45 protein-coding genes (1 of these 45 cut by a window edge) are annotated in these 49,413 nt (G+C 68.6%); 10 read left to right on the top strand and 35 right to left on the bottom strand.

The genetic code is table 11. The features are described from left to right. Positions 1–15: 15 nt before the first annotated feature. Positions 16–171 (bottom strand): hypothetical protein, encoded by a 156-nt coding sequence (locus tag ABQE93_RS21630; protein ID WP_448410407.1) that lies wholly within the window; start codon positions 169–171, stop codon positions 16–18. Between the two features lie 129 nt (positions 172–300). Between ABQE93_RS21630 and ABQE93_RS21625 the strand changes: the two genes are divergently transcribed. From ABQE93_RS21625 to ABQE93_RS21615, 3 genes are read left to right on the top strand one after another with little or no spacing between them, the layout of a single operon-like run. Continuing rightward, positions 301–864 (top strand): type 1 glutamine amidotransferase domain-containing protein, encoded by a 564-nt coding sequence (locus ABQE93_RS21625; RefSeq protein WP_448410405.1) that lies wholly within the window; start codon positions 301–303, stop codon positions 862–864. Between the two features lie 47 nt (positions 865–911). Beyond that, positions 912–1,961, top strand: coding sequence for an ABC transporter permease (locus ABQE93_RS21620; RefSeq protein ID WP_448410403.1), 1,050 nt, complete (start codon positions 912–914; stop codon positions 1,959–1,961). Between the two features lie 2 nt (positions 1,962–1,963). Next, a complete protein-coding gene (locus tag ABQE93_RS21615; protein ID WP_448410401.1) occupies positions 1,964–2,971 on the top strand; it encodes an ATP-binding cassette domain-containing protein in 1,008 nt (335 codons plus the stop codon). Here the strand turns inward: ABQE93_RS21615 and ribD are convergent. The 8 genes from ribD to ABQE93_RS21575 form a co-directional block, all read right to left on the bottom strand. Further along, the gene (gene ribD, locus ABQE93_RS21610; RefSeq protein WP_448410400.1) at positions 2,968–3,969 is read right to left on the bottom strand and encodes a bifunctional diaminohydroxyphosphoribosylaminopyrimidine deaminase/5-amino-6-(5-phosphoribosylamino)uracil reductase RibD; all 1,002 of its coding nucleotides are present in this window, start codon (positions 3,967–3,969) and stop codon (positions 2,968–2,970) included. The two genes, ABQE93_RS21615 and ribD, sit on opposite strands and share 4 nt — an antisense overlap. Then, positions 3,966–4,640 carry a ribulose-phosphate 3-epimerase gene (rpe, locus tag ABQE93_RS21605; RefSeq protein WP_448410398.1) on the bottom strand — a complete coding sequence of 225 codons (675 nt, stop codon included), beginning with the start codon at positions 4,638–4,640 and terminating at the stop codon, positions 3,966–3,968. Before rpe ends, ribD begins: the two co-directional genes overlap by 4 nt. Positions 4,641–4,645: 5 nt before the next feature. After that, entirely contained in the window at positions 4,646–6,025 is a 1,380-nt protein-coding gene (locus tag ABQE93_RS21600; protein WP_448410396.1) for an RsmB/NOP family class I SAM-dependent RNA methyltransferase, read from the bottom strand. After that, a complete protein-coding gene (gene fmt, locus ABQE93_RS21595) occupies positions 6,022–6,951 on the bottom strand; it encodes a methionyl-tRNA formyltransferase (RefSeq protein WP_448410394.1) in 930 nt (309 codons plus the stop codon). Before fmt ends, ABQE93_RS21600 begins: the two co-directional genes overlap by 4 nt. Positions 6,952–7,063: 112 nt before the next feature. Then, complete coding sequence (locus ABQE93_RS21590) at positions 7,064–7,600, bottom strand: LemA family protein (RefSeq protein WP_448410392.1); 537 nt, start codon at positions 7,598–7,600, stop codon at positions 7,064–7,066. Next, a complete protein-coding gene (locus tag ABQE93_RS21585) occupies positions 7,594–9,399 on the bottom strand; it encodes a DUF2207 domain-containing protein (RefSeq protein WP_448410390.1) in 1,806 nt (601 codons plus the stop codon). Before ABQE93_RS21585 ends, ABQE93_RS21590 begins: the two co-directional genes overlap by 7 nt. Before the next feature lie 25 nt (positions 9,400–9,424). Further along, positions 9,425–11,434 carry a primosomal protein N' gene (locus ABQE93_RS21580; protein ID WP_448410388.1) on the bottom strand — a complete coding sequence of 670 codons (2,010 nt, stop codon included), beginning with the start codon at positions 11,432–11,434 and terminating at the stop codon, positions 9,425–9,427. Beyond that, complete coding sequence (locus ABQE93_RS21575) at positions 11,421–12,176, bottom strand: lysoplasmalogenase (RefSeq protein WP_448410386.1); 756 nt, start codon at positions 12,174–12,176, stop codon at positions 11,421–11,423. The genes ABQE93_RS21580 and ABQE93_RS21575 overlap by 14 nt, the downstream gene beginning before the upstream one ends. Between ABQE93_RS21575 and ABQE93_RS21570 the strand changes: the two genes are divergently transcribed. Together ABQE93_RS21570 and ABQE93_RS21565 are read left to right on the top strand one after the other, a co-directional pair. Beyond that, positions 12,175–13,122, top strand: a complete 948-nt coding sequence (locus tag ABQE93_RS21570) for an alpha/beta hydrolase (RefSeq protein ID WP_448410384.1) — start codon at positions 12,175–12,177, stop codon at positions 13,120–13,122. The genes ABQE93_RS21575 and ABQE93_RS21570 overlap by 2 nt on opposite strands. 9 nt (positions 13,123–13,131) lie before the next feature. Then, complete coding sequence (locus ABQE93_RS21565; protein ID WP_448410382.1) at positions 13,132–14,637, top strand: flavin-containing monooxygenase; 1,506 nt, start codon at positions 13,132–13,134, stop codon at positions 14,635–14,637. Between the two features lie 4 nt (positions 14,638–14,641). On the opposite strand, the gene metK is transcribed toward ABQE93_RS21565, so the two are convergent. From metK to pyrR, 12 genes are all read right to left on the bottom strand, one after another. Then, positions 14,642–15,850, bottom strand: coding sequence for a methionine adenosyltransferase (metK, locus tag ABQE93_RS21560; RefSeq protein ID WP_448410380.1), 1,209 nt, complete (start codon positions 15,848–15,850; stop codon positions 14,642–14,644). A gap of 124 nt (positions 15,851–15,974) precedes the next feature. After that, positions 15,975–17,231, bottom strand: coding sequence for a bifunctional phosphopantothenoylcysteine decarboxylase/phosphopantothenate--cysteine ligase CoaBC (gene coaBC, locus ABQE93_RS21555; protein WP_448410377.1), 1,257 nt, complete (start codon positions 17,229–17,231; stop codon positions 15,975–15,977). Positions 17,232–17,250: 19 nt separating this feature from the next. Then, positions 17,251–17,520 (bottom strand): DNA-directed RNA polymerase subunit omega, encoded by a 270-nt coding sequence (gene rpoZ, locus ABQE93_RS21550; RefSeq protein WP_230982522.1) that lies wholly within the window; start codon positions 17,518–17,520, stop codon positions 17,251–17,253. A gap of 150 nt (positions 17,521–17,670) precedes the next feature. Then, complete coding sequence (gene gmk, locus ABQE93_RS21545) at positions 17,671–18,246, bottom strand: guanylate kinase (protein ID WP_448410376.1); 576 nt, start codon at positions 18,244–18,246, stop codon at positions 17,671–17,673. A gap of 16 nt (positions 18,247–18,262) precedes the next feature. Then, complete coding sequence (gene mihF / locus ABQE93_RS21540; protein ID WP_006244838.1) at positions 18,263–18,577, bottom strand: integration host factor, actinobacterial type; 315 nt, start codon at positions 18,575–18,577, stop codon at positions 18,263–18,265. 511 nt (positions 18,578–19,088) lie between these two features. Continuing rightward, the gene (gene pyrF, locus ABQE93_RS21535) at positions 19,089–19,907 is read right to left on the bottom strand and encodes an orotidine-5'-phosphate decarboxylase (RefSeq protein WP_448410374.1); all 819 of its coding nucleotides are present in this window, start codon (positions 19,905–19,907) and stop codon (positions 19,089–19,091) included. Further along, a complete protein-coding gene (gene carB, locus ABQE93_RS21530; RefSeq protein ID WP_448410373.1) occupies positions 19,904–23,242 on the bottom strand; it encodes a carbamoyl-phosphate synthase large subunit in 3,339 nt (1,112 codons plus the stop codon). The genes pyrF and carB overlap by 4 nt, the downstream gene beginning before the upstream one ends. Then, entirely contained in the window at positions 23,242–24,366 is a 1,125-nt protein-coding gene (gene carA, locus ABQE93_RS21525) for a glutamine-hydrolyzing carbamoyl-phosphate synthase small subunit (protein WP_448410371.1), read from the bottom strand. Before carA ends, carB begins: the two co-directional genes overlap by 1 nt. Then, positions 24,363–24,863, bottom strand: a complete 501-nt coding sequence (locus ABQE93_RS21520; RefSeq protein ID WP_448410369.1) for a PH-like domain-containing protein — start codon at positions 24,861–24,863, stop codon at positions 24,363–24,365. The genes carA and ABQE93_RS21520 overlap by 4 nt, the downstream gene beginning before the upstream one ends. An 82-nt stretch (positions 24,864–24,945) precedes the next feature. Further along, entirely contained in the window at positions 24,946–26,238 is a 1,293-nt protein-coding gene (locus ABQE93_RS21515; protein WP_448410368.1) for a dihydroorotase, read from the bottom strand. Continuing rightward, positions 26,235–27,188, bottom strand: a complete 954-nt coding sequence (locus ABQE93_RS21510; protein WP_448410367.1) for an aspartate carbamoyltransferase catalytic subunit — start codon at positions 27,186–27,188, stop codon at positions 26,235–26,237. Before ABQE93_RS21510 ends, ABQE93_RS21515 begins: the two co-directional genes overlap by 4 nt. Then, positions 27,185–27,739: a bifunctional pyr operon transcriptional regulator/uracil phosphoribosyltransferase PyrR gene (gene pyrR, locus ABQE93_RS21505; protein WP_448410365.1), complete on the bottom strand. Its 555-nt coding sequence runs from the start codon at positions 27,737–27,739 to the stop codon at positions 27,185–27,187. The genes ABQE93_RS21510 and pyrR overlap by 4 nt, the downstream gene beginning before the upstream one ends. A 111-nt stretch (positions 27,740–27,850) precedes the next feature. On the opposite strand from pyrR, the gene ABQE93_RS21500 reads away from it, so the two are divergent. Further along, positions 27,851–29,056 (top strand): serine hydrolase domain-containing protein, encoded by a 1,206-nt coding sequence (locus ABQE93_RS21500; RefSeq protein WP_448410364.1) that lies wholly within the window; start codon positions 27,851–27,853, stop codon positions 29,054–29,056. A 2-nt stretch (positions 29,057–29,058) separates the two neighbouring features. Here ABQE93_RS21500 and ABQE93_RS21495 read toward each other — a convergent pair whose 3' ends face one another. Beyond that, positions 29,059–30,741, bottom strand: coding sequence for a sensor histidine kinase (locus tag ABQE93_RS21495; protein WP_448410363.1), 1,683 nt, complete (start codon positions 30,739–30,741; stop codon positions 29,059–29,061). A 32-nt stretch (positions 30,742–30,773) separates the two neighbouring features. Continuing rightward, positions 30,774–32,096 carry a wax ester/triacylglycerol synthase domain-containing protein gene (locus tag ABQE93_RS21490; protein WP_448410362.1) on the bottom strand — a complete coding sequence of 441 codons (1,323 nt, stop codon included), beginning with the start codon at positions 32,094–32,096 and terminating at the stop codon, positions 30,774–30,776. 159 nt (positions 32,097–32,255) lie between these two features. On the opposite strand from ABQE93_RS21490, the gene ABQE93_RS21485 reads away from it, so the two are divergent. Both ABQE93_RS21485 and dosR read left to right on the top strand, forming a co-directional pair. Continuing rightward, on the top strand, positions 32,256–33,251 hold the full coding sequence (locus ABQE93_RS21485; protein WP_448410360.1) for an Acg family FMN-binding oxidoreductase: 996 nt from the start codon (positions 32,256–32,258) through the stop codon (positions 33,249–33,251). Between the two features lie 37 nt (positions 33,252–33,288). Continuing rightward, positions 33,289–33,936: a hypoxia response regulator transcription factor DosR/DevR gene (gene dosR, locus ABQE93_RS21480; protein ID WP_448410359.1), complete on the top strand. Its 648-nt coding sequence runs from the start codon at positions 33,289–33,291 to the stop codon at positions 33,934–33,936. Positions 33,937–33,945: 9 nt separating this feature from the next. Here the strand turns inward: dosR and ABQE93_RS21475 are convergent, their stop codons facing one another. From ABQE93_RS21475 to ABQE93_RS21435, 9 genes are all read right to left on the bottom strand, one after another. Then, positions 33,946–34,833, bottom strand: coding sequence for a universal stress protein (locus ABQE93_RS21475; protein ID WP_448410358.1), 888 nt, complete (start codon positions 34,831–34,833; stop codon positions 33,946–33,948). Positions 34,834–34,850: 17 nt separating this feature from the next. Continuing rightward, complete coding sequence (locus ABQE93_RS21470; RefSeq protein ID WP_448410356.1) at positions 34,851–35,843, bottom strand: Acg family FMN-binding oxidoreductase; 993 nt, start codon at positions 35,841–35,843, stop codon at positions 34,851–34,853. A 45-nt stretch (positions 35,844–35,888) separates the two neighbouring features. Further along, entirely contained in the window at positions 35,889–36,539 is a 651-nt protein-coding gene (locus ABQE93_RS21465; protein ID WP_448410355.1) for a helix-turn-helix transcriptional regulator, read from the bottom strand. Between the two features lie 132 nt (positions 36,540–36,671). Continuing rightward, positions 36,672–37,400, bottom strand: coding sequence for a respiratory nitrate reductase subunit gamma (gene narI / locus ABQE93_RS21460; RefSeq protein ID WP_448410353.1), 729 nt, complete (start codon positions 37,398–37,400; stop codon positions 36,672–36,674). A 1-nt stretch (position 37,401) separates the two neighbouring features. Then, positions 37,402–38,061: a nitrate reductase molybdenum cofactor assembly chaperone gene (gene narJ, locus ABQE93_RS21455; RefSeq protein ID WP_448410351.1), complete on the bottom strand. Its 660-nt coding sequence runs from the start codon at positions 38,059–38,061 to the stop codon at positions 37,402–37,404. Continuing rightward, complete coding sequence (gene narH, locus ABQE93_RS21450; RefSeq protein WP_448410350.1) at positions 38,058–39,725, bottom strand: nitrate reductase subunit beta; 1,668 nt, start codon at positions 39,723–39,725, stop codon at positions 38,058–38,060. The genes narJ and narH overlap by 4 nt, the downstream gene beginning before the upstream one ends. Before the next feature lie 34 nt (positions 39,726–39,759). Next, the gene (locus ABQE93_RS21445; protein ID WP_448410348.1) at positions 39,760–43,470 is read right to left on the bottom strand and encodes a nitrate reductase subunit alpha; all 3,711 of its coding nucleotides are present in this window, start codon (positions 43,468–43,470) and stop codon (positions 39,760–39,762) included. Next, positions 43,467–44,693, bottom strand: coding sequence for a nitrate/nitrite transporter (locus tag ABQE93_RS21440; protein ID WP_448410346.1), 1,227 nt, complete (start codon positions 44,691–44,693; stop codon positions 43,467–43,469). Before ABQE93_RS21440 ends, ABQE93_RS21445 begins: the two co-directional genes overlap by 4 nt. Before the next feature lie 79 nt (positions 44,694–44,772). Then, positions 44,773–45,846 carry a tellurite resistance/C4-dicarboxylate transporter family protein gene (locus ABQE93_RS21435; protein WP_448410345.1) on the bottom strand — a complete coding sequence of 358 codons (1,074 nt, stop codon included), beginning with the start codon at positions 45,844–45,846 and terminating at the stop codon, positions 44,773–44,775. Positions 45,847–45,948: 102 nt separating this feature from the next. On the opposite strand from ABQE93_RS21435, the gene ABQE93_RS21430 reads away from it, so the two are divergent. Further along, positions 45,949–47,043, top strand: a complete 1,095-nt coding sequence (locus ABQE93_RS21430) for a YVTN family beta-propeller repeat protein (RefSeq protein ID WP_448412456.1) — start codon at positions 45,949–45,951, stop codon at positions 47,041–47,043. Between the two features lie 12 nt (positions 47,044–47,055). Here ABQE93_RS21430 and nusB read toward each other — a convergent pair whose 3' ends face one another. The 3 genes from nusB to ABQE93_RS21415 are packed head-to-tail and all read right to left on the bottom strand — an operon-like array spanning position 47,056 to position 49,192. Beyond that, a complete protein-coding gene (nusB, locus tag ABQE93_RS21425) occupies positions 47,056–47,529 on the bottom strand; it encodes a transcription antitermination factor NusB (protein ID WP_448410342.1) in 474 nt (157 codons plus the stop codon). Further along, entirely contained in the window at positions 47,522–48,085 is a 564-nt protein-coding gene (gene efp, locus ABQE93_RS21420) for an elongation factor P (protein WP_448410341.1), read from the bottom strand. The genes nusB and efp overlap by 8 nt, the downstream gene beginning before the upstream one ends. 18 nt (positions 48,086–48,103) lie before the next feature. Continuing rightward, positions 48,104–49,192 carry an aminopeptidase P family protein gene (locus ABQE93_RS21415; protein WP_448410339.1) on the bottom strand — a complete coding sequence of 363 codons (1,089 nt, stop codon included), beginning with the start codon at positions 49,190–49,192 and terminating at the stop codon, positions 48,104–48,106. A gap of 33 nt (positions 49,193–49,225) precedes the next feature. On the opposite strand from ABQE93_RS21415, the gene ABQE93_RS21410 reads away from it, so the two are divergent. Next, on the top strand, positions 49,226–49,413 hold the beginning of the coding sequence (locus ABQE93_RS21410; protein ID WP_448410337.1) for a B-4DMT family transporter. It continues 361 nt past the right edge of the window; only the first 188 of its 549 coding nucleotides appear in the window; it begins with the start codon at positions 49,226–49,228; its stop codon lies off the right edge, out of view.

Raw genomic sequence — 49,413 nt, 5'->3', positions numbered from 1 at the left:
GCTAGGCGGTCACGCTCAGCAGCGTTCGAGACCTGGCTGGATCAGGACCGGTTCGGTGGGGCGCCCCGCCTCCTGGCCGGGCCGCTCGCCCAGGACGTTGCAGACCAGCGACGTCAGGCTGCGGGGGCCGATGGTTCGAAAGTTGAGCCAAGCCGGCAATGCAGTAGTCATACTCGCTCCTCCCCGTTGTGCTCGCACAACAGTGATTCCGGTACGAGTGTACCGACGCAGGCGCCTCGATTGGCTGCCCGAACCGGCGGGTATGCGTGCCGTTGAGCACAACGTCACGGGAGAAAAGTCATGTCAAGTTCACTGAACGGTAAGAAAATAGCGTTTCTGGTCGCGCCGGAGGGCGTCGAGCAGGTCGAGTTGACCGAACCGTGGAAAGCGGTGGAGCAGGCCGGTGGAACTCCGGAACTCGTATCGACCGAGGTCGGCAAGATCCAGGCGTTCAACCATCTGACCCCGGCGGACACCTTCGAGGCCGACAAGTCGGCTGACGCCGTGTCGGTTTCGGAGTATGACGCGCTGGTGCTGCCCGGCGGTGTCGCCAACCCGGACTTCCTGCGCACCAACGCTGCGGCGGTCGCGCTCACGAAGAGCTTCTTCGATGCTGGCAAACCGGTCGCGGTGATCTGTCACGGGCCGTGGACGCTGGTCGAGGCCGACGTGGTGCGCGGCCGGATGATGACGTCGTGGCCCAGCGTCAAGACCGACCTCGTCAACGCCGGTGCCAACTGGGTCGACGAGGAGGTCGTCGAATGCTCGCGCGGGCCAAACACTTTGGTGTCCAGCCGTAAACCCGATGACCTTCCCGCGTTCTGCGACTCGCTTATCAAGACCTTCGCAGGCAGCGCGGAGTAACGCCAAAGCAGGCCCACGACACGGCGCCCCTCGGTAACGTCGCGGGCATGCTGATGGCCGCCCTCCGCGACATGCAGTGGAGAAGGCGGCGTTTCGCCATCGCGGTGATGTCGACGGCGATCATCTTCGCGATGACGCTGGTCCTCACGGGGTTGGCCAACGGATTTCGGTGGGAAGCCGAGCGCACCGTGAACACCTTGGGAGTGGATCAGTACCTGGTCAAGTCCGGCGCGTCCGGGCCGTTCGTCGGTGCGACGCCGTTCGCGCCGACGGAGTTGGCGCGGGTCGCCCGCGCGCCGGGGGTCGAGGCGGCGGCACCGCTCGTGTACGCCGGCGGCACCGCCACGCTCGCCGACGACACCCGCAATATCGGCATATTCGGTGCGCCCGAACGGGGTCCCGGTATGCCCGCGGTGTCCGAAGGCAGGGCGCCGGTGTCCGCCAAAGAGGTCGCGGTGTCCAGCACGCTGGGGCGCGGTCTGGGCGACGAGGTCGAAATCGCCTCGCGCACGCTGCGCATCGTCGGCATCGTGGAGAACTCCACGGCGTTGGCGAACCTGCCGAACGTCTTCTTGACCACCGACGGCGCCCGGCAGTTGGTGTACGGCGGCCAACAACTGGTGTCCTCCATCGGAATTCGCGGCACCCTCGAACAGCCGCCCGACGGTTACCGCACGATCGACCGCAACGGCGCGATCGACGACCTGCTGCGGCCGTTGCGGGTCGCGGTCAACTCGATCACCATCGTCGCGGTCCTGCTGTGGGTGGTGGCGGCGCTGATCGTCGGATCGGTGGTTTACCTGTCGGCGCTGGAGCGGCTGCGAGATTTTGCGGTGTTCAAGGCAATTGGGGTGACCACCCGGGCGGTGATGGGCGGACTGGCCCTGCAAGCAGTCATCGTGGCGCTGTTGGCCGCGCTGCTGGGCACCGCGCTGTCGGTGCTGCTCGGCCCGTTGTTCCCGATGCAGGTGATCGTGCCGGGGCAGGCCTATGCCGCGTTGCCGGTGCTGGCCGTCGTGGTCGGTCTGATCGCGAGCGCCACAGGCCTGCGCCGAGCGGTTTCGGTCGACCCGGCCGTCGCGTTCGGAGGGCCGTGAGCATGGGTGATCTGTCGGTGCAGAACCTGGTCGTCGAATACGCCAACGCCGGATACGCGGTACGCCCCATCGACGGGCTCAACCTCGACGTGGCGGCCGGCTCGCTGGTGATCCTGCTGGGCCCCAGCGGTTGTGGAAAGACGACCCTGTTGTCCTGCCTCGGCGCGATCCTGCGCCCCACCGCGGGCACCATCAAGTTCGGCGACGTCGACGTGACGGCGCTGGACGCGCGCGAGGTGTCGACGTTTCGGCGCGAAACCGTCGGCATCGTCTTCCAGGCGTTCAACCTGGTGCCCAGCCTGACCGCACGGGAGAACGTGATGGTGCCGCTGCTGGCGTCGGGCATGTCACGGCGGGCGGCGTCCAAACGCGCCGACCAACTGTTGGCGCGGGTCGGCCTGCACGACCGGCTGCACCACCGCCCCGGCGACCTCAGCGGCGGACAGCAGCAGCGGGTGGCGGTGGCCCGCGCCGTCGCGCTGGACCCGCCGCTGATCCTGGCCGACGAGCCGACCGCGCACCTGGATTTCATCCAGGTCGAGGAGGTGCTCAAGCTGATCCGCGAGCTGGCCTCCGGTGATCGGATCGTGGTGGTCGCCACCCACGACGCCCGGATTCTGCCGCTGGCCGACCGGGTCGTCGATCTCGTGCCTGGGTTCACCACCACCGACCGGGGCCCCGAGACGACGGAGTTGGCCGCCGGCGACGTGCTGTTCGAACAGGGCACGATGGGCCAGCTGATCTATCTGGTGTCCGAGGGCGAACTCGAGATCGTGCGCGAACTGCCCGGCGGCAGTGAGGAAATGCTCAAGCTGGCCGTCGCGGGCGACTACTTCGGCGAGTTCGGCCCGCTGTTTCACCTGCCCCGCTCGGCGACGGTGCGGGCCCGCACCGACGCGGTGGTGGTCGGCTACACGGTGCAGGCGTTTCGCGAACGGCTCGGATCGGGCACCCGCGACCTCATCGAGCACCGGCCGCTGTCAGCCCAGGAGGACCCCGAAGACGATTAAGCGGGCACCAGGCTGAGCATCACGTCCGGACCGATCGGTTCGAGGCCGTCGAAGCGCCATCGTTGGGCGTGGGCGATGGACAGCACACCGACGTCGTCGACGGCGGTTACCGGGCCGCCCAACAGGATCGGCGCTACATAAGCCAGGATGCGGTCGATCACCCCCGCCCGAAGCAAGGCACCCGCCAACGTCGGCCCGCCCTCCACCAGCACGTCGGTGCGGTCCGACAGCGCCTTGAGCACCTCGTTCGGATCTCGGGTGCGGATCACCATCGTGTGTGAATCGTCGTTCAGAACCTTTGCATCAGAAGGTATCTCGCGTTCGCCGACGACAACCCGCAACGGTTGGCGCTCAGCGAGCGAGCCGTCGGGTAGCCGCGCGGTCAGCGCGGGGTCGTCGACGAACACGGTGCCGGTGCCGACCACGATCGCATCGGCCACCGCACGCCTGCGGTGCACGTCGGCGCGCGCGGCTTCACTGGTGATCCACTGGCTGGTGCCGTCGGCCGCCGCGCTTCGGCCGTCGACGCTGGTGGCGAACTTCCAAGTCACATGCGGCTTTCCGGTGCGCTGTTTGTGCAGCCACTCCCGTAGCGGGCCGCCCGCGACGTCTGTCGCCAGCACCCCGGCGAGCATCTCGATACCCGCCTCACCCAGCCGCGCCGCACCCCCTGCGGCCACCGGGTTCGGATCGGTCACCGCGTAGGCGACCCGTGAAATCCCCGCCGCAACAAGGGTATCCACACACGGCGGGGTCCTGCCGTGGTGGTTGCACGGTTCCAGCGTCACCACCGCGGTGCCGCCGACGGCGCGCTCCCCCGCCCTGCGCAGCGCGACCACCTCGGCGTGCGGACCGCCCGGCGGTTCGGTGGCGCCGACGCCCGCCACCTCGTCGTCGCGATCCAGGATGACCGCGCCCACCGGCGGGTTCGGATACGTCCTGCCCTTGACCTCGTTGGCCTTGTCGACTGCCAGCCGCATCGCGGCCTCGAGGTTCATCGAAGGTGCGTGGACGCCGCAGCAGCCTGGCGGCGCAACGAGTCCACGGCGGCGGCGGGATCTTCCGCGCTGTACACCGCCGAACCGGCCACGAAACAGTCCACCCCGGCCGCCGCCGCCTGCTCGATGGTGTCGGCGTTGATGCCGCCGTCGATCTCGACCAGGATGGTCAGCTCGCCGGCGTCGACCAGGCGGCGCACCACACCCACCTTGGGAAGCACCTCGGGGATGAACTTCTGCCCGCCGAAGCCCGGTTCCACCGACATGATCAGCATCGTGTCGAACTCGGGCAGGATCTCCAGGTAGGGCTCGATCGGCGTGCCCGGTTTGACCGCGAGTCCGGCCTTGGCGCCCGCGGCGCGGATGTCGCGGGCGACCGCGACGGGTTTGTCGGTCGCCTCGGCGTGGAAGGTGACGTTGTGGGCGCCGGCCTCGGCGTACGGCGGTGCCCAGCGCTTCGGGTCCTCGATCATCAGATGGCAGTCCATCGGGATGTCGGTGGTGGGCAGCAGCGCCTCGACCACCGGAAGCCCGATGGTCAGGTTCGGCACGAAGTGGTTGTCCATCACGTCGACGTGCAACCAGTCCGCGCCCTTCACGGCGGCGGCCTCCTCGGCCAACCTGGCGAAGTCTGCTGCCAGAATCGACGGCGCGATCAGGGGCTTCGACATGTTGGTCACCTTATCTGCAGCGCGGCGGCGAACATCGCGTCGGTGCCGTGCCGGTGCGGCCACAGCTGCACGTACGGTCCGTCACCCAGCTGGTCGACGGGCGCGAAGAGCGGCCGGGTGTCCTGGGCGCTCACCGGGTGTCGGCGCAGCGCGTCGGCGACGATGCCGACCGTCTCGGCCAGATGCGGCGAGCACGTCGCGTACAGCACCACCCCGCCCGGGCGGGTCAGCGAGATCGCGGCGGCCAGCAGTTCGCGCTGCAACTTGGCCAGTTGCGGCACATCGTCGGGTTGGCGGCGCCACCGCGCTTCCGGCCTGCGCCGCAGCGCGCCCAGCCCGGTGCACGGCGCGTCCACCAGCACCCGGTCGAAGCCGGGTTTCAGACCGCTCTCGCGCCCGTCGACGCGCAGCACGTCGACGGCCAGCCCCCGGGTGTTCTGCTCGACGAGCTCGGCGCGGCGCGGGTTGGGCTCCACGGCGGTCACCTGCGCCGCGCCCTGCTCGGCGGCCAGGGCGGCCAGCAGCGCGGTCTTTCCGCCGGGCCCGGCGCACAGGTCCAGCCACCGGCCCGTATCGGGTCCGTCGAGTTCGGCCAGCGTCAGCGCACGGGCCACCAGCTGGCTGCCTTCGTCCTGCACCAGCGCCGCGCCTTCGCGTACGGGCTCCAGCCGGCCGGGGTCTCCCCCGCCCAGATACACCGCGTGCGGTGAATACCGCCCGACGGTGCCGTCGACCTGCGCGGCGAGTTCCTCGGCGGTCAGCGCGCCCGGGCGCGCGGCCAGGTGCACGGCGGGCCGGGCGTCGTTGCTGGCCAGCAGCGCGTCGAGTTGGCCGGCTTCGGCGCCGAGCGCGTCGGCGAACGCCTGCGCGATCCAGCGCGGGTGGGCGTGCACGAACGCCGCGTGACCGATCGGATCGGCGGCCTTGTCGGGCGCCAGCTGCTGCACCCAGGCGCTCTCGTCGCGCCCGGCGATGGTGCGTAGCACGCCGTTGACGAAACCCGCACGGGCCGAGTCGAATTCGATACCGGCCTGTTCGACGGTGGTGGACACGGCGGCGTGTTGTTCGACGCGGGTGCGCAACAGCTGGTAGGCGCCCAGCCGCAGCAGATCGAGCAGCACCGGATCGATGCGGTCGGTGGGGCGTCCGGCGGCATGGCTGATGATCGCGTCCAGCAGCCCGCGGGTGCGCGACGTGCCGTAGGCCAGCTCGGTGGCGAATGCCGCGTCGCGCCCGCTGATTCCGCGGTCGCGCAGCAGGGCGGGCAGCGCGAGGTTGGCGTAGGCGTCTTTCTCCGATACCGCGCGCAGCACGTCGAAGGCCGCGCGCCGGGCGGGGTCGAGCGGGCGGCGGCGCGGGGGTCGGGGGCGGCGGGGTCTGGTCATGTCGCCCGCGCATCGTCGTCGAGTCGGGCGCCGCGGGCCCAGTCGGCGGCGTTCATCGGCTTCTTGCCGGGCGGCTGGATCACGCCGAGCCGCACCGGGTGCGACGCGGTGCCGATCCGCACGCTTTTGCGGTCGGTTTGAATTGCGCCGGGCGGCAACGGTTCAGCGTCGTCGTCGACGGTCACCGGCCCGAGCTTGACCCGCAGGTCGCCGATCGTCGTCCAGGCCCCGGGGTGGGGGGTGACGGCGCGGATGCGTCGTTCCACCACATGGGCGGGCAGGTCCCACCGCACGCGGGCCTGCTCGACGGTGATCTTGGGGGCGACGCTGACCCCGTCGGACGGCTGCGGGACCGGGGTCAACGTACCGTCGGCGATGCCGTCCAGCGTCGTCTCCAACAGCGCAGCGCCTGAAACCGCCAGGCGGTCAAGCAGATCCCCCGCGGTGTCGGTCGGCTGGATGGTCTCGGTGACCACGCCGTAGACGGGGCCGGAGTCCAGAGCGGGTTCGATCAGAAACGTCGTCGCACCGGTCACGGTGTCGCCGGCGGCGATCGCGGCCTGCACGGGCGCGGCGCCGCGCCAGGCCGGCAGCAGCGAGAAGTGCAGGTTGACCCAGCCGTGTCGGGGCACGGCCAGCAGTTGCTCGCTCAGCAGCGCGCCGTAGGCCACCACCGCGCAGCAGTCCGGGCTCAACTCGGCCAGTTCGGCGATGAACTCATCGGAGTTGGGCCGCGCCGGTCGCAGCACCGGAATGTCGTGTTCGAGCGCGACGCGAGCCACCGGCGACGGTGCGGGTTTGCCCCGCCGGCCCGCGGCGGCGTCGGGGCGGGTCAGCACCGCGACGACGTCGTGGCGTGGCGATTCGAGAAGCCGGCGCAGCGACGGCAGGGCGGGTTCCGGGGTGCCGGCGAAGACGATGCGCACCGAGCCAGTCTAGTGAGACGACGGCGGCGCTGCTGTCGCGAGATCTACACCATGGTCGCGATTCGGCGCCCGCGACAGCCCTGGAGTAGATCTCGCGACAAATTGGCGGCGCTCACCGTGGCGTCTGGTAGAACTCGCGTTCGGACACCCCGACCAACGGCGCCACGAACATCCACGGAATCGTGGTGATGAGCCGGTTCACTGTGGCGACCGCGTCGTTGTAGTACTGGCGCGCGAACGCCAACTTGTCCTCGGTGTCGGCGAGGCTGTTCTGCAACTGCAGGAAGTTCTGCGACGAGTTGAGCTGCGGATAGTTCTGGCCGAGCGCCAGCAGCGGCACCAACGCGCTGTCGAGTTCCTTCTCGGCCACGCTTCGCTGCGCCACCGACTTACCCGTCGTCGCCGACGCCAGCGCGGCGCGCGCGTCGGTGACGTGGTCGAGGATGGCCTTTTCGTGCGCGGCGAACGTCTGCACGGTGTGCACGAGGCTGGGGACCAGCGACGCCCGGCGCATCAACTCGACGTCGATACCCGACAGCGCCTCCGACACCCGGATATCGGCGGCGCGAATCCTGTTGTAGCCCATCACGAAGCCGACCAGCGCCGCCACCGCGAGCACCAGCAGAACGATCAGCAGCAACCTCACCATGATCCGCCTCCACCTCCTCCTCCGCCGCCGCCACCGCCACCGCCTCCGCCGCCGCCGGAAGACGAAGACGACTGCGAGGCGGTGTAGGCGCTGATCGATGACGACAACGCCGATTCAAAACTGTCGAAGTTCGCCCCGCCGGACCCGCCGGTGAAACCCCACCCGCTCGACGCCGGCGCGTGATACCAGTCCGGTTGCGGGGCAGGCTGACCCATCACCGCCTCGTACTTCTTGGCCCACAGCGCCGCAGCACCCGCGGCCACCGCGAACGGAATGTAGGCGGTGTAGAGCTCCTTGCGCGCCGCGAAGTCGAACCGGCTCTCGGCGGAGTCGGTGGCCAGCATGCGGTGAAATCCGCCTGCGCGCGACCACAGTTCGCGGCCCGCAGCGGTGCGGCGGGTGCCGACACCGGGCAGCCAGGCCGGCGTGGTCAACAGGAAGAACACCGCGAACGGCACCGCCCACAGCGTGTTGACGACGCCGAACCACCGAAAGAAGGAGCACATCATCAGCACGAACGCGACCGCGTTGGCCGCGCGCAGCCACCACTCCGAGCGCTTCTTGACGATGAGTTTCTCGTCGAGCGCCCAATTACGCACTGCCGCAGCCAGATCGGTTTTGGCCTTGCTCAACCGCTCCCCCGACTTGACGGTCCGCTTGGCGTCGAACTCCTTACCGGGCCCCAGCACCTTGAGCGTCGCACCGACCCTGACGCCGACGGGATCGACGTCGGCCCATGCCCCTTCGTCGGCGATCCCGCGGATCTTCCAGTGTTTGTCGCTGATCTGCTGCAGCGCGATCAGCCGGCGTTCGGCCAGGTGGAACAGCGTGGCGGTGAGCGCGTTGGTGGGCACGTCCTCGGTGCGGATGTATTCGGTCTGGACCGGGCCGAGCCCGTCGGGTGGGCTGTACTGCACCGGAAAACCGGGCGGGGTCTCCAGGATCCGGCCGTACCACCACATGGCGAGCAGCGCCGCGGCGACGGTGAGCCCGCCGACCCACACCAGCCCCGACACGGACTGGCCCAGCACCCCGTCCCATGCCTGCGGCCACGGCAGCGCGTGGCGCGGCGGGGCTGGAACGTCCAGGCTCGCCCGCACCGTGACCGGCGTGCGCGGCGGCAGGTTGACCGCCGACAGTTGGACGGTGCCCGCGGATGCGCTGACACCGCGGCACGGTGATCCGACGCCGCCGCCGATGGAACACTGCACGCGGCCGACCTCGCCGGGCAGGGTGATCGAGATGTCGGCGCGCTGGATCCGGTTGTTCCACGACGGGGCGATCACGTTCCAGAAGAACACCGACTCCGCGGTTTCGGCCGAACCGACCGACGTCGCGAACCGCCTGTCGGCACCGATGTCGGCCGGGTCGAGCACCCCGTCGATGGTGTAGCGGATCTCGAAGACGTGGGTGCCCGGGCTCAGGTACACGTCGGGGTCGCCGATCTTGGCGACCCGAAAGCGCGTGCCGTTCTCCCACAGCATCTCGTGCATGGCCGGTTCGCCGTCGAGCAGGATCGAGGTGATCTGCGGTCGCTGCCGGATGCCGGGAACGTTGGGGTTGGCGACATCCCAGTACCGGAACAGCCCGTGGCGTCCGCTGGGGAACTCGGCGGTGATGGTCTCGACCGCGTCGAGGCGGCCGTCGGCGGCGACGGTGAAATCGGCACGGAATTGGCTGAACACCACCGGGTCCACGGCGTCGGAGGCCTGCTCCGACCACGAGTCGATGAGCCGCGGCCACAGCAGGCCAAACGTGATGAGTCCCAACAAGATGAGCACCAGGAGTAGCCGCCGCATACCCACCTCCGGTTCCGTGTGCGCCTTACCCTATGTGCAACGGGTCCATTTGCACACGAACCGGGTGCTGATCGTGGCGGGCGCTGAGCAGGCCGATGGCGCGGCGCAGGGCGGTAGCCAGTGCCAGGCCGCCGCCGCGGGGCACCCGCACCAGCGTCCGGCTCACGGCGCTCCCCGGCGGTACACCCGGCGGCCGCCGCGCCCCGACAGGCAGGTCGACGGGCCCCAAAACCTCTGCGGCATCGGGCATTTCCACGGCGTCGAGCAGCGCGCGCACCGATTCGGGCACCCCGTCGACGGCGGCCATGTGCATCGCCGGCGGCAGCCCGACCTCGGTTCGGGCGTCGAGTTCTTCCTCGGCGTGACCGACCGGATCCCACCGGATCAGCGCCTGGACAGTGGGAATCGCCGAGTCGGCGACCACCGCCACCACGCCGCCGTCGGCGCGGCTGCGCACCAGGGCCGCAGCGGCCATCCAGCGTCGCAGGGTGTCCTCGGCCGCGCGCAGGTCCTGGCGGCCGAGCAGGGCCCAGCTGTCCAGCAGCAGCGCCGCGCCGTACCCGTCGGCGGCCGTCGGCTCGGCGCCGGGCGTTGCGACCACGAGCGCAGGCGCCGCGGCGACGTGAGACACCATCGCGTCGCCGCCGGAGGTGATGACCGTCGTACCGGCGAACGCCCGCCCGAGTTCCTCGGCGGTGCGGCGGGCGCCGACGACCACCGCCCGCACGGCGTCGGATCCGCAGCGCGCACAGCGCAACCCGGTGTCGGCGCGCCCGCACCACCGGCACACCGCCCCGGCGGTGTCGCGGTCCGGAAGCGACAGCGGCCCGGTGCAGTGCCTGCACCGCGCCACGGCGCGGCAGCGGTTGCAGGCCAGCGCGGGCACGTATCCGCGTCGCGGTACCTGCACCAGCACCGGGGTGCCCTGATGCAGTGCGGTGCGCGCGGCCTGCAGCGCCATCGACGGCAGCCGCGCGGTGCGGGCGGCGGGATCGCGTTCCTGCGCGTAGCCGCTGTCCTCGATGGCGACGACGCGCGCCGAAGCGGTCCGCACCGCGGTGCGCGGCGCCACCAGGTCGTGCGCCCAGCCGCTGCGCACCAGCGCCTGGGCTTCGGCCGTGCGGGCATAGCCGCCGATCAGCGCCGCGCAGCGCAGTTGGTGCGCGCGCAGCATCGCGACCTCGCGGGCGTGCGGATAGGGCGCGCGTGGCTCGGCGAGGGTGTCGTCGCCGTCATCCCACACCACCGCCAGGCCGAGGTCGGCGACGGGTGCGAACACCGCGCTGCGCGTGCCGATCACCACCCGGGCGCCGCCGCGCAGCACCGATAGCCACCGCCGGTAGCGCTGCGCGGGACCGAGACCCGCCGACAGCGCCACCACCCGGTCCTCGTCGACGTAGGCGACGGCGGCGGCGTGCATGGTGTCGATGTCGCTCTGGTCGGGCACGATCACCAACGCCCCGCGCCCGGAGTCGACGGTGGCGGCCGCGATCTCGGCGAGCCGCTCGGCCCAGCGCTCACCGGGCAGCGCCTGCCAGACGGCACGGGCGGCGCGGCCGTCGCTCAGCGCTGCCAGGAACCGCTCCCCGCCGCCGTAGGCCGACCAGGCCGTGGGGTCAACGGGTTTGACGGTCAGCGGCGCCGGCTCGGTTTGGGGTTGCTTCTCGACGCGGGCGTGGCGCGGCGGAATGGCCAGGCGCAGCACGTCGGCGCGGGTACCCGCGTAGCGCGCGGCGACCGCGTCGGCGAGCCGGCGCACCTCGGGGGTGAGCACCGGCTCCGCCGACAGCACCCGGTCCAGCCAGCCGAGTTTGCCGACATGGTCGGTGTCCGAACGCCTTTCGAGGATGAAGGCGTCGACCAGCCGACCGGAGAACCGTACCCGGACCCGCACACCGGGCTGGGCGTCGTCGGACTGCTCGGCCGATACCAGGTAGTCGAACTCCCGGTCGAGGTGCGGCACCGACAGCATGGGCAGCACGCGCGCGATCGGCTCATGCTCGGCAGCGGCCGAACGTTCCTTACCGCTCGACATTTCTCCGCGAATTCGAGCGGTAAGGAACGTTCGCGGCGGAGGTCCGGCCGAAGAAGAAGCCCGCGGTGATGAGCACCAGCGAGGCCGAGTACCCCCACCAGATCGGCACGGCCAACGCCTCGGCGTTCTCGGGGGCCAGCACGAACTTGCTGATGCCGATCATCGCGTCGGACACCGCGAAACACACCGCGCCCAGCGCGGTCCACGGCGTGGGCAGCCGGGCCAGCAGCGCCGCGCACACCATCGCCCCGAGCACCGCGATGTAGAGCACCACCGGCACCGCCATCCCCTCCGCGATCAGCCCCGGCCAGAACCAGATCAGCAGCGCCACACAGGCGGCGATCGTGACCGTCGCAAACGCCACCCCCGGCGCCGTCCGCTCGATCAGCGGCACGAGCGCACCCAGAAAACACAGGTGGGCCACCAGAAACGCCGACAGTCCCAGCACGAACGACGGCTCCCACCACGGCAGCGCCAACAGGAAATCGCCGGCGGCCGAGAACAGCAGGGCGCCGATCAGCCAGCGTCGTTCCCGCGCGATCGGATGGCTGACGGCCGCGACGGCCAGCAGCACCGCGGCCAGCGCCTTGGCCGCCGGTTGCAGGGTGAACTGACCGGTGAGCTCCGCACCGGCGGGCAACCGGATCGCGGTGACGATCAGAAACACCCCGTAGCAGGCGGCGACCACCGCGGCGCTCACCCAGAGCAGCTTGGTGCGCCGGGAGACGTACGGTGTTGCCATGTCCGTGGCTGAAGAGAAGCCGGCCGTTGATGCCATCCTGCAGAAGGTACTAAAGGCCGTTCCGTTTCAGTTGACAACCGAAGGAGGGGCCGACGCCGCGCGCCGCCGGTTCCGCGAACTGCCGCGCCGCGAGGTCCATCCCGAGGTGCGTACCGAGGACCGCACTGTCGACGGGCCCGCGGGCCCGATCCCGGCCCGCGTGTACTGGCCGCCAGGGGCCGACGGGGCCGCGCCCGTTGTGGTGTTCCTGCACGGCGGCGGCTGGTCGGTCGGTGACCTCGACACCTACGACGGCACCGCCCGCATGCACGCCGTCGGCGCAGGCGCGGTGGTGGTGTCGGTGGACTACCGGCTGGCGCCCGAGCACCCCTACCCCGCCGCCGTCGACGACGCCTGGGCAGCAACGCAATGGGTCGCTGCCCACGCCGCGGATTTGGGCACCGACCCCGACCGGCTGGCCATCGCCGGTGACTCCGCGGGCGGCAACCTCGCGGCGGTGGTGTGCCAGCTGGCGCGCGACGCGGGCGGACCGGCGATCGCTCGGCAGCTGTTGTGGTATCCGTCGACGACGTTCGACACCGGGTTGCCGTCGTTCGCCGAGAACGCCGACGCCCCGGTGCTCAACCTGGCCGCGTGCAAGGGCTACAGCCGTTGGTATATCGGCGATCTGGACATGTCTGATCCGCCTGCGACGCTGGTGCCCGCCCGCGCGACCGATCTGACCGGGCTGCCGCCGGCCTACATCGCCGTCGCCAACCACGACCCGCTGCGCGACGACGGGATGCGCTACGCCGAGTTGCTGACCGCCGCCGGCGTCCCCGTCGAGGTGCACAACGCCGAGACGCTGGTCCACGGCTATCTGGGTTACGCGGGGGTGGTGCCTGCGGCGACGGCGGCGATGGAGCGGGGGTTGGCGGCGCTGCGCCGTGCGCTGCATTCCCGCTAACGTGGGCCTATGACCGATTCGACGGCAGCGCGGCCGGGTATCGACCCGGACTACGACACCGTCATCGTCGGCGCCGGCTTCTCCGGTATCGGCGCGGCGATCAAGCTGGACCAGGCCGGGCTCGGCAACTACCTGGTGGTCGAGGCCGGCGACGGCCCCGGCGGCACGTGGTACTGGAACACCTATCCCGGTATCGCCGTGGACATTCCGTCGTTCTCCTACCAGTTCTCGTTCGAGAAGAGCGCGGACTGGACGCGCAGCTACGCGCCCGGCCACGAACTGCGGGCCTACGCTGAGCACTGCGTGGACAAGTACGGGCTGGCGCCCAAGATCCGGTTCAACACCAAGGTGCTGACCGCCGACTTCGACGACGACGCCGACCTGTGGCAGATCCGCACCGATCCCGGGGGCGTCGTCACCGCGCGCTACCTGATCAACGCCTGCGGCGTGCTGATCACCCCGAACTCACCCGACATCGACGGTGTCGACTCGTTCACCGGTGTCACCATGCACACCGCACGCTGGGATCACGACCTGGACCTCACCGGTAAACGCGTCGCGGTCATCGGCACCGGCGCCTCAGCGGTTCAGGTGATTCCGGAGATCGCGCCGATCGTGGAGCAGCTCACCGTATTTCAGCGCACCCCGATCTGGTGCTTCCCGAAGTTCGACGTGCCGCTGTCACCGGCGTTGCGGGCGTTGATGCGGCTGCCGGGCGGTCACACGTTGCAGCGGCTGATCAGCCAGGCCTACGTCGAGCTCACGTTCACGCTGCCCGCGCAGTACTTCACGGTCAACCCGATGGCCAAGCGGATGGCGAACATCGGCAAGTACTACCTGCGCAAAGAGGTCGACGACCCGCAGGTCCGCGACAAGCTCACCCCGCGCTACGCCGTCGGGTGCAAGCGGCCAGGGTTTCACAACACCTACCTGTCGACGTACAACCGCGACAACGTCGAGCTGGTGACCGAACCGATCGACAAGATCACCGGTACCGGGGTGGCGACCGCCGACGGGCAGACCCGCGACATCGACGTGCTCATCCTGGCGACCGGGTTCAAGGTGATGGACCCCGACAGCGTGCCGACCTATGCGGTCACCGGCCCGGGGGGCCGCTCGTTGTCGAGCTACTGGAACGAGCAGCGGCTGCAGGCCTACGAGGGCGTCAGCGCGCCCGGCTTCCCGAACTTCTTCACCGTGTTCGGGCCGTACGGGTACGTCGGAAGCTCCTACTTCGCGCTCATCGAGGCCCAGACCCACCACATCGTGCGGTGTCTGACCCACGCCCGGCGTAACCACGCCACCCGCGTCGAGGTGAAACAGGAAGCCAACGACCGCTACTTCGCCGAGATGATGCGCAAACGGCATCGCCAGATCTTCTGGCAGGACAGCTGCAAGCTCGCCAACAGCTACTACTTCGACGTCAACGGCGACGTGCCGCTACGGCCGGCCACCACGCTGGAGGCGCACTGGCGCAGTCGCCGGTTCCCGATCGACGACTACGCGTTCAGCTGAGCGCCTAGACCGCGGCCTTGAGCTCGTCGACCTTGTCGAGGCGCTCCCACGGCAGGTCGACGTCGGTGCGGCCGAAGTGCCCGTAGGCGGCGGTCTGCGCGTAGATCGGGCGCAGCAGGTCCAGGTCGCGCACGATCGCGCCGGGCCGCAGGTCGAACACCGAGGTGATGGCCTTCTCGATGCGGCTGGGATCGACGGTCTCGCTGCCGAAGGTCTCGACGAACAACCCGACCGGGGCGGCCTTACCGATCGCGTAGGCGACCTGCACCTCGACACGTTCGGCCAAGCCCGCGGCGACCACGTTCTTTGCCACCCAGCGCATCGCGTACGCCGCGGAACGGTCCACCTTGGACGGATCCTTACCGGAGAACGCGCCGCCGCCGTGGCGGGCCCACCCGCCGTAGGTGTCGACGATGATCTTGCGGCCGGTCAGCCCGGCGTCGCCCATCGGCCCGCCGAGTTCGAACTTGCCGGTCGGGTTCACCAGCAGGCGGAAGTCGGAGGTGTCCATCGTGCTGTGGTTGAGGTCGGCCAGCACGGTGTTGACGACCTTCTCGCGGATGTCGGGCGTCAGCGTCGCGTCCAGGTCGATACCGGCGGCGTGCTGCGTGGAGAGCACCACGGTGTCGAGGCGCACCGGGGTGACGCCGTCGTAGGCGACGGTGACCTGGGTCTTGCCGTCGGGGCGCAGGTAGTCGAGCACACCGCTCTTGCGGACCTCGGTCAGCCGGCGCGACAGCCGGTGCGCCAGCGCGATCGGCAGCGGCATCAGCTCAGGGGTGTCCTTGATGGCGTAGCCGAACATCAGCCCCTGGTCACCGGCGCCCTGGGAGTCCAGCGGGTCGCCTGCGCCCTCGACGCGGGTCTCGTGGGCGGTGTCGACGCCCTGGGCGATATCGGGTGACTGCGCGCCGATGCCGATGTTGACGCCGCAGGTCTCGCCGTCAAAGCCCTTATCCGACGAGTCGTAGCCGATCTCGAGGATCCGTTCACGCACGGTGTTGGTGATGTCGGCGAACGCTTCCTTGGCCGCGGTCGTCACCTCGCCGACGACGTGCACCTGGCCGGTGGTCACCAGTGTCTCCACCGCGACGCGGGATTTGGGATCGTCGGCCAGCAGCGCGTCGAGCACCGAGTCGCTGATGGCGTCGCAGATCTTGTCCGGATGGCCCTCGGTTACCGATTCACTGGTAAACAGCCGAGCTTGCGTCACGGTGTGATCCTTCCGAAAGTTAGTTGGACGAATTCTATGTCTTGGGGTTTGGTCCGCCTGATGCACCCAAGCGTGTGCGTGGGTTCGGCGCAACCCTTAGCCGCAGCATGGCGCGTGCCTCGAGCTACCCGGCGCCGCTCCCGAGGAACGCGGCGATCGCGTCAACGATACGGCTGGCCATCAGCGTCTTGGAGCCGTGTTCCAGCGCGGACTCCGTGCCGTCGGCCGCGAGCAACCAGCCGGCGTTGTCTTCCACCTCGAACGCCCGGTTCTCCCCGACCGCGTTGACCACGAGCAGGTCGCAGCCCTTGCGCGCGAGTTTGGCCCTGGCGTGGAAGAGCACGTCGCCGTTGGCGTCCCCGGTCTCGGCGGCGAACCCGACGATGGCGCGCATGTTCGGCAGCTGCCCGTCGGCGCGGGCGCGCACCGCGCCTGCCAGCACATCGTCGGTGCGGGTCAGCTCGATGACGGGTTCGCCTTCGCTTTCCGGGCCCTTCTTGATCTTGCTGGTGGCCTGGCTGACCGGGCGGAAGTCGGCGACGGCGGCCGCCATCACCAGCACGTGCGCGTCGGGCGCGTGTTTGGACACGGCGTCTTTGAGTTGGGCGGCCGATCCGATGTGCACGACGTCGACGCCGGCGGGGTCGATCAGCCCCGCGGTGTTTCCGGCGATCAGCGTGACCTCCGCGCCGCGCTGGGCCATCACCCGTGCCATCGCGTAGCCCTGCTTGCCGGAGCTGCGGTTGCCGATGAACCGCACGGGATCGATCGGCTCGCGGGTGCCGCCCGCGGTGACCAGCGCCTTGACGCCGGCCAGGTCGTAGGGCAGGGCTGGAGATTCGACGCCGCGGGCCAGCAGCAGGTTGGCGAACGTAGTGATCTCCTCGGCCTCGGGCAGCCGCCCGGCACCGGTGTCGGCGCCGGTGAGCCGGCCCGACGCGGGTTCGAGCACCACCGCGCCGCGCCGGCGCAACGTGGCGACGTTGTCGACAGTCGCGGGGTGGTACCACATCTCGGTGTGCATGGCCGGGGCCAGCAGCACCGGACATCGCGCGGTGAGCAGCGTCGCGGTCAGCAGATCGTCGGCGCGTCCGACGACCACACGGGCCAGCAGGTCGGCGGTGGCGGGTGCGACGACGACGAGGTCGGCTTCCTGGCCGATGCGGACGTGCGGCACTTCGTGCACGTCGTCCCAGACACCGGTGTGCACGGGGTTGCCGGACAGCGCTTCGAACGTCGCGGCGCCGACGAACCGCAGCGCGGACTCGGTCGGGACGACGCGGACGGAATGTCCGGCCTCGGTGAGTTGGCGGACCACGGTCGCCGCCTTGTAAGCGGCGATGCCACCGGCGACGCCGACGATGATCCGCTTGGGCTCCATGCGGGCCGCTCCTGGGTTGCTACTCGCCTTCGGTGTGCTCGAGCAGGTCGGCGTGGATCTCGCGCAGCGCGATCGACAGCGGCTTCTCCTGCAGACCCGGCTCGACCAGCGGGCCGACGTACTCGAGGATGCCGTCGCCGAGCTGGTTGTAGTAGTCGTTGATCTGGCGTGCGCGCTTGGCGGCGTAGATGACCAGGGCGTATTTGCTCGATGCGCGCTCCAGCAACTCGTCGATCGGCGGGTTGGTGATGCCGAGCGGCGTGTCGTAGGCGCCAGCTGAGGCGTTCATGGACGTGTCGAAGTCGTCCACAGCGGCCAGCTGCGTATCGGCGTGCGGGGTACTCACGTAAAAATTCTCCTGGCGTTCGTCTGTGAGACTAGGTTTGCCTGTGACTAAAGGGTGGCTATCGGGGACGTCTGCGCCCGGTTCGGCGCTGGGTCAATCGTGGGCCACCAGCAAGGATACCAATTCGGCGCAGGCCGATTCCAATTGGCTGTTGACCACGACGGCGTCGAACTCGCCCTGTGCGGCCAGTTCGGCCTTGGCGGTGGCCAGCCGGCGCGCCATCACCTCGGGGGTTTCGGTGCCCCGCCTGGTCAGCCGGCTCTCAAGCGTGGCCCAGTCCGGCGGCGCGACGAACACGGTGAGGACCTCGGGCATCGCCTGCTTGACGGACCTCGCACCGGCGAGGTCCACCTCGATGAGGACGGGATGACCGGCCGCCGTGGCGTCGCGCACGGGCTGCGCAGGGGTGCCGGAGCGGTGCAGGCCCCCGTGGATTTCGGCCCACTCCAGCAGGGCCCCGCTGTCGATCAGCTGGGCGAACTGTTCATCGGTGATAAACGCGTAGTCGACACCGTCGACCTCGCCGGGGCGAGGCGCCCTGGTGGTGACCGACACGCTGAAGTACAGGTCGGGAATGCGTTCGCGCAGACAGCGCACGAGCGTCGATTTCCCGACGGCAGAGGGGCCGGACAGCACAACTACCCGGCCGGCCCCTCGGCCGGCGCTCAACTTCTGCGTCCGGGAACTACTGGTCGAACTTTTCCAGCAGCGCCTTGCGCTGACGATCGCCCAGGCCGCGCAGTCGGCGGGTGGGGGCGATCTCGAGCTCGGTCATGATCTCCTGCGCCTTGACCTTGCCCACCTTGGGCAGGGCCTCCAGCAGTGCGGAAACCTTCATCTTGCCGAGGACCTCGTCGGTCTCGGCGTCCTTGAGCACCTGCTTGAGGTTGGTGCCACCGCGCTTGAGCCGATCCTTGAGTTCGGCCCGGATTCGACGTGCGGCGGCAGCCTTCTCCAACGCGGCCGCGCGCTGTTCGTCGGTCAACTGGGGAAGGGCCACGGGGTTCCTCCGTCTCATCACCATCAATTGTTTGAAATCGGCTGCTCGGACAAGTCCACAACAGCCAGCGACGACGACCGTACCCACGCATCCTGACGAATGCGAACCCCACCCCCCGGTTGCGGGGCCAAAAGCCCAGCGTGTAAGGCGGTGGGCCGCCAGACGCCGGGCCGCGGCGCTCAACGCGGCAAGCGCGTAATCGGGCGGCGATCGAGCGGAATTTCCTAGCACTCAACGGATTTCGTACGAGCTCCCGAGCACGGCCGACGCGACGCCGGTTTTCCGGGTGGTCCGAGGGCCGGCACGGCGGGGTTTTCTAAAAATTTTCGCTGGTCAGCGCGTGTCGGGCGTGTCGAGCAGCGCTGATGCGACACTTCCTGTGACACCTGATGCCAATGTTTGCTGTGTTACAGCTGTGACTTTCCTGGCTCCGGAGGCGGCTCAAATTTGCGTCCAGGGTTGTGCCGAGGCGCCTGCCACCGCCCTCAGCGCAAAACCGCGAACCGCGTGCTCAGGCGAGGTAGGCCACCGCGTCGCGCATCGCCTCGGCCGCCGCCCGCAGCGCGGCCACATCCGGCCCGGCCCGCAGCACCTCCCGCGATACGGCGGGCAGCAACTGGCCCGGCTTTGCCCCGCCGAGCCCGGCCAGGGCTTCGGGACGCCCGCCCTGGGCGCCGACGCCCGGAACGAGCACCGGACCGCCCAACGCGCTCACCTCGGGCGGGTCGGACACCGTGGCACCGACGACGACGCCGACGTTGCCCGGTTCGGGTGCGCCGCCCCGGTTGATGGCTGCGGCGGCGTCGACGATCGACTGCGCGACGGTGCGGCCGTCGCCAAGCGCACGCTGGACGGTGTGGCCTTCCGGGTTGGAGGTGGCGGCCAACACGAACACCCCGCGTCCGTGTGCCAGCGCGGTGTCGAACAGCGGCTGCAGCGAGCCGAAGCCCAGATACGGCGAGGCGGTCACCGCGTCGGCCGCCAGCGGTGAATCGCCCGCCCACGCCTGGGCATAGGCGGCCATCGTGGATCCGATGTCACCGCGCTTGGCATCGGCGAGCACCAGCACTTCGGCTTCGCGCAGCGCGGCGATGGTGTGCTCGAGCACCGCATAGCCTGCCGCGCCGTAGGTTTCGAAGAACGCCACCTGCGGCTTGACGATCGCGAACCCGGTGAACGCCGTCACGCAGATGTCGCAGAACGTCCGCAGCCCGTCGGCGTCGGCCGAAAGCTCCCACGCCCGTAGCAGTTCGGGGTGCGGATCGATGCCCAGGCACAGCGGTCCGCACGCCGAGACGGCCTCGGCCAGCCGCCGACCGAACCCGGTCACGTGCCCAGCGCGCTGTGCAGTTCCTGCAGGGCCATCACGCCGATCTCACCGCGGATCGCCGCCTCGATGCCCTGCACCGCCGCCGACGCGCCCTGCACCGTCGTCACACACGGAATGTTGTTCGACACCGCCGCCGAGCGGATCTCGTAGCCGTCGACGCGCGGCCCGGAGTTGCCGTACGGCGTGTTGATCACCATGTCGACCTCGCCGGCCCTGATCGCGTCGACCGCCGACATCTTCGGCCCGTCGGCTGTCGGCTCCTGAAAGTGCTTGCGCACTTCGTCACACGGAATCCCGTTGCGGCGCAGCATTTCCGCGGTGCCCTCGGTGGCCAGCACCCGAAAGCCCAGGTCGGCGAGCCGCTTGACCGGAAACACCAGCGACCGTTTGTCCCGGTTGGCCACCGAGACGAACACCGTGCCCTCGATCGGCAGTGAGCCATAGGCGGCGGTCTGGCTCTTGGCGAACGCGCTGCCGAAGTCGCGGTCGATGCCCATCACCTCGCCGGTGGATTTCATCTCCGGGCCCAGCAGGTTGTCGATCTGCGCGCCGTCGGCGCCGCGGAACCGGTTGAACGGCAGCACGGCTTCCTTGACCGCCACCGGGGCGCTGCGCGCGGTCGTCGCACCGTCACCGGTCTTGGTCAACACACCTTCGGCGCGCAGTTCGGCGATCGTGGCGCCCAGCATGATCCGCGCGCACGCCTTGGCCAGCGGCACCGCGGTGGCCTTTGACACGAACGGCACCGTACGGCTGGCGCGCGGATTGGCTTCCAGCACGTAGAGCACGTCGTCTTTGAGCGCGTACTGCACGTTGAGCAGGCCGACGACGCCGATTCCGTGCGCGATGGCCTCGGTGGCGCTGCGCACCGCTTCGATATCGCTGCGGCCCAACGTCACCGGCGGCAGCGCACACGATGAGTCGCCGGAGTGGATACCGGCCTCCTCGATGTGCTCCATGATGCCGCCGATGTACACCTCGGTGCCGTCGCACAGCGCGTCGACGTCGATCTCGATGGCGTCCTCGAGGAACCGGTCGACGAGCACCGGGTGCTCGGGTGAGAGTTGAGTGGCGCGGGTGATGTAGCCGTGCAGCGTCTCGTCGTCGTAGACGATCTCCATACCGCGGCCGCCCAGCACGTAGGACGGGCGGACCAGCACCGGGTATCCGATGTCGGCGGCGATCCGGCGGGCCTGTTCGAAGCTGGTGGCGGTGCCGAACTTCGGTGCGGGCAGCCCGGCGTTGGTCAGCACTTCGCCGAACGCGCCGCGGTCCTCGGCCAGGTCGATCGCGCTGGGGCTGGTGCCGACGATCGGCACCCCGGCCTGTTCGAGGCGGTCGGCGAGGCCGAGCGGGGTCTGCCCGCCGAGCTGCACGATGACGCCGACGACACCGGGGCCGCCGCGCCCGGATTGCTGTTCGGCGTAGTAGATCTCGAGGACGTCTTCGAACGTCAGCGGTTCGAAGTAGAGCCGGTCGGCGGTGTCGTAGTCGGTGGACACGGTTTCGGGGTTGCAGTTGACCATCACCGTCTCGAAACCCGCGGCGCTCAGCGTGGTGGCGGCGTGCACACAGCTGTAGTCGAACTCGATGCCCTGGCCGATGCGGTTGGGACCCGAGCCGAGGATGAGCACCTTGGGCCGCTCGGTCTGCGGGGCCACCTCGGTCTCGGCGGCGGGATCGAGTTCGTAGCTGCTGTAGTGGTATGGCGTTTTGGCTTCGAACTCGGCCGCGCAGGTGTCGACCGTCTTGTAGACGGGGTGGATGCCGAGTCTTTCCCGCAGCGCCCGCACCCCGACCTCACCGGCCAGTTCGGGTCGTAGCGCGGCGATCTGGCGGTCGGACAGGCCGTGGTACTTCCCGCGCCGCAGCAGATCGGTGTCCAGCACGGGGGCCTCGACGATCTCCGCGCGCAGCGTCACCAGCCCGGCAATCTGCTCGGCGAACCAGGGGTCCACACCAGAGGCCTCGGCCACCTGCTCGACGGTGGCGCCGAGGCGCAGCGCGTACTCGATGTCGTAGAGCCGGCCGTCGGTGGGTGTTTTGAGGTTCTGCAGCAGTTCGTCGACGCTGAGGTCGGGGTCCGGCGCGGTCCAGAAGCCCGCCCTGGTGGTCTCCAGCGAGCGCATCACCTTGCCCAGCGACTCGATGAAGTTGCGGCCCAACGACATTGCCTCGCCGACGGATTTCATCGTGGTGGTCAGCGTGTCGTCGGCGCCGGGGAACTTCTCGAACGCGAACCGCGGGGCCTTGACGACCACGTAGTCCAGTGTCGGCTCGAAGCAGGCCGGGGTCTCCTTGGTGATGTCGTTGACGATCTCGTCGAGCGTGTAGCCGATGGCCAGCTTGGCGGCGATCTTGGCGATCGGAAATCCGGTGGCCTTCGAGGCCAGCGCGCTCGAGCGCGACACCCGTGGGTTCATCTCGATGACGATGAGCCGGCCGTCGGCCGGGTTGACGGCGAACTGGATGTTGCAACCGCCGGTGTCGACGCCGACCTCACGCAGGATCGCGATGCCCAGATCGCGCATCGTCTGGTACTCGCGGTCGGTGAGCGTCATCGCGGGCGCGACGGTGACCGAGTCGCCGGTGTGCACGCCCATCGGGTCGACGTTTTCGATCGAGCAGACCACGACCACGTTGTCGTTGCCGTCGCGCATCAGCTCCAGCTCGTATTCCTTCCACCCGAAGATCGATTCCTCGATCAGCACGTTGGCGCTGGGCGAGGAGGCCAGGCCGTGACCGGCCATCCGGTCGACGTCCTCGGCGGAGTACGCCATCCCCGAGCCGAGCCCGCCCATCGTGAACGAGGGCCGAACCACCACCGGCAGCCCCAGGTCGGCCACTGTCTCCCTGACCTCGTCCATCGTGAAACACACACGCGAGCGGGCGGATTCACCACCGACCTTGGCGACGATGTCCTTGAACCGCTGCCGGTCCTCACCGCGCTGGATCGCCTCGAAGTCGGCGCCGATCAGCTCGACGCCGTAGCGCTCCAGCACCCCGTTCTCGTAGAGCGCGACGGCGGTGTTGAGCGCGGTCTGCCCACCGAGGGTGGCCAGCAACGCGTCGATCTTGTTGCCGCGTTCGGCCTGCTGGGCGATGACGCGCTCGACGAACGACGGTGTGATCGGTTCGACGTAGGTCTGATCGGCGAACTCCGGGTCGGTCATGATGGTCGCCGGGTTCGAGTTGACCAGGCTGACCTGCAGCCCCTCGGCCTTGAGCACGCGGCAGGCCTGGGTGCCTGAGTAGTCGAACTCGCAGGCCTGCCCGATCACGATCGGCCCGGACCCGATGACCAGCACGTGGTTGAGGTCGGTGCGTTTAGGCATCAGCGCTCCCCTGCCATCAGGTCGACGAACTGGTCGAATAGGTAGTTCGCGTCGTGCGGACCGGCCGCGGCCTCGGGGTGGTACTGCACCGAAAACGCCTTACCGTCAAGCAGTTTGACGCCCTCGACCACGCCGTCGTTGGCGCAGGTGTGGCTGACGATCGCGGTGCCGAACGGGGTGTCGAACCGCTCGCCCGCCTCACCCTCGAGCGCGAACCCGTGGTTCTGGGCGGTCACCGCGACCCGTCCGGTGGCATGGTCGATGACCGGGATGTTGATGCCGCGGTGCCCGAAGACCATCTTGTAGGTGGATCGGCCCAGCGCGCGGCCGAGGATCTGGTTGCCGAAGCAGATCCCGAACAGCGGGATCCGGGCGCCGAGCACCTCGCGGGTGACGCCGACGATGTGGTCGGCGGTGGCGGGGTCGCCGGGCCCGTTGGACAGGAACACGCCGTCGGGTTTGAGGTCGGCGATCTGCTCGAACGTGGCCGACGACGGCAGCACGTGGGTTCGGATGTCGCGGCGGGCGAAGCTGCGCGGGGTGTTGGTCTTGATCCCGAGGTCGACGGCGACGACGGTAAAGCGCGCCGGCCCTTCGGGTTCCACCACATAGGCGGTATCGGTGCTGACCTCGTCGGCCAGATCGGCGCCCAGCATCGACGGCTGCGCCTGCACGCGGGTCACCAACTCATCCAACGACGCCGCGGCTTCATCTCCACTGAACACGCCGGCCTTCATCGAGCCGCGGCTGCGCAGGTGTCGCACCACGGCGCGGGTGTCGATGTTCGCGACGCCGACGACGTTCTGGCGCACCAGTTCGTCTTCCAGCGTTCCGGTGGCGCGCCAGTTCGACGCGCGCGGAGACGGGTCACGCACCGCGTATCCGGCCACCCAGATCTTGTCGTCGCGGCTCTCGGCGTCCTGGTGGTTCCAGCCGGTGTTGCCGATCTGCGGTGCGGTGGCGACCACGATCTGGCGGTGGTAGCTCGGATCGGTCAGCGTCTCCTGGTAGCCGGACATCCCGGTGTTGAACACCGCCTCCCCCAGCGTCTGCCCGACGGCGCCGTACGCGGTGCCGGTGAAGACGCGGCCGTCCTCGAGCACCAGTACCGCTTTGGAATTCATGCAGCCTCCTCAAGCCATCGCGCATATTCCCCCCGGTCATCGGCACGAAACCCGGTGTCGAGCTCGGCGCCCGACGGCAACCGCCACCGGATGGCCAAGATTCCTTCGTGCGTCATGGCCTTCCCGGCGATCGCGCGTTCGGTGCGGATCGCGGTGATCGACTCGTCGGGGATCCAGATCGGTCCAGCACCGCTGCGCTGCACCATGATTCCCTCGGGGTAGCGGGTCAGCACCGCCTTGGCGCGAAAGCCGAGGTCGCCGACCACGACGCGGTCGTTCCAGCGCGGCGCCAGTGTACTGCCGACGTAGAGGCCCTTGGTCGGCGCGACGATCGCTTCGCCGACGGTGTCCGGCAGCGGCGGCAGTGTGCCGATGAGCTCGGCCTGCCGTTCGGCGCGACGGCGCCAGCCGCGCATCATCGCCTGGATCAGCACCGCGATCACCACAACGAGGATCGCCGCCAGCACCAGCGACCCCACCAACGTCCCCGTGTTCACGTTGAACTCCGCAACCGTGGCCCAACGGGACAAACGGGCGCAAAAGTGCGAGTAGTTTGCGCCATTTCGTCGGTCTCGACGCTCATGCCGGGCATTTCCCGTCGCGTGCTGTGACCTTGCCGCGCAGCATGGTAAGCGTGATCGACGCCGGCAGCTCCATCGTTTCGTAGGGGGTGTTGGCCGACCGGCTGGCCAGCGCCGCGCCTTCGACCGTCCAGGTGGCGTCGGGGTCGACGACGGTGAGGTTGGCCGGCTCACCCACCTCGAGCGGCCTGCCCTGGTCGGGCAACCCGACGATGCGGGCCGGGTTCTCACTCATCACGCGCGCCACATCGCGCCAGCTCAGCAGGCCGGGCCGCACCATCGTCTGCACCACGACCGATAACGCGGTTTCCAGGCCGAGCATTCCGGGCCGGGCTTGGGCGAACTCGCAGCACTTCTCGTGCTCGGCATGCGGGGCGTGATCGGTGGCCACGCAGTCGATCACCCCGTCGGCCAGGGCCTGGCGCAGCGCTTCGGTGTCGGCGGCCTCCCGCAGCGGCGGATTGACCCGGTTGCGGCCGTCGTAGCTGGCCAGCCGCCCGTCGTCGAGCAGCAGGTGATGCGGCGTCACCTCGGCGGTGATCGAAATACCTTGTGCCTTAGCCCATTTGAGGATCTCTACCGTGCCAGCGGTCGACGCGTGGCAGATGTGCACCCGGGACCCGGCGTCGCGGGCCAGCAGCGCGTCGCGCGCCACGATCGACTCCTCGGCGGCGCGCGGCCACCCGGCCAGCCCGAGTCGGGCCGCGTTGGGTCCTTCGTGCGCGACGGCCCCGACGGTGAGACGGGGCTCCTCGGCGTGCTGGGCGATCAGGACGCCAAGCCCCTTGGCGTACTCGAGGGCGCGACGCATGATCAGCGGGTCGTGTACGCAGATGCCGTCGTCGGAGAACATCCGCACCTGCCCGACGCCGGCGGCCATCAGGCCCATCTCGGTCAGCTGGGCGCCGGCCAGCCCCATGGTGACCGCCCCGACCGGGTGCACGTCGACCAGGCCGACCTGCTGGCCGCGGTGCCACACGTGGTCGGTGACCACCGCGCTGTCGGCGACCGGGGTGGTGTTGGCCATCGCGAACACCGCCGTGTAGCCACCTAAAGCCGCTGCTGCCGAACCGGTTTCGATATCTTCGGCGTACTCGCGGCCGGGCTCGCGCAGATGGGTGTGCAAATCGACGAAGCCGGGCAGCAGAACGTGGTCGGTGGCGTCGAACACGTCGGCATCGTCGGGAACACCCAGCGCGGCGCCGATCTCGGCGATCTGACCGTCGGCGACCAGCACGTCGACCCGGTCGCCCTCGCCGTAGCGCCGAACTCCTCGAATCAGCGTGCTCATGCGTTGAGAACCTCCCTGTCAGCTCCCACGAGCAGGTGGAACAGCACGGCCATCCGCACGTGCACACCGTTGGAAACCTGTTGCAGCACCGCCGATTGGGTCGACTCGGCCACCGAGAACGCGATCTCCATGCCGCGCACCATCGGGCCGGGATGCAGCACCACCGCGTTGCCGGGGAGCATCGCCTGCCGCTTCTCCGAGAGCCCGTAGAGCACCGAGTACTCGCGGGCCGACGGGAAGAAGCCGCCGTTCATCCGCTCGGCCTGCACCCGCAGCATCAGCACCGCGTCGGCGACGGGCAGTTCGGCGTCGAGGTCGTGTGACACGGTGACCGGCCAGCTGTCGACCCCGGCGGGCAGAAGCGTGGGCGGCGCGACGAGAACCACCTCGGCGCCAAGGGTGTTGAGCAAGAGCACGTTCGACCTGGCGACCCGGCTGTGCAGCACGTCGCCGACGATCACCACCCGCTTGCCCTCGATGTCACCGAGTCGCTGGCGGATGGTCAGCGCGTCGAGCAGCGCCTGGGTGGGATGCTCGTGGGTGCCGTCGCCGGCGTTGATCACCGCGGGTCCGTCGCCGCCGGAGGCCGTCCATTCGGCGAGTTGCTGCGGCGCACCGGATGCGGGATGGCGGATGATCAACGCATCGGCGCCGGCCGCGCGCAGGGTCAGCGCGGTGTCGCGCAGCGATTCACCTTTGGACACAGACGATCCCGTTGCGCTGACGTTGATGACGTCGGCGCTCATCCACTTGCCGGCCACCTCGAACGACACCCGGGTGCGGGTGGAGTTCTCGTAGAACATCGTGACGACGGTGCGCCCACGCAGCGTCGGCAGCTTCTTGACCTCGCGGCCCAGCAACGCCTGGCTGAACCGGTCGGCGTCGTCGAGGATGGCCAGGGCCTCCTCACGGGACAGGTCGGCGGCGGACAGCAGGTGCCGGCTCGTCACTTGGAGATCACCACCCCGTCGCGGTCGTCGTGTTCGGAAAGCAGCAGATGGACGCTCTCACTGCGCGAGGTCGGCACGTTCTTGCCCACGTAGTCGGCGCGCAGGGGCAGCTCCCGGTGGCCGCGGTCGACCAGCACCGCCAGTTGCACGGCGCGGGGCCTGCCGATGTCGCGCAGCGCGTCCAGCGCCGAACGCACCGACCGCCCCGAGTACAGGACGTCGTCGACGAGGATCACCAGCGCGTCGTCGATACCACCCTCGGGTATCGAGGTGTCCTCGAGCGGTCGCGGCGGTTTGATGTTGAGGTCGTCGCGGTACAGCGTGATGTCCAGCGCGCCGTGCGCGACGTCGACGCCGGAGAACTCCTTGATCTTCGCGGCGAGCCGGGTGGCCAAAATCACACCGCGGGTGGGGATGCCGAGCAGGACGACGCGTGGTGCGTCGGAACCGTCGAGTGCGGTCTTTTCGATGATCTGATGGGCGATACGGGAGATGGTCCGGCCGACGTCCGCTGCGGACATCAACTCCCGGTCGGTGCCTGAAGAGCCCAAGCGACTCTGACCTCCTTCTCCGCCTCTCGGGACGGCTCTTTAAAGGACGTCGAAACTTCGCCGAGCTTAGCACCTCCGAACGCGTCCCGACGCGCTGGATACGCTGGCGCGGTGAATCTCGACGGCAATCAAGCATCCATCCGCGAGGCCATCGACGCCGGCCTGCTCGCAGGCGCCGTCACGCTGGTGTGGCGGGCAGGCGAGGTGCTGCAGGTCAACGAACTCGGTTACCGCGACGTCGAAGCGCGGCTGCCGATGCAACGCGACACGATCTTTCGCATCGCGTCGATGACCAAGCCGGTCACCGTCGCCGCGGCGATGTCGCTGATCGACGAGGGCAAGCTGGCGCTGACCGACCCCGTCACCAAGTGGCTGCCCGAATTCGAGCAGATGCGGGTGCTCGACGCGCCCGGCGGACCGCTGGAAAAAACCCATCCGGCGCGCCGGGCGATCACCGTCGAAGACCTGATGACGCACCGCAGCGGGCTGGCCTACTACTTTTCGGTGGTGGGGCCGCTGGCGCGCGCCTACTCGAAGATCTCGATCCGGCAGAACCCCGACGGCTGGTTGGCCGAGATCGCGGCGCTGCCGCTGGAGCACCAGCCCGGCGAGCGGATGACCTACAGCAACGCCACCGACGTGCTGGGCATCATCCTCGAACGCATGGAGGGCGCCTCGCTGCAGGACGTGCTGACCCAACGAATCCTGGGTCCGTTGAACATGGCCGACACCGGCTTCTACGTTCCCTCACGCAACCGCAACCGCGCGGCCACGATGTACAAGCTCACCGACGAGCACAAGCTCAGCCACGACGCGATGGGTCCGACGCCGGCATCCCCGCCCCCGTTCTGCATGGGCGGCGCGAACCTGTTCTCCACCGCCGACGACTACCTGCGGTTCGCCCGGATGCTGCTGGCCGGCGGCGAGATCGACGGTGTGCGGGTGCTTTCCGAGGACGCGGTGCGTTCGATGCGCACCGACCGGCTCACCGATGAGCAGAAGCAACACGACTTCCTCGGGATGCCGTTCTGGATCGGGCGCGGCTTCGGGCTCAACCTCTCGGTGGTCACCGATGCGGCGAAGTCACGTCAGCTGTTCGGTCCGGGCGGGCCGGGCACGTTCAGCTGGCCGGGCGCCTACGGCACGTGGTGGCAGGCGGATCCCAGCGAGGACCTGATCCTGCTCTACCTCGTGCAGAACTTTCCGAACCTCGGACCCGACGCCGCAGCGGCCATCGCGGGTAACACATCGCTGCTGAAACTGCAGTCGACACAACCGAAGTTCGTCCGCCGGACCTACGAGGCGCTCGACATCTGAGTTCACTCGGCGATCAGACACGGCGCCGACCACCGCAATGCGGTGCCCTGGTCGGGCGCAGTGTGCACGCTGAAGGTGCCGCCCATGTCCGTCGCGCGTTTGCGTAGGTTGTTCAGACCGCTGCGGGCGACGTCATCGCCGAAGCCGCGGCCGTTGTCGATGACCTCGATGGTCAGTTCGTCTGCGACGACGACGCTGATGCCCAGCGTGGTGGCGTTGGCGTGCCGGACCGCGTTGCTGACCGCCTCGCGGACAACGGCTTCAGCGTGCTCGCCGAGTTCGACGTCGACGACCGAGAGCGGCCCGGTGTACTTCACCGTGGTGTGCAGGTCCGCGGTGGAGAACTGGGCGATCGCCTCGTCCAGCCGCTGCCGAAGCCCGGTCGTACCGGCCGGCGAATTGTGCAGATCGAAGATGGTCGTGCGGATCTCCTGGATGACCTCTTGGAGATCGTCGATGCTGTCCGAAAGACGTTGTCTCACTTCTGGAACGCGAGCCCGTGGGATGACACCTTGCAGTGACAAGCCGACCGCGAAGAGCCGCTGGATGACGTGGTCGTGTAGGTCGCGGGCGATGCGGTCACGGTCGGCCAGGATGCCCACTTCGCGCATTTGGCGCTGCGCGGTGGCCAGCTGCCAGGCCAGCGCCGCCTGATCGGCGAACGCCGCCATCATGTCGAGTTGGTCGTCGGTGAAAGGCGGTGCTCCCGTACGGCGAAGCGCGACAAGGACTCCGGCGACCGTGTCCGCGGCGCGCAGGGGAAGCACGAGGGCCGGACATCCGGCTGCCGTGTCGGCGAGCACGTCGTCGAATCGGTCGTAGCGCCCGGGCCGCCGTTCGGTGAACGCTTCGCCAACCAACGTGCCCTCCACCGGAATCGTTTGCGCTTCCGATGCCGCGACGTTGCCCGATGTCGCTGCGATGACCAGTTCGTCGACCTCGTCGGGCGCCGACTCCGGGTCTGACGGTACCGCGACCAACGTCAGTTCGGCGCCGCTGAGCGTGCGGCATTCGGCCGCGACCAGGTGGAACACCCGAGCCGGGTGGGTGCCGGCCAGCAGTTCGGTCCCGATGTCGCGGGTGGCCTCGATCCACGCTTGCCGGGTTTTCGACGACTCGTACAGGCGCGCGTTGTGGATCGCGATGCCCGCCGCGGCGGCGAGGGCCTGAACCAGCACTTCGTCGTCTTCGCTGAACGGCTGGCCGCCCGCCTTCTCCGTCAGGTACAGGTTGCCGAACACTTCGTCGCGGACCCGCAGCGGCACGCCGAGAAAGGTCCGCATCGGCGGGTGGTTCGGCGGAAACCCGACGGATGCGGCGTGGTCGGCGATGTCGTCCAGGCGGATGGGTTTGGGATCATCGATCAGAACTCCGAGCACGCCACGCCCCTGGGGCAGTTGGCCGATGATCTCGCGGTCCTCATCGGAAACGCCCTCGTAGACGAACTCCACCAGTTCGTGGCCGCGTCCGCGCACACCGAGGGCCCCGTACCGGGCGTCGACGAGGTCGATGGCGGTGCCCACGATCGTCTTGAGGGTCTGGTCGAGCTCCAGACCCGACGTGACCACCAGCATGGCCTCGACGAGACCGTCCACGCGGTCGCGCCCCTCGATCTGCAGTTGCGACAGGGTTTCTCGCAACGGAGCGCCGCTGGACTTCAGCCGCGGGTCTGCATCGTCGGTCACGCCACCATCGTCCACTTATTTCGCCGTCGCGCCTACCTCGCGGTGGTGGCCAAGGCTCGCGGTGAGGCGGGTGTGCCTTCGCTCGGGATGAGATAGAGCATGTGCATGTTGTTGGCCCGCCGCGCCGATGTGCTGATCGCGAGCAGTCGGGCCACGGTCTGCTCGATACCGTGGGCCAGCTCGCCGATGTCGGGCAGCGCATCGTGATCGGAGGTGACGCCGATCGTGAGCTTATCGGCGTAGCTCACCATCGCGACCCCGGTGCGAAGGCCGACTCCGATGGCAGGAATCGGCAGCAGCCGCACGATATCTCGCCCCATGAACCGCAGCCGACCGTGCGGACCGGATTCGTCCGTCGTCAATGCCACCACGCCGCGCTGCGGCAGGCCGGGCAGCGCGGAAACCGGGTGGGTGATCCACGGCCCGTCGGTGACGCTCAACCGGCCATGGGCGGTCCGCAACCGTTGGACCGGGTCGGGCTCGTCGACAGGTAGTGCCACTGCGGCGGGGGCGCCGGCCGCGGTGGAGACCACAGCGCGCAGCCCATCGCAGTGCGGCCGTCGGCCGTGGCCGATCAGCAGGTCGCGGTAGCTTCTGCCCATCGCGGCAAGCGTGATGTCCTTGATCGTGACCCCGAAGGTGTCACACACCCTCGTGACGTCGTCACGGCTCAGTTCCACTGAGGCGTAACGACGTAGGCCGGTGAGGTGTCCGCCGCAGGCCGACACCTCAGGGCATGTGCCGGGCCGCGTGATACCGGCGGTGTCCGCCACAGCGCGTACCGCCGCGACGGTCATGGCCGTAGACGACCGCCACATTCCGCCAACCCATTTCAGCGGGTTGAGCGTGCGCGCAGACGACTCGCAACTGCACCGCGACGGCGCCTCGGCGTCACCGCCGTCGGACAGCCGCATCAGCGTGCGCACCACCTCGGTCTCATCGACGATGCTGGCGTGGGTCTTGAGCAGCAGTGCCCAGCGGTCCTCCGAAAGTCCTTCGACCACCCAGCATTCCCACAGCGGGTGATCGTGATGGAGTCGCCAGCTCATCACGTCGGAAACCAGGTCGAACAACGCCTGGTCGTCACCGGGACGCGGGACCGCGATGTGGTGTACATGGCGGGAGAGGTCCTCGCGGGCAGCGACCATGCGCGGCGCGGCGAGATCGAGCGGATACCGACGCACCACCCGGCTGAATCGGCGATCGGTGTGCAGTCGCGCGGCCAGCACCTCGAGCAGCGAATCGCTGTCGGGCAGCGGACCCTCCAACACCGCCAGCGCACCGACGGCGAAGTTGGTGTGCGGGTCAGCGTCTTCAACCTTCAGCAACGTCGTGTTCAAACCTGCGTGCGCCATATCCGTAACCTCCAGTTACATGTATTCTTAACATATTGTCGTCGGCTTCGGAAGGCCTCGGCAGGGCCGAAAGTCCCTGATATCGGGGCCGAACCGCCTGCCGGAGCCTAGGGACCATAGACCCTGGTTTTGCCAGATGATCGCGCCCAAGCTGAGGGCATGGGTAATGCCCGGGTGGATATCGACCAGATCAGAGACGTCGTGCAAACGGCGGGCCGTGCACCGTCGCTGTACAACAGCCAGCCGTGGCGGTGGGTCGCAGACATCGCCGCAACAAGCCCTGCGCTTCAACTTTTCCTCGACACCGACCGGGTGCTCTACTCGGCCGACCGCTCGGGCCGCGAGGCGGTCATGGGCTGTGGGGCGGCGCTGGACCACTTGCGGGTGGTGGCCGCCGCGACGGGTTGGCGCACCGTCGTGGACCGGCTTCCCAACCCCAACGATCCCCGGCACCTGGCATCGGTCGACTTCAGGCCGATGGAGACCATCACCGATGGGCAACGGCGCCGTGCCGAGGCGATACTGCGGCGCCGGACCGACCGGTTGCCGTTTCGAGCTCCCCCGGACTGGGATCCGGTTGAGGCGCAACTGCGTAGGGCGGTGACATCCGCGGCGGTGCGACTGGATGTTCTGGCCGACGAACTGCGTCCCGAACTCGCGCAGGCTTCGCGCCTCACCGAGTCGCTGCGTCTCTACGACACCTCGTATCATTCCGAACTGTCTTGGTGGACAGGACCCTTCGAGTCCGTCGACGGTGTTCCGCACAGCACCCTGGTGTCGGCCGCCGAAGCCGACCGCGTGCAGGTCGCCCGCGACTTTCCCCGCATGCTGCACGGTGATCGGCGGCCCGAGTTCGGGTATGACGAGTCCAAGATTCTGGTGCTGTCGACCTTCGACACCGACCGCACCAGCGTGCTCGAATGCGGTGAGACGCTTTCCGCTGTCCTGCTCGAGACCACGATGCAAGGGTTGGCGACGTGTCCGCTGACCCACATCACCGAGCTGTGGGCCAGCCGCGACGTCGTCTCACGGCTGATCGGCCAGAGCACGACACCGCAGGTGTTGATCCGGGTCGGGCTGGCCCCGGCGCACGAGGATCCCCCTGCGCCGACGCCGCGGCGAGCGATCGACGACGTGCTCGAAACCGTATGGTGAGGACAACGTTCACTTCGCGCGAGTTCGGAGGCTTCACATGGTCACGGTCTTTCTCGTCGACGACCACGAGGTCGTGCGGCGGGGGCTGATCGATCTGCTCAGCTCGGATCCCGAACTCGAGGTCGTCGGCGAGGCCGGATCGGTTGCCCAGGCGATGGCGCGGATTCCCGCGGTGCAACCCGATGTCGCGGTGCTCGACGTGCGGCTGCCCGACGGCAACGGCATCGAACTGTGCCGCGATCTGCTGTCGCTGCTGCCCGATCTGCGCTGCCTGATGCTGACCTCATTCACCTCCGATGAAGCGATGCTGGACGCGATCTTGGCTGGCGCAAGCGGATTCGTCGTCAAGGACATCAAAGGCATGGAACTGGCCAAGGCCGTCAAGGACGTCGGCGCCGGCCGTTCCCTGCTCGACAACCGGGCGGCCGCGGCGTTGATGACGAAACTACGCGGGGCGGCCCAACGCGACGATCCCTTGGCCGAACTGAGCGAACAGGAACGGGTACTGCTGAACCTGCTCGGCGAGGGGTTGACCAACAAACAGATCGCCGCCCGGATGTTCCTCGCCGAGAAGACGGTCAAGAACTACGTATCGCGGTTGTTGGCCAAGCTCGGGATGCAACGTCGCACCCAAGCAGCGGTGTTCGTGTCCAAGCTCGACCGAGGTTCGCGCAACCAGGACTGAATCGCGCCGTCAGGACGGACGCGCGACGATCACCGGCGTCCGCGCGGACTCCGCGACAGCCGTGCTGACCGAGCCGAGCAGCATTCTGGCGAAGCCACCGCGACCGTGGCTGCCGACCACCGTCAGCTGGGCCTTCTCCGACTGCTCCAGCAGTTGCCGCGCGGGCCGGTCGGGCACGACGACCCGGTCCACCGTGACGTCGGGATAGCGTTCCTGCCAACCCGCCAGCCGCTCGGCGAGGGCCTCCTCGGCTTCGGTTTGTACAGCAGACCATTCGACACCTGCGAGCTCGGCCACCCCGAGATCGTTCCAGGCGTGCACGGCGACCAGGTGTACACCGCGGCGCGCCGCCGCGTCGAAGGCAATGGCCGTCGCCGACTCGGAAGCAGGCGACCCGTCGATGCCGACAACCACCGGAGCCTCGGCGCGCTCGGTTGACGGCGGATCCTCGTCGTGGATCACGGCGACCGGACAGCGGGCATGGCGAATCAGGCTTGCACTCACCGACCCAAGCAGGCGACGCCGGATGGCTCCGAGCCCGCGGCACCCGACGACGATCAGCTGGGCTTCGTCGGATACGTCGATCAGGGTGTGCACAACGCCGGCGGCGACCATCTCGGTTTGCACGTCGATCGCGGCGTCGCCGATAGCCTCCTGAGCGCATGTGCGGGCGGCACTCAGAATCTCTTGGCCATGCTGTTCGAGTTGCGCGACTAGGTCGGGCGGTGTGGACACCTCGGGCCACATCTGCACCGGGGGTGACTGGAGCACATGGACGACGGTCAGCGGGAGTTTGCGCATCGCGGCCTCGCGCGCTGCCCACGCCACCGCCACCGTCGACGGCGGTGATCCGTCGACGCCGACGACGACGCCGTAATGCCTTGGCGGGGTGGGCATTTCACACTCCCCCGGCGCTATTCGAAGACCGAGCCGTCGAGTCCGGTGACCACCTCCGACAGCGGGCGTCGAGGCGTCGCGGGCAACGGGTCGGCGTTGACCGGCGCCCATCCGACCCGCAACATCATTTGCGGATAGGCACTGTCGCCGAAGACGTCGCTTCGCACGGCTTCCCGGGTTTCGGGAAACTCCAACGGCTCGGTGATCGGGCAACTCGACAGGCCCAACGCGGTCGCCGTCAGCAGGACCAGGCTGGTCGCCTCACCGGCGCGCAAGCGCGAGAGGCTGCTGTCGTCCTTGGTGCCGAGCGCCAGCACCACCGCGCTGTCGTCGGTGGGGTCGGCGTCTTCGGGCTGGGCCAACGCGGGTCCGGCGAACACGCGCCCGGGTACCGGCGACAGCGGATCCGACGGCGGCGTATTACGCGCAGGCACGCCCGATACGGAGGCGTAACGTCCGCTCCACGTGGCCAATTCGGTGAGGTAGTCCTGATCGAGGGCGTGCCGCCACGCCGCCTCCGCGACGACGCCCTGCAGCTTCGGCAGCGCCTCGACCTGTCGCAACATCACCCCCGCGCGCGCCGCACGCGCGCCCATCAACGTGATGTCGGCCGCCGGTACGGGCCACCAGCTGTAGAGCCGACGGTCGGTGCGCCTGCGCGGTATCGCGGCGGCGAGCATCACGTCGAGTTCGGTGGCGGTGTGCCGCTGCAATTCGATGCTGGCCAGATGCTCCGGCTGCAGCGGATCCGGCAGCCGGTGCACCTTGGCCTGCCAGCCCAGCGCGGCCAGCGCGACCACCGCGTGGTGCAGCGCCGTGCCGCAGCTCAGCAGCAGATCGCGGCTGTCGGGGTCGGTGTTGGGCAAGTGCCGTTCGGTGTCGGCATACAGATGCAGTGACGCGTCACCCACCCGCCACCGCCAGGGCTGGGTGTTGTGGATCGACGGCGCCCTGACGGCCAGCGACAAGGCCGTGTGGATCGTTCGATGATCCGGGAAGCGGCTACTCATGTCTCCAGCATCGCCTCGCGGGTGGACCCGGGCAAGGGAACAAAGTCACTCGACGTGGGGAATTTCTCCGACGTGTAGGTGCGCCCGGCACAGGTCGGGTTCGACGAACGGTTCGAGCTTCTCGACCGTGACGGGTGCGTTCCACGCCTCCAACGCGCCGCGCATCAGCCCGAGGTGCACCGGGCAGACGACGTCGGTGCTGTGCTCGGCCAGCTCGAGGAACGGGCAGTGCCGCAGGTCGACGCGGCGCTTGCCGCCGACGGTGCGTAACCGCGGGGCGAAGCCGAGCTCATCGAGGAACTTGACGAGCCGGCGGGCCGATTGCTCGACGCTGACCGCAGTGCGGCCGTCGCGCTGGCTGATCCTGCGGGCCCACGCACGCCCGGCGTTGGCCGCCTTGTCCGCCGCGTTGCGCTGGCCGGCCAGGCTGAACAACAGAACTTCGGCGAGCACCTCATAGCGCCGCGGACCGCCGGGGTCCATGCCGTGCACGGCGCGAAACATCGACGGTGGGCGGCCCGGCCCGCGCCGGTCGGATTCGACCTGTTCGGCGCGGCCGTCGGCGACCAGCGTGTCGAGATGGAACCGGACCGTGTTGGGGTGCACGTCGAGCTTGTCGGCGATCGCGACGATGGTCATCGGCTCATCGGTGGCGCGCAGCGTCGCGAGCACATCTTCGCGACGACCGGCAGACATGCCCGATAGTTTATCCAAGTTTGCTCGTAACAACGAAACACCGGGAAACCGGGCTCGAATGTGGGTTTGTGGCACGCGGTCGACCCTCACCGCGTGGCACAACCCCACACTCGCCGGGCAGCGGCCGAGCCGTCACCAGCCGCGGCGTTGCGGGTGTGATCCGACCAACTCGCCCTTACCCGCCACGTCGCGGCTGCGGTACACGATGTAGGGACGGAACAGGTAGGCGATGGGTGCGCTGAACACATGTACGAGCCTGGTGAACGGCCACAGGCAGAACAGCACCAGCGCGATCATCACGTGGATGTGGAACCACAACGGCGCGGTGACCATCAAATCGCCCCGGGGCTGCAGAATCCAGATGGACCGGAACCACGGTGACACTGATTCGCGGTAATCATGTTCGGCACCAACGGGTGTGGCGCCGATCAGGGTGCAGGCCAAACCGGCCACGATGGCCAGCACCAGCACGGCGTACATCACCTTGTCGTTGACCGTGGTGGCCAGAAACACCGGCCCGGTGGTGCGACGCCGGTACACCAGCAGCGCGATGCCGCCCAGCGTGGTGACCCCGGCGATCGCGCCGAGCACCATGGCCTGGATGTGGTAGACGTGGTCGCTCATCACCAGGTCGGTCCACGACTCGGGAATCACCAACCCGATGATGTGCCCGACGATGACGACCAGGATGCCGAAGTGAAACATCGGGCTGCCGATGCGCAGCAGACGCGACTCGTAGAGCTGAGAAGACCGTGTGGTCCACCCGAACTTGTCGTAGCGGTACCGCCACCACGTCCCGACCGCGACGACGGCCAGCGTCACATACGGCACCACATCCCAGAAGATCACCCAACCCGACATGTCAGTGAGCTCCTTCGGTACGGCGTGGCGGTACGGTCAACGTAAACGGTTCCAGCCCAACGGCTTCGGCGGGTGGACCGGCCTCGGCGAGCCGCTGGGCGCGCTGGGTCTCCCGGTCGGTGGGTTGCGGCAGCGTGGTGCGCACCGCGGCGACGGCGGGTGCGTACGGCGAATCGGTGTCGTGAAGCGACGCATAGAGCACGTCGATCGGGACGCGGTGCTCCACCAGGAGACGACGCCCGCCCACCGGGTCGACGGTCGCGGCGAACTCCAGCACCACCGGAAGGTAGTCGGGGGCTTCCTTGCACGGCGGCGGTACGCCGGCATCGCGGTACGCGGCGTTGAACGCCAGCATGTGGTGCCCGCGGTTGCGGGTGTCGCCGGCGGTCCAGTAGGTCAGATACATCGTCGAAGAGCGCCGCATGTCGAAGGTTTCGACGTAACGGGCGGCCGCGGTGGTCGCATCGGTGTGCCGCAGCGCGGCGGCGGTGCGGCCGAGCAACGTCGAGGCCGGGTCACCGATGTGCGCCAGCAGTTCGTCGACGGTGTGCAGACGCTCGAAGCACCGGTCGTCGGGATAGCACAGCAGCAGCGACGCCGCCTGCCACACCAGCCGATCGGTCAGCGTCGCCGAATCAGGTTTGCGGCCCAGGAGTTTCATTCCGGGCCGCCTTCGTCTGGGAACAAGCCCGACGGCGCCCCGCGGCCGTCCCAGTTGAGCAGGTTCACCCGGGACGGACGTTCGGCGTTGGCGGCCATGCCGTCGCTGGTCTGGCGGTGCTGCAGGGCGTGGAATGTTTCGACCGCCACCGGCACCGGGCCGCCGCTGGCCTCGCCGAACGGACCGGACTCGTACATGCCGGGACCCCCTTCGAACGACAGCGAGCACCCGGGCTCTTCGAGTGCCTGTGCCTCGAGCGCGTGCGCGTCGGCGGCGTATGCGGTCGGGATGACGTAGCGCTCGTCATATTTGGCCAGCGCCAGCAGCCGGTACATCTCATACATCTGTTCCTCGGTCATGCCGACCGATTCGGGGATGTGCGGCTGGGTCTCGCGGCCGAGGTTGATGTCGCGCATGTAGGAGCGCATCGCGGCCAGCCGGCGCAGCACGCCCTCCACGACGGAGGTGTCCCCGGCAGTGAACAGCCCTGCCAGGTACTGCATCGGGATGCGCAGCGCCTCCAGCGCGCCGAACAGGTTGCCGAGTTCCTCACCGTCGTGGCCGTCGCGGGCGACGGCGTCGACCACCGGCGACAGCGGCGGGATGTACCACACCATCGGCATCGTGCGGTATTCCGGATGCAGCGGCAGCGCAACCTGATACTTGTGGATCAGCGCGTAGATCGGGGAACGTTGCGCGGCTTCGATCCACTCGTCGGAGATGCCTTCGGCGTGTGCTCCGGCGATCACCTCGGGGTCGTGCGGGTCCAACAGGATCGACTTCTGCGCCTCGTAGAGGTCGGTGTCGTGCTCCACCGTGGCGGCTTCCAGCACCCGGTCCACGTCATAGAGCACCAGGCCGATGTAGCGCAGCCGGCCCACGCAGGTCTCCGAGCACACGGTCGGCAGGCCCACCTCGATACGCGGATAGCAGAACGTGCACTTCTCGGCCTTGCCGGTCTTGTGGTTGAAATACACCTTCTTGTACGGACATCCGGACACACACATCCGCCAGCCGCGACAGCGGTCCTGGTCGACGAGCACGATGCCGTCCTCACTGCGTTTGTACATCGCGCCCGACGGGCACGACGCCACGCAGGACGGGTTCAGACAGTGCTCGCAGATGCGCGGCAGGAAAAACATGAACGTCTGCTCGAGTTCGAGCTTGATTTCTTCGCTGACCTGTTTGAGCACCGGGTCGCCGGGCACGATCTCCGGTGATCCGCCGAGGTCGTCGTCCCAGTTGGCCGACCACGAGATATCCATCGGTTCACCGCTGATCAGGCTGCGCGGTGGGGCGACGGGCATCTGGTCCGACAGCGGCGCCGACATCAGGTTGTCGTAGTCGTAGGTCCAGGGCTCGTAGTAGTCGGAGATGTTGGGCATCTTCGGGTTGGCGAAGATCCGGAACAGTTTGGACAGCCGGCCGCCGTCACGCAACCGCAGCCTGCCCTTGCGGTCGCGGATCCACCCGCCCCGCCAGCGTTCCTGGTCCTCGTACTGGCGCGGATAGCCCTGCCCGGGCCGGGTTTCGACGTTGTTGAACCACACGTACTCGGTGCCGGGACGGTTCGTCCAGGCCTGTTTGCACGTGACCGAACAGGTATGGCAACCAATGCATTTGTCCAGGTTCATCACCATGGCCATCTGCGCCATGACCTTCATAGGATGCCTCGCTCTCCACGTTTCGCTCGGCGCATTAGAAGACGACCTCCTGGCTGCGCCGCCGCACGACCGTCACTTCGTCACGCTGATTACCGGTCGGTCCGAGATAGTTGAACGCGAACGCGTTCTGTGCGTAGCCGCCTGCCAGGTGACTCGGTTTGATCAGCAGCCGGGTCAGCGAGTTGTGGATGCCCCCGCGCTTACCGGTCGTCTCGGACAGCGGCACGTCGATGGTGCGCTCCTGGACGTGGTAGACGAACACCACCCCGTCGGGCATCCGATGGCTGACGATCGCCCGGCACACCAGCACGCCGTTGCGGTTGACGGCCTCCACCCATTCGTTGTCTGCCACACCGATCTTCGCGGCGTCACCGGGGCTCATCCACATCGTCGGTCCGCCCCGCGACAGCGACAACATCAACAGGTTGTCCTGGTACTCGGAGTGGATCGACCACTTGGAGTGCGGCGTGAGGTAGCGCACTGTCAGGCCCACCCCCTCCGTGCCGATCTGCGATTCGCCGAACAGCCGGTTCATGTCCAGCGGCGGCCGGTAGATCGGCAGCTGTTCGCCGAGTTCCTCCAACCAATCGTGGTCGAGGTAGAAGTGCATCCGGCCGGTCAGCGTGTGAAATGGCTTGAGCTCCTCGATGTTGACGCTGAACGGCGCGTACCGGCGGCCGCCGGTTTCACTGCCCGACCACTCCGGGCTGGTGATCACCGGCACCGGGCGGGCCTGTGTGTCGGCGAAGGTGATTCGGCGCTCCTCGCTGCCCTCCGCCAGGTGCGTCAGACGCCTGCCGGTGCGTCGCTCCAGGTCACGGAACCCGTCGACGGCGAGGCGACCGTTGGTGGTCCCCGACAACGCCAGGATCACCTCGGCCATCCGCTCGGCAGAGGTGATCGCCGGACGTCCTTCGGCGACACCGGAGTTCATCACACCGAACTTGGCGGCGAGCTCGTCGACCTCCTTGTCCGGGTGAAACGTCACACCCTTGGTGGTCAACCCGAGCCGGTCGACGAGCGGCCCCAGCGTCAGCCACTTGTCGATGACGGCCGGGTAGTCCCGCTCGACCACCGCCAACGGACCCATCGTCTTACCCGGCACCGGGGTCTCCCCGGTTTCGCGCCAATCATGTTCGGTGCCACCGGGACACGCCATCGCACCGGGTGTGTCATGTTGCATGGCGCCCATCACCACGTCGGTGCGCTTACCAAGATGTTTGGCCGCCAGCGCGCTGAACGTCCGCGCGATCGCCCCGAACGCCTCGTAGTCGGACCTGGTTTCCCACGGCGGGTCGATCGCGGCGTTGAACGCATGCACATACGGGTGCATGTCGGTGCTCGACAGATCGTACTTCTCGTACCAGGTGGCGGCCGGCAACACCACGTCGGACAGCAAGGTGGTCGATGTCATCCGGAAGTCGATCGACATCAGCATGTCCAACTTGCCCTCGGGGATGTCACCGGATTCGTCCAGGGTCCAGGCAACACCGTTGGGGCGCAGACTCTCCGGCGCGGGATCGGCTTGCAGGTTCGAGTCGGTGCCCAGCAGGTGGCGCAGGAAGTACTCGTTGCCCTTGCTCGACGAGCCGAGCAGGTTCGAGCGCCACACGCTGAGCACCCGCGGCCAGTTCCCGGGGTCGTCGGGATCGGTCACGGCGAGTTTGAGCTCGCCCGACGCCAGCTGCTGTGCGACGTAGTCGCCGATGTCCTGGCCGGCCTCGCGCGCATCGTCGGCCACGTCCAGGCTGGACCGGTCGAACTGCGGGTAGAACGGGCTCCACCCCATCGCCGACGCCGAGGCCAGCACATCCATCGTGTGGCGATCTTTGAACTTGCCGCGCCCGGTCGGGCTGGCCAGCGCGTCGGCGCGGTAGCCGTCATAGCGCCACTGGTCGGTGTGGACATACCAGTACGACGTGCCCGGCATCTGCCGCGGCGGGCGTGACCAGTCGGTGGCCATCGCCATCGTCGCCCACCCCGTGACGGGCCGGCACTTCTCCTGGCCGACATAGTGCGCCCAGCCGCCACCGTTGCGCCCCATCGAACCGGTCAGTAGCAGCATCGCCAGCACCGCGCGGTAGGTCGCGTCGCCGTGGAACCACTGGCAGATCCCGGCGCCCATGATGATCATCGACCGGCCGCCGGACTCCTCGGCGTTGCGGGCGAACTCCTTGGCCACCCGAATCGCCTGGGCCGCAGACACTCCGGTGATCGGCTCCTGCCACGCTGGGGTGTAAGGGTGGACGGGGTCGTCGTAACCGGACGGCCACTGTCCCGGCAATCCCGGCCTGGCCACCCCGTACTGCGCCAGCATCAGGTCAAATACCGTGCACACCAGGTGCTCGCCTACCCTGCGCACCGGCACGCCACGCGCCAACGTGGTGGCCTGCCCGTCGATGCTGTCGAAGCGTGGCAGCACCACCTCGGCCACCTCACCCTGCTCACCCGGTGCGGGCGCGACGGTCAGCGCGGGCGCCACCTCGCCGAGATCGAGGTTCCACTTCCCCACGCCGTCGTCGCCGTAGCGGAAGCCGAGCGAACCGTGCGGCACCACGACCGTGTCGGTGACACCGTCGAGCACGGCCGGTTTGAACGCCGCGTTCTCCTGCTCGGAGAACCCTTCGCCCAGGTCGGCCGCGGTGAGGTTCTTACCGGGCACCAGCGCGCCGTCGCGCTCCTCGAGCTTGACCAGGAACGGCAGGTCGGTGAACTTCTGCGCATAGTCGATGAAAAACGGAACACGTTTGCGCACATAGCATTCGGTGAGAATCACGTGCCCCATCGCCATGGCCAGCGCACCGTCGGTACCGGCGACGCAGGGCATCCATTCGTCGGCGAATTTGGTGTTGTCGGCGTAGTCGGGGCTGATGGCCACGACCTTGGTGCCGCGGTAGCGCACCTCGGCCATCCAGTGCGCGTCCGGGGTGCGGGTGACCGGGACGTTGGAGCCCCACATCATCAGATAGGCCGCGTCCCACCAGTCGCCGGACTCCGGCACGTCGGTCTGGTCGCCGAACACCTGCGGCGAGGCCACCGGAAGGTCGGCGTACCAGTCGTAGAACGATGTCATCACCCCGCCGAGCAGTTCGATGAACCGCGACCCGGCCGCGAACGACACCATCGACATCGCCGGGATCGGCGAGAAGCCGGCGACCCGGTCGGGGCCGTACCGCTTGATCGTGTGCACGTGCGCGGCGGCGATCATCTCGGTGGCCTCGGCCCAGCCGACCCGCACCAGCCCGCCCATTCCGCGGGCCCGCTGATATCGGCGGCGTCGCTCGGGGTCGGCCTGGATGTCGGCCCACGCCAGCACCGGATCGCGCAGCCGCGCCTTGGCTTCCCGGTACATCTCGACGAGCACACCGCGCGCGTAGGGATAGCGGACCCGGGTCGGCGAATAGGTGTACCAGGAGAACGCCGCCCCGCGCGGGCAGCCGCGCGGTTCGTACTCGGGGCGGTCCGGGCCGACCGAGGGGTAGTCGGTCTCCTGGGTCTCCCAGGTGATGATGCCGTCCTTGACGTAGACCTTCCAGGAGCAGGATCCCGTGCAGTTGACGCCGTGGGTGGACCGAACGACCTTGTCGTGGCTCCAGCGGTCGCGGTAGAAGACGTCGCCTTGGCGGCCACCGCGACGGGTGATGGTGCGCGCGTCGGCGGAGACCTCGCCGGGAGTGAAGAAGCGGCCGCTGCGTTCGAGAAGTTCCTCGATCCGGCCGCCGGTGCGCGGCGGTGTGGTGGTCATTGGGTGGCCTCCTTGCGGGCTGCCGTCGGTTCGTGCGCGTGTAGCCGAAATGCGGTGTAGGTGAACGCGACCAGCGCCGTGGCCACCAGCAGCACCAGCCCGGTCGAGTAGTCGTTGTCGACGTGGTCGTAGGTGGCACCCATCACTAGCGGTGGGAAGTAACCACCCAGACCGCCTGCGGCGGCGACGACGCCGGTGACCGAGCCCACCGACTTCGCGGGCGCCCGCAGGGCGACCCAGGCGAACACGCCGCCCGTGCCGATACCGAGGAAGACCGCCAACGTGATGAACGTCGCCGCCGACCACACGTCCGGCGGGGGCTGGAACATCGCGATGAACGCCAGCAGTGCGGTCCCCGCGAACGACGTCAGCACCACGTATTTGGGTCCGAACCTGTCGGCGAGCACGCCGCCGACGGGGCGGGCCAGCACCGCGGCCAGCGCGAAACCGGCCGTGCGCGCCCCCGCGTCGACCGCCGAGAAACCGTAGATCGTCTTGATGTAGGTGGGCAGGTAGTTGCTGAACGCGACGAAGCCGCCGAACACCACCGCGTACAGAAACGACATCTCCCAGGTCACGCGGAGCTTCGCGGCGGCCTTCAGTTTCGGCATCACCCGGTCGGTGTTGGCGACGAACGTCGGTGAGTCGCGCATGGCCACCATGCACAACACCGCGGTCAGCGCCAGCGCGACCGCGATGATGACGTGGGTGGGAAACAGCCCGAACCAGCCGACGAACCGCGGGGTGAAGAACGCCGACAGCGCGGTGCCGACCATGCCCATGCCGAACACGCCTGTCGCAAAGCCGCGCCGCGACGCCTCGTACCAGTTGTTGGCGAACGGGATGCCGACGGCGAAGATCGTGCCGGCGATGCCGAGGAAGAAGCCGCACACCAGCAACGCCGGATAGGAACCGGCCGCCCCCGCTGCGCCCACCGCAAGCACCGGAACGATGGACGCCAGCGAAATCGCGATGAACATCACGCGTCCGCCGAACCGGTCGGTCAGCGACCCGATGACGATCCGGCCCAAGGAGCCGACCAGGATCGGTGTCGCCACGAGCATCGACGCCTCGGTGCTGCTCAACGACAGGTCCCCGGCATATGACGTCGACAGCGGGCCGATCATGTTCCAAGCCCAGAAGTTGATGGCGGAGACCCACGTTGCCAACGCCAGGTTGACGATGCGTTGTGCGCCGGCGTTCGGCGTGGTCGCCGTGTTCACCATCCCAGACAACCATCGAATGCTGAACTCAGTACCGTTTTGGCGTAAACCGATGTGGCCCTAGGAATCAGAAGATCACCTACCTATCGCGTACCGCATGAAGCCGGGCGGTGGTGAGCAGGTGGTACATCATCGCCGCGAACGTGCAAGCCCATGCTGTTAGCGCGATCCAGATCTCGACACCGCCGATCGCCGCCACCACCGGCAGCTGATCGGCCTGCCCGAGGTAGAGCGCACCCACGCCGTACATGCCCAGCGGGAAGATGACGCTCCACATTGTCGCGTCGTAGCGCAACGGGATGTTGTGGATGAAATGCCGCCAAATACCCCCCGCGATCAGCGGCGGGATCAGCCAGCTACCGAAGGCCCAGAAGGTCACCGACGCGCCGGCGATGAGGCCGCGGGTGGCAGCAACCATTGGGGCATCGGCCATCTCGACGATTCGAGCCCCGGCGAGCACGGTGATCGCGGTGGCGCCCATGGCCACCCAGTACGGCGGGGTCAGGTCTTCGGGCTGGAACGGATACAGCATCACCCGGACGATGACGAGCACCGCGACGACCGCGTACAGGAACACCCCCACCGACCAGGAGAACACCGCGATCAACGCCAATTCCCGCTGGCCAGAACCGAGTTGGGGCTGCAGCACGGCCGCCAGCACCGCGACGGACTGGCTGGCGACCACCCAGATGAACCACGCCCCGTTGGCGACGTGCAACGTGGGGCGCAGCCGGTGCCCGAGGACCGCGGTCCACGGCACGACGTAGCCGAGGACCACCCAGGTCACCACCGCGACGACCAACAGCGTCAGCGCGGTCCGGTAGTGGGCGTCGAGGGCCAGCCGGGTGCCGAGCACGTTGGTGGCCGCGACGAACGTGAACATGCCGAACCCGCGGCGCGGGTCGGCGAGGTCGGCGCTGAACTCGGCGCGGAACGCGAGAACGCGCGCCAAGCTCAACGCGACGAGAATCGCGTAGGCGATGCAGGTGAGCCACAGCAGGGCGACCGAGACGGCGTCTGCGGCCTTGTACTGCATGGCGATCGACACGATCCCGGTTGCCATGACCAGCGCGAAATAGCCGGGGTGCAAAGTCCGTACGGCCTTGCGCACACCGGATTCCGGCTGCGTCGGCGCCGAGCCCTGTTTCGACATGCGCACCTGAGCCTAATGTCCTTGCTGGGCCGACCGCGGGAACGGCGGCCACTGGCGTTGCGCCGCGCGACGGGCCATGCTGGGCGTTGGCTGAAGGAGATGATGTCAGTGCGGTTTCGCGTCGCCGTCGTGTCGGTTGTCCTCCTGGTCGCAGGGATGCTCGCGGCGTGTGCCGAGCAGACCGGTGAACCCGACGAGCAGGACCAACCGCAGCCCGCGGTGTCCGGCTCGGTGTGGGTCGCCAACGAGGGGGCCGACAGCCTCTCGGTCGTCGACGCCGCCACCGATGCGGTCGTGATGACGGTCGAGGGCGTCAAGGCACCCCACAACGTCCAGCTGGGTTCGGGTGGGGATATCGCGTACGCGGTGAGCGGCAGCACCAACACGGTGGTCGCGATCGACGCCGCGGCGTACGCGGTCAAGGCCGTGGCCCCGACCGGGGCGGCGCCCGCGCATGTGATCGAGGCCCCGAACGGCAACGTGTATGTGAGCAACGCCGGAGACGGCACGGTGTCGGTCTACGGGGGTACGGAGTTGACGCCCGTGGCCACCATCGACGTGGGCGGTATGCCGCACGGACTTCGGGCGGCGGCCGACGGTTCGGTGGTCGTCGTCGCCAATATGGAAGGCCGGCTCGACCTGATCGAACCGACGACCCATTCGCTCACCGGCTCCGTGCCGGTGGGCACCGAACCGGTACAGGTCGCCGTCTCCGCGGACGGCCGCTACGTCTACAGCAGCGTCAGCGAACCCCCGAAGGTGGTGAAGGTCGATTTGACCACGCAGAAGGTGGTCGGCAGCACGGACGTTCCGACACCGCCGGTGCAGGTGTACTTGAGCGGCGAGGAAGACGCGGTGCTGAGCGCCAACCAGGGAACCGCCGAAACGCCCGGCCGTACCGTTTCGGTGATCGACACCGAGACCATGACACCGCGGGCGGTCGTCGAGGCCGGATCAGGGCCGCACGGTGTCGTCATCGACGACACGGCGACGCGGGCCTGGGTGACGAACACGTTCGACGACACGGTGTCGGCCATCGATTTGGATGAGGCGTCGGTGACGGCGACCATCCCGGTCGGCCACGAACCCAACGGCATCAGCTATTCGCCACGCCCACCCGCGCCGGCGTCTGCACCCACCACGACCCTGAACCTGCCCGCACCCGAGCAACCGTCCGACCACGGCCACGGCCACTAGGCCGGACGCGCGCTATTCGCCGTCGCCCCGCACGGCTCGGGCGGCGGCCCGGATCTGCGGCGTCACGAGCATGACCTGTCCCAGCACGCCGTTGACGAAACCCGGCGAGTCATCGGTGGACAGGTGTTTGGCGAGCTCGACGGCTTCGTCGACGGCCACGGGTTCGGGCACGTCGTCGGCGTGGAGCAGTTCCCACACCGCCACCCGCAGGATCGCGCGGTCGACGGCGGGCAGCCGGTCCAGGGTCCAGCCCTGCAGGTGCGCCGAGATCAGGTCGTCGATGTGCGCGGCGTGCTCGGTGACGCCGCGGGTCACCGTCACCGTGTACGGGTTCAGCGGTGCGACGTCGGGTTGCTTGTCCGCCAAGGCATTGCGCGCATCGGCGGCCTCGGCAGGAGTGATGTTGCGCGCTTCGGCTTCGAACAGCAGGTCGACGGCGCGTTTGCGGGCCTGGTGGCGGCCACGCTCGGCCCGACGTTCAGGCATTCACCCTTCCTAGGTAGCTGCCGTCGCGGGTGTCGATCTTGAGCTTGTCGCCGGTGTTGATGAACAACGGCACCTGGATCTCGGCGCCGGTTTCGACGGTGGCGGGCTTGGTGCCCGCGCTGGAGCGGTCGCCCTGCAGTCCGGGTTCGGTGTGGGTGACCTCGAGTTCCACCGAGACCGGCATCTCCAGGTACAGCGGCGTGCCGTTGTGGAAGGCGATCTGCACCGGCATGCTCTCGAGCAGGTAGTTGGCCGCGTCGCCGACCATCGATTCGGGCAGCGGATTCTGTTCGTAGTCCTCGGAATCCATGAACACGAAGTCGGAGCCGTCACGGTAGAGGTAGGTCGCATCACGGCGGTCCACGGTCGCGGTCTCGACCTTGACGCCGGCGTTGTAGGTCTTGTCGACGGTCTTACCGGACACGACGTTCTTGAGCTTGGTCCGCACGAAGGCCGGGCCCTTGCCGGGCTTGACGTGCTGGAACTCGACGATCTGCCACAGTTGGCCGTCGATCACCAGGACGAGGCCGTTCTTGAAGTCGGCGGTCGTTGCCACAGTCGGTTGTACTCCTGTTCAGAGAATGGCCAGTTCCTTGGGGAACCGGGTGAGCAAGTCGGGTGTGCCCGATTCGCCAACGACGAGCGTGTCCTCGATGCGGACGCCGCCACGGTCGGGCAGATAGACACCGGGCTCCACGGTCACCGCGGAACCAGCAAGCAGTGTACCGGCGGACGCCGCACCGATTCCGGGCGCTTCGTGGATCTGCAACCCGACGCCGTGGCCGAGGCCGTGGCCGAAGTTGTCCGCGTAGCCGGCGTCGGCGATGACCTGCCGCGACGCCGCGTCCACCTCCCGCAGCGATGTGCCAGGGACCAGGGCCTCGCGCCCGGCCCGCTGCGCCGCGGCGACCAGGTCGTAGATCTCGCGCTGCCAGTCCGCGATCGGCCCCAGCACGAAGGTGCGCGTCATATCGGAGTGGTAGCCGCTGACCAGCGCACCGAAGTCGATCTTGACGAAGTCCCCGGCCGCCAGGACCGCGTCGGTGGGCCGGTGGTGCGGGATCGCCGAGTTCGCCCCGGCCGCCACGATGGTCTCGAACGAGGGGCCGTCGGCGCCGTGGTCGAGCATCAGCGATTCCAGCTCGCGGCGCACCTCCTTTTCGGTGCGGCCCGGCCGCAGCCCGCCGCGCTCGACGAGGTCGGCCAGCGCGGCGTCGGCTGCCTCGCAGGCCAGCCGCAACAACGCGACCTCACCGGCGTCCTTCACCTCGCGCAAACCCTCCACGGTGCCCGCCGCCCGCACCAGCTCGACGTCGTCGCCTGCCGCGTCGGCCAGCGCGGTGTGGGCGTCCACGGTCACGACGTGGCTTTCGAAGCCCAGCCGTCGCACCCCGTCGGCGGCGGCGCGGCGCGCCAGGTGCGGTCCGCATGCCCGCTCGATGACGATTTCGGCGTCGGGGACCTGCTGGGCGGCCTGGGTGCGGTAGCGCCCATCGGTGGCCAGCACCGGCGCTTCGGTGTCCTCCCGGACCAGCAGCGCCGCGTTGGATCCGGTGAAACCGGACAGGTAACGCACGTTGACCAGGTTCGATATCAGCATGGCGTCGAGGTCGGCGGCGGCGAGCCGGTCACGCAACCGGGCCCTGCGCTGTGAAATAGTCACAGGTGATGAAGCTACTCGCTAAGGTGATCCCCCATGAGTAAGTGGTTGCTGCGCGGACTGGTGTTCGCGGCCCTGATGGTGATCGTGCGATTGCTGCAGGGGGCGATGATCAATGCGTGGGAAACCAAGGCCGGCTTGATCAGCGTCGTGCTGGTCGTGCTGTACGCCATCGCGGTGTTCGTGTGGGGGGTGGCCGACGGCCGCGCCGACGCGAAGGCCAA

Source organism: Mycolicibacterium sp. XJ662 (genome assembly GCF_053484035.1).
Note: the sequence above shows the minus strand (reverse complement) of the source record. Positions and strands in the feature narration are given on the sequence as shown.

Bases quoted from the DNA above. Each gene is read 5' to 3' on its own strand.
- ABQE93_RS21630 (WP_448410407.1), bottom strand. From the start codon at position 171: ATGACTACTGCATTGCCGGCTTGGCTCAACTTTCGAACCATCGGCCCC.
- ABQE93_RS21625 (WP_448410405.1), top strand. From the start codon at position 301: ATGTCAAGTTCACTGAACGGTAAGAAAATAGCGTTTCTGGTCGCGCCG.
- ABQE93_RS21620 (WP_448410403.1), top strand. From the start codon at position 912: ATGCTGATGGCCGCCCTCCGCGACATGCAGTGGAGAAGGCGGCGTTTC.
- ABQE93_RS21615 (WP_448410401.1), top strand. From the start codon at position 1,964: ATGGGTGATCTGTCGGTGCAGAACCTGGTCGTCGAATACGCCAACGCC.
- ribD (WP_448410400.1), bottom strand. From the start codon at position 3,969: ATGAACCTCGAGGCCGCGATGCGGCTGGCAGTCGACAAGGCCAACGAG.
- rpe (WP_448410398.1), bottom strand. From the start codon at position 4,640: ATGTCGAAGCCCCTGATCGCGCCGTCGATTCTGGCAGCAGACTTCGCC.
- ABQE93_RS21600 (WP_448410396.1), bottom strand. From the start codon at position 6,025: ATGACCAGACCCCGCCGCCCCCGACCCCCGCGCCGCCGCCCGCTCGAC.
- ABQE93_RS21590 (WP_448410392.1), bottom strand. From the start codon at position 7,600: ATGGTGAGGTTGCTGCTGATCGTTCTGCTGGTGCTCGCGGTGGCGGCG.
- ABQE93_RS21585 (WP_448410390.1), bottom strand. From the start codon at position 9,399: ATGCGGCGGCTACTCCTGGTGCTCATCTTGTTGGGACTCATCACGTTT.
- ABQE93_RS21580 (WP_448410388.1), bottom strand. From the start codon at position 11,434: ATGTCGAGCGGTAAGGAACGTTCGGCCGCTGCCGAGCATGAGCCGATC.
- ABQE93_RS21570 (WP_448410384.1), top strand. From the start codon at position 12,175: ATGTCCGTGGCTGAAGAGAAGCCGGCCGTTGATGCCATCCTGCAGAAG.
- ABQE93_RS21575 (WP_448410386.1), bottom strand. From the start codon at position 12,176: ATGGCAACACCGTACGTCTCCCGGCGCACCAAGCTGCTCTGGGTGAGC.
- ABQE93_RS21565 (WP_448410382.1), top strand. From the start codon at position 13,132: ATGACCGATTCGACGGCAGCGCGGCCGGGTATCGACCCGGACTACGAC.
- coaBC (WP_448410377.1), bottom strand. From the start codon at position 17,231: ATGGAGCCCAAGCGGATCATCGTCGGCGTCGCCGGTGGCATCGCCGCT.
- rpoZ (WP_230982522.1), bottom strand. From the start codon at position 17,520: ATGAACGCCTCAGCTGGCGCCTACGACACGCCGCTCGGCATCACCAAC.
- carB (WP_448410373.1), bottom strand. From the start codon at position 23,242: ATGCCTAAACGCACCGACCTCAACCACGTGCTGGTCATCGGGTCCGGG.
- carA (WP_448410371.1), bottom strand. From the start codon at position 24,366: ATGAATTCCAAAGCGGTACTGGTGCTCGAGGACGGCCGCGTCTTCACC.
- ABQE93_RS21515 (WP_448410368.1), bottom strand. From the start codon at position 26,238: ATGAGCACGCTGATTCGAGGAGTTCGGCGCTACGGCGAGGGCGACCGG.
- ABQE93_RS21490 (WP_448410362.1), bottom strand. From the start codon at position 32,096: ATGGCGCACGCAGGTTTGAACACGACGTTGCTGAAGGTTGAAGACGCT.
- ABQE93_RS21485 (WP_448410360.1), top strand. From the start codon at position 32,256: ATGGGTAATGCCCGGGTGGATATCGACCAGATCAGAGACGTCGTGCAA.
- dosR (WP_448410359.1), top strand. From the start codon at position 33,289: ATGGTCACGGTCTTTCTCGTCGACGACCACGAGGTCGTGCGGCGGGGG.
- ABQE93_RS21475 (WP_448410358.1), bottom strand. From the start codon at position 34,833: ATGCCCACCCCGCCAAGGCATTACGGCGTCGTCGTCGGCGTCGACGGA.
- ABQE93_RS21470 (WP_448410356.1), bottom strand. From the start codon at position 35,843: ATGAGTAGCCGCTTCCCGGATCATCGAACGATCCACACGGCCTTGTCG.
- ABQE93_RS21465 (WP_448410355.1), bottom strand. From the start codon at position 36,539: ATGTCTGCCGGTCGTCGCGAAGATGTGCTCGCGACGCTGCGCGCCACC.
- narI (WP_448410353.1), bottom strand. From the start codon at position 37,400: ATGTCGGGTTGGGTGATCTTCTGGGATGTGGTGCCGTATGTGACGCTG.
- narJ (WP_448410351.1), bottom strand. From the start codon at position 38,061: ATGAAACTCCTGGGCCGCAAACCTGATTCGGCGACGCTGACCGATCGG.
- narH (WP_448410350.1), bottom strand. From the start codon at position 39,725: ATGAAGGTCATGGCGCAGATGGCCATGGTGATGAACCTGGACAAATGC.
- ABQE93_RS21445 (WP_448410348.1), bottom strand. From the start codon at position 43,470: ATGACCACCACACCGCCGCGCACCGGCGGCCGGATCGAGGAACTTCTC.
- ABQE93_RS21435 (WP_448410345.1), bottom strand. From the start codon at position 45,846: ATGTCGAAACAGGGCTCGGCGCCGACGCAGCCGGAATCCGGTGTGCGC.
- ABQE93_RS21430 (WP_448412456.1), top strand. From the start codon at position 45,949: ATGTCAGTGCGGTTTCGCGTCGCCGTCGTGTCGGTTGTCCTCCTGGTC.
- nusB (WP_448410342.1), bottom strand. From the start codon at position 47,529: ATGCCTGAACGTCGGGCCGAGCGTGGCCGCCACCAGGCCCGCAAACGC.